Source organism: Rahnella perminowiae (assembly GCF_019049695.1).
In the GTDB taxonomy this organism is placed as follows: Bacteria; Pseudomonadota; Gammaproteobacteria; order Enterobacterales; family Enterobacteriaceae; genus Rahnella; species Rahnella perminowiae.
The window spans coordinates 115,343-162,437 of the sequence record NZ_JAFMOT010000181.1 but is presented as its reverse complement, the minus strand read 5'-3'; the positions used below and the strand labels follow the sequence as shown (position 1 = coordinate 162,437).

The window sequence follows — 47,095 nt, the reverse complement described above, 5'->3', positions numbered from 1 at the left end:
TGCCGGCGGGCTTTTTGTACCTTCAGTAACGCGGATCAACGTCTGGCCGGGCAATCTTCTGCGGCCAGACGGCGGTTCACCCAGCGCTGACGCAACGTGTCGTAAACCCAGTTGTAGACCACGGTATACGGCAGGAAGAACAGAAAGAATCCCACTTCCAGCATCAAGGCATCCAGCAGCCCGATCCCCAGCCACAGCGCGGCAACCGGCAGACCAATCATGATAAATCCACCTTCGAAGCCCAGCGCGTGCGCCACGCGGGTTTTAAATGTCCGCACCACCCGGGAAACTGGCCAGAATTTGTCGAACAGACTGTTATAGACAACGTTCCAGACCATCGCTGTCGTCGACAACATGATCGCCAGTGCGCCCATTTCCCAGACAGGTTTGTTCAGCGCCCAGGCTGCGGCGGGGGCTGAAATCAGCACAGCCAGAATTTCGAAACCTACCGCATGAAAAATGCGTTCGCCGAACGTTTTCTGCGAGATATTCCGTGTTTGCTTAGCCATAAAAACCTGCCTGATTTCTGATCGTTGTTAGGTGAACTGCTACGTGACGGCTGTCACAGGCGGCTATTATCATCAGTAAATAAGATAGATAAAAGATAGGAAGTATCGGTAAAATAGATGGGTTAAAACCAGAAGGAGCACAGGATGCGCTATTCACCGGAAGCCCTGATGGCTTTTGTCGAAGCGGCCGATACCGGATCATTCTCAGCAGCGGCACGTAAGCTGCGCAAGAGTCAGTCTACCGTCAGTACAGCCATCGCCAATCTGGAAGTGGATCTGGGCCTAACGCTGTTTGACCGCCAGAGCCGTCAGCCGGTGCTGACACCGGCCGGTCAACGCGTACTTAGTCACGTTCAGGCTATTCTGGCGGCCAGCGAGCGGCTTGATGAACTGGCGATACGTTTGTCGGCACAGGTCGAAACCCGCCTGACATTCGTGTTGTCGGACACTTATCAGCCGACCCACCACGAGGCGCTGCTGCGTCGGTTTGAGCGCCGTTACCCCGATATCGAATTTGAATGTCAGATCGCCGAAGATCAGGATGTGATTGACCTGTTACAGTCCGGCCGCGCCCATATTGGTATGGTGGAAGTGCAGGATCATTATCCGCCGGACATCGGCGTAGCACGTTTACCGGAACAAACGGACATGTCGGTGTTTTGCAGCCGTGAGCATCCGCTGGCAAACACCACAGGTCTGCAGCCGGAACAGTTGCATACCTTCCGCCAGCTTTGCCTGCAACCTTATAGCCGCCGTGAAATGCCGCAAACACAGGGGCAAATCTGGTCAGCGCCAAGCTATCTGATGTTGCTGGAAATGGCAGAACAGGGGTTTGGCTGGGCGATACTGCCGCACTGGCTGGTGCAACAGTTTGGCCATGACAAGCTTGTCAGCCTGCCGTTACGCGGCTGGCCGAAGCAAATTTCCGTGGATGCAGTCTGGAGTAAAAACAATCAGCCCGGTCCGGCGGGCTGGTGGTTCATCGACCAACTGACTAACCCGCCGTCACCGGACACTGATCTATTGCCCTGAGTTACGCTTCGCCAGTGATTTAGTCACTGAATTAAGCAAGTCAGGAATATCCATCTTCGGCAAAATGACTTCTATCCAGGCCATCTGCCGCCGTGCGGTGGCCTTCTCTATCGCTTCTTTCAGCGCCTGCGGCGAATCCGCCCGCGCGCTGAACACTTCTGTCCCTCCGAAGGCCGCCGGGAACTGTGTCCAGTTCCACTGTGCAATATCGTTATAGCGCTGGGTTTCACCATGGATTGCCCGTTCAACGGTGTAACCGTCATTATTAATCACAAAAATAACCGGTGGCAGACCGTAACGGATCGCGGCACCTAATCCCTGCAGGGTAAGCTGTGCAGATCCGTCGCCAATCAGCAGCACAACACGGCGCTCAGGTACGGCGATCTGTACACCAAACGCAGCGGGCAGCGTGAAACCGATAGATCCCCATAAAGGCTGGACGACAAACTGGCACTCTTCCGGCAAATTCAGCGCTGCCGCACCAAAACAGGCCGTGCCCTGCTCAGCGACCAGCACATCTCCCGGTTGCAGGAAATCCTGAATCTGTTGCCAGAAGGCATATTGCCCGAGGCTGTTATCGTGCGACAACGGCAAGCTATTATGTTTAACGGGATAGGGTGTCTGGGTGCCAGCCAGCTCAGCGGTAAGCCGGTGCAGCACGCTGACCGTTTTTTCGAGCGGTAGCTGGTGGAAAATCTGGTCACCTACCCGGGCATAGAAGGGCTGAAGGTCAATACATTTTCCGGACGGAAGCTGCTGGGTAAAACCGGCGGTAATGGTGTCAGTGAATTTCACCCCGACCGTGATCACCACATCGGCCCCTTCAATCGCGTCTTTCGTTGATGGTGCGCTGGCGGCCCCGGAATAAGTACCGGCAAAATGCGCCTGTTGCTCGTTAAATAAACCTTTGCCCATCAGCAATGTTGAATGCGCCAGCGGCACGTCTTCCATCCACTGTTCCAGCGCAGCTTTAACCCCGAAACGGTCTGCCAGAAAATCTGCCAATAGTGAAACCCGTTTTGCGCCCCGCAACTGCGTTTCAGCAGCAGCAACAAAAGCATCCAGAGAAGAAGGTGAGAAAGGCGGCTGACGCACAGGTAACGCCTGCGCCCGGGTACTGACCGGCAATGCGGCCACGTCGCTGGGCAGCAACAGATACCCCGGCCGCGAGTTGTACATGACCTCTTCAATGACACGGTCGATTTCAGCCAGGGCATTTTCCGGTGTGAGGGACGCCTGCGCCACGCTGACCGGCGCGGACATCCGTGCGAAATGGGTGAATACACCATCTCCCAGCGTGTGATGCAGCAACTCCCCCTTACGCTGAGACGTCAGCGCTGGTGCGCCCACAATATGCACGACAGGCACATATTCCGCATAACTGCCGGCAATGCCATTCAGCGCACTCAGTTCACCGACACCAAATGTGGTCAGCAACGCCGCCAGACCCTTAATACGCGCATAACCATCTGCGCCATAGGCAGCATTTAATTCATTGGTACAGCCGACCCAGGTGATTTGCTGATGATTGATCACGCTGTCGAGGAATTTCAGATTGTAGTCGCCCGGTACGCCAAACAACTCGGAGATCCCGCTTAATGATAAGCGGTCCAAGAGATAGTCACCTACGGTATATTCATTATCCATGACGATCCTCTGTTAAAAATAAAGTAAACAGTTAATCCCACTAATTTAAGTATTACCCCAAACCGGGGAAGAGGATATTAATTATCCGAAATAAGGCATGGCAACGCAGAGTTACACCCCTGCACTGCGTTAAGGCAGGAAAGCGGATTCAGCAGTAAAGATAATATGCAGGAAGAATAGTCACGGTAATCAATCTCTCTACGCGTAAGGATTGTTCCGGATGTGATCTGATTAGCTGGAAATGCTTGTGAAAGCGCATACACTAAAATGGTTTTTTTATGAAGTTATTACCTTCTGTTCACTCCTGAATTGATTATAAGGACTCACATGGTGTATCAAGCCAGTCCAACCCGTTACGAGAATATGGAATACCGTCGCTGCGGCCGGAGCGGTCTGAAATTACCCGCCGTTTCTCTTGGCCTGTGGCATAACTTCGGCGATAACGCGCATTTTGAAAATGGCCGCAAACTCATCCGCCATGCTTTTGACCATGGGATTACCCATTTCGATCTGGCTAATAACTACGGCCCGCCTCCGGGTTCTGCGGAACAACATTTCGGCCGCATCCTGCAGGAAGATTTATTGCCCTACCGCGATGAGCTGATTATCTCCTCCAAAGCCGGTTACACCATGTGGGACGGCCCGTATGGAGACTGGGGCTCAAAAAAATATCTGGTCGCCAGCCTGAATCAGAGCCTGAAACGCATGGGTCTGGAGTATGTGGATATTTTCTATCATCACCGTCCTGATCCTGATACGCCGCTGGAAGAAACGATGGCGGCGCTGGATTTAATCGTACGTCAGGGCAAAGCGCTTTACGTCGGCTTGTCGAACTATCCGGCAGAACGCGCGAAAAAAGCGTTTGAGATTTTGCAGCAACTTGGCACGCCATGCCTGATCCATCAGCCGAAATATTCGATGTTCGAACGCTGGGTGGAGGCGGATTTGCTGGATACGCTGGCGGATAACGGCGTGGGTTCCATCGCCTTCTCGCCACTGGCGGGCGGCGTGCTGACGGACCGTTACCTGGCAGGTATTCCTGAAGATTCCCGTGCGGCCAGTGACAGCAAGTTCCTGACTGCGGATCAACTGACAGAAGAGAAACTGGCGAAAGTGCGTAAGCTGAATGAGATTGCCCAGGCACGTGGTCAGAAACTGTCGCAGATGGCGCTGGCCTGGGTTCTGCGGGGCGACCGCGTGACGTCTGTCCTGATTGGCGCCAGTAAAACCAGCCAGATCGACGACGCCGTGGGCATGGTCTCACATCGCCATTTCAGCGCAGAAGAACTGGCGGCTATTGAAGGGATTTTAGTGTAAGCGGTTACTCTTCAGTATAAAAAACGCGCCTTTATGGAGGCTTCGTAAGCAAACCGTTAAGGCGCGTAAATCATTCAAAACAGGATTGTAAGCAATAGAACCGGTGTCCGCTTCCCCTTATAACTGTCAGCATAAATTATAAGGAATCTGGGGCCACACATGTTAAAACCGGTACTTTTTGCGACTTTGTTCTTTGCCCTGCTCCCTGCGGCGGTACCCACCGTGCAGGCCAGCAGTTTCAGCCTGAATACGCCGGGCCTTTCTATCAATATCGGTGACCGCGACAGGCGGGGTTATTACTGGGACGGCTATGACTGGCGTAACCCAAGCTGGTGGAACGGCTATCGGGGCCACCACTATGGTGCACGCAGCCCGCGCGGCTATTACTGGGATGGTTATCGCTGGCGCGATCATGGCTGGTGGAACGAACGCCATCCGCCACGTCGTCCGATGCCACCGCCGCGTTATTATTACAGCGACCACGGGCGTGCGCATTATGATCACGGCCGCGGGCCGGATCGGGGTCGGGGACATGACCGGGGGCACGGCCATGATGATCACCGGGGCGGCGGGCATGGCGACCACCGCCATTAATCAACTGAATAAAACAAACAAAAACGGGACAGCGCAAACTGTCCCGTTTTTGTTTGTCTGTCGCTGAGCAGGCGTTATTTCAACATACCGATCAGCAGATAGAGGTTAAGGCTGACGACGATCAGCACGATGACCCGGCCCGCCCACTGGACGGTTTTCGTATTCACCATATCACCCATCAGGCTGCGGTTACCGGTAAAAGCCAGCAACGGCAGCAACGCCAGCGCAATCCCGAAGCTCAGCAAGACCTGGCTCATCACCAGAATGCGTGTGGCATCTAATCCCATCAGGATCACAATAAAAGACGGCATCATGGTCACCGTACGGCGAACCCACAGCGGAATGTAGAATTTCACGAACCCCTGCATCACCACCTGCCCGGCCAGCGTACCGACCACTGTTGAAGATAAACCGGCAGCCACCAGACTCAGACCAAAGGTAGTCGCAGCAGCGTGACCCAGCAATGGTTGCAGCGTCAGATAGGCTTCATCCAGCTCGCTGATCCCACTGTGTCCGCTGAAATGAAATGCCGCTGCGGCTGTCGCCATCATCGCCAGATTCACGAAACCGGCAATAGTCATGGCAATGCCGACATCCAGCTTGGTGGCTGAATAACGCTGCGCTTTAGAGGCTTTACCGCCCCGCTGAGTCAGCGAGGAGTGCAGATAGATGACATGCGGCATGATGGTCGCACCGAGTACACCGGCAGCCAGATAGACTGAATCGGCGGTTGGCAGTGCAGGGATCAACATGCCTTTGCCCAGCGCCACCATGCTCGGTTGCGAAAAGAATAACTCAACGATATACGCCGCCGCGACAAAAAGCAGCAAACCGGCGATCACCAGTTCCAGCGGCTTTTGCCCGCGTTTTTGCAGCCCGAGGATAATAAAGGTCGCAATCCCGGTGAGCACCGCGCCTTGTAACAGCGATACCCCGAGAAGCAGTTTAAAGCCAATGGCGGCACCAATAAATTCGGCAAGATCGGTAGCCATCGCGATAATTTCCGCCTGCACCCAGTAAGCCCAGACAGCCGGACGCGGGAAACGATCGCGGATATGTTCGGCCAGGTTTTTGCCGGTGGCGATACCGAGTTTGGCAGACAACAACTGGATCAACATCGCCATGATGTTGGCCCATACCACCACCCACAGCAACTGATAACCGTAAGAGGCTCCGGCCTGAATATTAGTCGCAAAGTTGCCCGGATCGATATAACCGATGGCGGCAATAAAAGCCGGCCCCATCAGTGAAAGCTTCATCTTTCTGGACGCGCGGCCTGTGGATTCGGCCCGGCTGTTCAGCATAGTTAGTTAACCCTTACAATTATTACGCTTACATCAATCATATCTAATTGATAATGATTATCAAGTGCATTTAGAATGATCTGAGTGATTGCTCTGATAGGCAGCAGCTGTAAGCGGGAAGGTAATAACTGAGAGGTGATTCGCTCACCCGATTTCAGAAAGCCAGACGCATCGTACTTTCCTAAAACAGACATTAACGGGCCAGATTCAGAATGCATTACGGCACATGATAAAACTAGCACAGGAATGCTAATTGTGCTTAGTTTTATTAACATCTTGATTTTTTGTGTGATGAGCCGTGATTTGTTGCAATTCGTGTCTGTAATTTCTATATTTGCAATCGACTTCACGTTTTAAATGTACGCGTTACATAAAATGTCCGTCGAAATATAGCCTGCCTCTAATTTGGAGCACCCATGTCCCGAATATTGCACTTTGTATTAGCGTTGGCCGTTGTCGCTGCACTCGCTTTACTGGTGAGCCGTGACCGGAAAAATATCCGTTTACGTTTCATTGTTCAGCTGCTGGTCATCGAAGTCTTATTAGCCTACTTCTTCCTGAATTCTTCTGTTGGTTTAGGTTTTGTGAAAGGCTTCTCAGACTTGTTTGAGAAATTATTAGGATTCGCTGCGGAAGGGACCGGCTTCGTATTTGGAGGCATGAGCGATAAAGGATTAGCGTTCTTCTTCTTGAAAGTTTTGTGTCCGATCGTGTTCATTTCTGCACTTATCGGTATTTTACAACACATTCGTGTACTGCCTTTCGTCATCCGTATTATCGGTACGGTTCTGTCGAAAATTAATGGCATGGGAAAACTGGAATCTTTCAACGCCATCAGCTCCCTGATTTTGGGTCAGTCAGAAAACTTTATCGCGTATAAAGATATTCTGAGCAAAATGTCTGAAAAACGTATGTACACCATGGCAGCCACAGCAATGTCGACGGTTTCTATGTCGATTGTGGGTGCGTATATGACCATGCTCGAACCGCGCTTTGTTGTTGCTGCGCTGGTGCTCAACATGTTCAGTACTTTCATCGTACTGTCGTTGATCAACCCTTATAAAGTTGATTCAGAAGAAGACCTGCAAATCGGTAATACGCATCAGGGCCAGAGCTTCTTTGAAATGCTGGGTGAATATATCCTGGCGGGTTTCAAAGTGGCTATCATCGTTGCAGCCATGCTGATTGGTTTCATCGCACTGATCTCCTGCCTGAATGCATTGTTTGACGTGGTATTCGGTATCACCTTCCAGGGCGTGCTGGGTTATGTCTTCTATCCGTTCGCATGGATGATGGGTGTGCCAAGCCACGAAGCCTTGCAAGTCGGCAGCATCATGGCAACCAAACTGGTTTCCAATGAATTCGTTGCGATGTTGGATCTGCAAAAAGTCGCAACTGAGCTGTCACCTCGCGGCGTGGGCATCCTGTCCGTGTTCCTGGTGTCATTCGCGAACTTTTCCTCGATCGGTATCGTTGCAGGTGCTATTAAAGGTCTGAACGAACATCAGGGCAACGTGGTTTCACGCTTCGGTCTGAAACTGCTGTACGGCTCAACGCTGGTCAGCGTGTTGTCTGCTTCTATCGCAGGTCTGGTACTGGCGTAGTAAGCCAATACAGAACGACAAGAAACCCGCTTCGGCGGGTTTTTTTTATGTCTGCAATTCAGGCAGGAAAACCGGAAGGAAAATCACAAACCCCGGAAAGCAAAAAACCTGCCGAAGCAGGTTTCTTTAATATTTGGTGGAGATAAGCGGGATCGAACCGCTGACCTCTTGCATGCCATGCAAGCGCTCTCCCAGCTGAGCTATACCCCCACACGAGGTTGTATCTGTTTACTTTTTGTTTCCCTGGGAAGGAAACAGCCAACTTGCTCTGGAAAGGAAGTTGGTGGAGATAAGCGGGATCGAACCGCTGACCTCTTGCATGCCATGCAAGCGCTCTCCCAGCTGAGCTATACCCCCAATTCATGCCCGTAAAAACGGGTGAACGGGGCGCATAATATGAAACGTCGCTACCCCTGTCAACGGCTAAATCCGTTTCTGAATTCAAGCGCTGAAAAAGCCGTCAAATCCCTCATCCCTCCGGCAAAAAACACCTTTCTTCAGGGAAATTTTCAGACAGACACTTTGTTTTACAAAACACCCGCCAGCCCGCACGATTCCTAGCTTTCTGATCTGCTTACGCATTTCCTTAACATCTATGTCCGAATAATTAATAGAATGTTAGCAGACTATGAAAATCGTCTTGTTTTGAGATAAATCTCAGAATAGACTGCTCGCGCAATAATCATAACTTAAACCATTCGAGCACTCCCATGTCCTTGTATTCACCTAAAGAAATCGCTTCCATCGCCGTCACAGCGGGCGTTAATAAAAGCCGCGCCACCGTGTTGAATTTGTTAATTTTGGGCTTCCTGGCTGGCGCCTTTATCGCCACCGGTTTCCTGTTGGATCTGCATGTAATAGGGACATTACCTGCTTCCTGGGGTTCATTCAGTAACTTGCTGGGCGCTGCTGTGTTTCCGGTAGGCATCATTCTGACTGTATTAGCAGGGGGAGAACTGCTGACCGGTAATATGATGACCTTACCTATCGCCTGGTTCGCGCGTCAGATCAGCCTTTACGCTGTTTTGCGCAACTGGTTCTGGGTGACTGTCGCTAACCTGCTGGGCAGTCTGGCCGTGGCCTATTTCTTCGGTCACGTTCTGGGGCTGACGGAAGGGGCTTTCCTGAGCAAAACCGTGGCAACCGCCACTGCGAAGGTCAATGCAGACTTCATGCACGCGTTCATTTCTGGTATCGGCTGTAACTGGCTGGTGTGTCTGGCAATCTGGCTGGCCTTCGCCAGTAAAGAAGTGGGCGGCAAAGTGATCGGTATGTGGTTCCCGGTTATGGCGTTCGTGGCCATCGGCTTCCAGCACGTGGTGGCAAATATGTTCATCGTGCCTGCAGCAATCTTTGCCGGTGCGCTGAGCTGGTCAGAATATCTGCCTAACTTCGTGGCCGTCTTCCTCGGTAACGCTGTAGGGGGTGCAGGCTTCGTTGGTCTGATGTATTTCCTGGCCTACCGTCCGACCGTTGAAACACCGGCGACTGAACAACGTTAATTAAGCCGTTTTCACGCTTACGTTTTACGGAAATACAAAAGCCAGCCGGTTTCCCGTGCTGGCTTTTTTACGACTCTTTTTAACAAGCTACTGAGCGGACATTACTGCGCTTGTGTTTCACGCTCAGCAATGAAGGCTAATGCCATATCGATACGCGCCAGCACACGGCGCTGACCGATAGCATGAACGGTGACGTCAACACCCGGTGACTGACCTGCGCCGGTTACCGCAACGCGCAGTGGCATCCCTACTTTACCCATCCCCACTTCCAGCTCATCCGCTGTGCCCTGAATCGCGTGGTGAATGTTCTCAGCAGTCCAGTCAGTGATTGCAGCCAGTTTGGCGCGCACCACTTCCAGCGGCTGGCGCGCAACCGGACGTAAATGTTTCTTCGCCGCATCCGCATCAAACTCTGCAAAATCTTCATAGAAGTAACGGCAGGACTCGGCCATTTCTTTCAGGGTTTTGCAGCGCTCACCCAGCAGGGTGACGATTTCGAACAGTTGCGGGCCGTTACGGGTTTCGATACCTGCCTGCTCCACATGCCACAACAGATGGGTCGCCACATAATGCGGATCCATCGTATTAATGTAGTGGTGGTTCAGCCATTGCAGTTTTTCAGTGTTGAACGCACTGGCTGATTTGCTGACGTTTTCCAGTGAAAACAGGGCTTTCATTTCATCACGGCTGAAAATTTCCTGATCGCCATGAGACCAGCCCAGACGCACCAGATAGTTCAGCAGGGCTTCGGGCAGATAACCGTCATCACGGTATTGCATCACGCCTACCGCGCCGTGGCGTTTAGACAGTTTTTTACCGTCATCGCCCAGAATCATTGAAACGTGCGCATAAACCGGTACCGGTGCGCCCAGCGCTTTCAGGATGTTGATCTGGCGCGGAGTATTGTTGATGTGATCTTCACCACGGATAACATGGCTGATTTCCATATCCCAGTCATCAACGACAACGCAGAAGTTATAGGTCGGGGAACCATCGGTACGGCGGATGATCAGATCATCAAGCTCGTCATTGCTAAATTCGATCGGACCGCGGATCTGGTCGTCAAAAATAACCGAACCTTCCTGTGGGTTACGAAAACGCACGACACACGGCTCATCGGCCGCGTGATGTTCATGGCTGTCGCGACAATGTCCGTCATAACGAGGCTTCTGGTTATTCGCCATTTGTTCCTCACGCAACGCTTCCAGACGTTCTTTAGAACAATAGCATTTATAAGCCGTGCCGTTTTCCAGCATCTCATCAATCACCGCGTTATAACGGTCAAAACGTTTGGTCTGGAAATACGGGCCTTCATCCCAGTCCAGATTCAGCCAGTTCATGCCATCCATAATCGCGTCAATAGCAGCCTGGGTGGAGCGTTCGAGATCGGTGTCTTCGATACGCAGCACAAATTCACCGCCAAGGTTGCGGGCAAAGAGCCAGGAATAGAGCGCGGTACGGGCGCCACCGACGTGCAGATAGCCGGTCGGGCTTGGGGCAAAACGGGTTTTGATTTTCATCCGGGTGCAACCTTAATCACGCAACGCCAAAAAAACGTCGCTATCAATTAACAAAAAGTGGCAGACATTCTACCACTCTGCCCTGATTCCTCAACGCACAACCAGAGGCAGTCGCGTGGTTTAAGGCCATGAATGCGTAAAGAATCGACTACGGGGGCGAGAAACCCGTCAGGTTGACTAAAAATAAGCCGAACGAACATTTTTGTTTTTAAAAAGCGTTGACGTAATTTCAAGTATCCCTATAATGCGACTCCATCACGACGGGGGCGATTAGCTCAGTTGGTAGAGCATCTCCTTTACACGGAGGGGGTCGGCGGTTCGAGCCCGTCATCGCCCACCACTCTTTAAGAGTGCCGCGTTGTGATAAGTAGGAAGAATTGAGAAATGGGCGATTAGCTCAGTTGGTAGAGCATCTCCTTTACACGGAGGGGGTCGGCGGTTCGAGCCCGTCATCGCCCACCATTTCTCAGCACATTTCTTCTTACCGAGGGAAGTACCCAGAAGTGGGCGATTAGCTCAGTTGGTAGAGCATCTCCTTTACACGGAGGGGGTCGGCGGTTCGAGCCCGTCATCGCCCACCACTTCTGCGGGCCGTTAGCTCAGTTGGTAGAGCAGTTGACTTTTAATCAATTGGTCGCTGGTTCGAATCCAGCACGGCCCACCAATTCAGAGAAAAGCGCCTTTAGGCGCTTTTTTCGCATCTGTACTCCGGAACTTTAACCGTGATGGAGGCGAACCAGCTGCTGGTTCGAGCCTCTCTCCCCCTCTTTCCCCCTATTTTAATTTAAACATCGGCACGACTTTGTTGTGCAGCGCCGGGTTATCGCTTTCATCTTTCAAATTCACGCCCGACAGCTGGCGATGGAAGGACTGCTCAAGCAGCCAGGCGAGTTTAAAAGCGGCCTGAGGATAATTGAGCCCTTCCGGCCGCACATTGGAAATACAATTTCTTTCCGATTCCAGCCTTTTGGTATGCGGCCCCCAGGTCATGTAAATACCTAAACTGTCGGGAGAGGATAATCCCGGGCGTTCTCCTATCAAAATCGCCACAGCCTTCGCTTTCATCACCTGCGCAATATCATCGCCCAGTGCCACCCGCGACTGATGCGCAAGTACCACCGGCCCGATTTTCAGCTCCAGCGTACGCAGATACGGCAATAACGCCGCAATCAAGGGTACGGCCTGGCGGTGCACGGCTTTCGATGACAGACCATCAGCAATGACCAGTATCACGTCTGCCGGCTCCGGTGCCAGCTGCTGCAATGCCTGACGGCTGGTTTCTGACAATTTGCGCCCGAGATCAGGACGACAAAGATAGGTCGCCCTGTCCGGAGCCGCGCTGGCAACGGTCAGTGTTTCCAGCCCCAGCGCATAAAGTTCGGGTTCAAGCTTCTGGCTGTCAAAGGGCTGATGTACGGCATCACGCGCCTGCGCATGCGCTAAACCAAACCGTAGCAGCTCTTCTGTGGGCAAACTCGACCCTGCCCGTCCCAGCGCGATACGTGCGGCAGTAAACTGACGCAGCGTTTCCCAGGGGTTATTATGTACCACGGACGATAAGCCCTGCCCTTTTTCATTGTTCATCAACGCCAACCTCAGCTCAGTTGCGGTAACTGACGCAGTAACGGATGGGACGCGCGGGTATCCTGTAAGGCGCCCTGCGGATCAATAATTTTCATTTTCTCCAGCCAGACGGCAAATTCCGGCGCATGTTTCAGCCCGAGTAATTCGCGGATATATAACGCATCATGGAAAGAAGTGCTCTGATAATTGAGCATGATGTCATCCGCGCCCGGTACGCCAATCAGGAATGTCAGTCCGGCGGTGCCAAGCAGCGTCAGTAAAGTATCCATATCATCCTGATCGGCTTCGGCATGGTTGGTGTAACAGACATCGCAACCCAGCGGTACGCCCAGCAGTTTGCCGCAGAAATGGTCTTCCAGTCCTGCACGGATGATTTGCTTGCCGTCATACAGATATTCCGGCCCGATAAACCCCACCACGGTATTGATCAGCAGCGGTGAAAAATGCCGTGCAATCGCGTATGCCCGCGCTTCACAGGTTTGCTGATCTATCCCGAAGTGTGCATTAGCGGATAAACAACTCCCCTGCCCGGTTTCGAAATACATCACATTGTCGCCGAGCGTCCCACGCCTGAGGCTGAGTGCCGCCTGTTGCGCTTCCGCCAGCAATGCCAGATTGATACCAAACCCGCTGTTCGCCGCTTCAGTGCCTGCAATTGACTGAAACACCAGATCCACCGGCGCGCCGCGCTCCACCAGTTTGATGGTGTTGGTAACATGGGTCAGAACACAGGACTGCGTAGGGATGTCAAAGCGCGTGATGATGTCATCAAGCATGTAATTGAGATTTTCCAGCAACGGTAAACTGTCGCTAGCGGGATTGATGCCGATTACCGCATCGCCGGAACCATAGAGCAAGCCGTCAAGCATACTGGCGGCAATGCCCTGTAAGTTATCGGTCGGATGATTCGGTTGCAGGCGCACGCTCATGTGACCAGGCAATCCGATAGTGTTGCGAAATTGAGTGATCACTCTGCATTTTTTAGCCACCAGGATCAGATCCTGATTACGCATCAGCTTGCTGACAGCTGCCGCCATTTCCGGCGTAATCCCGCGGGCAACCGCAGCCAGCACCGTACTGTCCGTTTTCTCACTGAGCAGCCAGTCGCGGAAATCTCCGACGGTGAGATGCGAGATCGCGGCAAACGCCGCGACATCATGAGTATCGACAATCAGCCGCGTGACCTCATCATCCTCATACGGCACCAGTAATTGTTGCAGAAAGGTTTTGAGCGGCACATCGGCCAGTGCCATTTTCGCCGCCATCCGCTCTTCGGCGCTGGCGGCAGCCACTTCAGCCAGATAATCACCTGACCGTGCGGGCGACGCCTTTGCCATCAGTTCGCGTAAATCCTTAAACTGATAGCGTCGGTGACTTAATGTCGTCTGAAACATAACACTCCTTAGCGCACCGGATTATTTGCTGCTTTTAGCGGGCACCGGGCGCAGGCCACGTAATTGCGGATCTTCTGCAGCATCCGTTCGCGCCTGATGGGTGATGCGGAACCAGGCATACGCCAGCAACATCATGGCGGCGAAAATCAGAAACAGTAAGGTGTTGTAGTAAATCATAGCGATCAGACAGACAACAGCCAGTACCAGCGCCAGCGCCGGTGCAAAAGGATAGAGCGGCGCACGGAACGGGCGGATTAAATTCGGTTCGCTGCGACGCAGCTTAAACAGCGCAGCCATAGAAATGATGTACATCACAATGGCACCAAATACCGACATCGTCACGATATTGGCCGTCAGCGGCTGGCCGCCGATGACGATCAGTGAATCTGAGAAAATGGCCGCAATGCCCACAACGCCCCCGGCGATGATACCGAGATGCGGTGTCTGGAAACGGGCATTGACGCTGGCCAGTCGTTTAGGCAAATAACCCGCCCGGGCCAGCGCAAAGATCTGCCGGGAATATCCCATGATAATGCCATGGAAAGAGGCTATCAGGCCAAACAGCCCCAGCCAGACCAGCATGTGTAGCCAGCCGCTGTTGCTGCCGACAATCAGTTTCATGGCCTGTGGTAAGGGGTCGTTAATGTTCGACAGCTTGGTCCAGTCGCCCACACCACCGGCAAACAACATCACGCCGAGCGCCAGAACGGTCAGGGTCAGAATACCGCCGATAAAGGCTTTCGGAATGGTACGCTGCGGATCTTTTGCCTCCTCTGCGGCCATTGATGCGCCTTCTATGGCCAGGAAAAACCAGATGGCAAAAGGTATGGCCGCAAAGATGCCGGAAAACGCCGCCGGGCTGAAAGTGTCGCTGCCCGCCCATCCGCCGTGAACAAAGTTCGACATTTCAAAACCGGGTGCCACCACGCCCATAAAGACCAGCAATTCGAAAATCGCCAGTAACGTGACCAGCAGTTCAAAGGTGGCGGCAATACTGACACCAAGAATATTGAGCACCATAAATACCAGATACGCGCCTACAGCCACCCATTTCGGCTCAATGGCCGGAAACTGCACATTGAGATACGCGCCGATCGCCATCGCGATAGCGGGCGGTGCAAAGACAAACTCCACCAGCGTGGCAAAACCCGCCACAAATCCACCGGTGGGCCCGAACGCACGGTAAGCGTAAGCGAAAGGCCCGCCGGCGTGCGGAATCGATGTGGTGAGTTCAGTAAAACTGAAAATAAAGGCACAATACATGGCCGCTATCACCAGTGCGGTGATAAGAAAGCCCAGCGTGCCTGCCTGCGCCCAGCCATAACTCCAGCCAAAATATTCGCCGGAGATTACCAGTCCGACAGCGATGCCCCAGAGTTTAAAGCTCCCCAGTGTACGTTTTAAAACGGGTGCGACTTTCGTGGTTTGCATAAATGATCCCCTGCCCGGTGGTAAATCAATTCTGTAAGAAGAGAAAATGTGACAGCCTTGCCCATTCCTGGTGTTACAAAGGTTGATGTTGCAAAGGCTGTACCACTTAAGAAGCCCTGAGCAAATGCGGTCCGGAGCCGTATTCCGGGGAGATTTGCCACATTTTAGCGCGCTGCAGTCAACCGCATCTCCGAAATGGTGCGTTGAAAAAGTGTCACCAAATGGCGCTACACTTTGGCTTCTCAGAACGAAGATGTGCAAAAAGGAGAACATCGTATGGCGACCCTGGAACAGAGAATCATTACCTGGCTCAGAGAGGAACCGCTTCACTTGCAGGCGCTGACGCAGGCACATGCACTGGGTCTTAACGACGGGTGGCTGGCGGCGGGATTTGTCCGGAATCTGGTCTGGGATCGGCTGCACGGCTATATACAGGCCACACCGCTTAATGATATCGACCTGGTATATTTCAATCCTCAGGATTGTTCGGCACAGACTGACAAACGCTATGAACAACATCTGAAAGCGAATTCGCCCGATCTCCCCTGGTCAGTGAAAAATCAGGCCCGCATGCACGAGCGTCACGGTCATACGCCTTATGTCTCCAGCGCTGAGGCAATGAGCTACTGGGTGGAAGTGGAAACCGCTATCGGCGCAAGAATGAATACTGACGGGCAAATCGAGCTGAACGCGCCGCTGGGACTGGAGGCTTTGTTTGCTTTCAGTATTACGCCAAACCCGCGCCATGCGATCCCCGCCGTTTTTGCCGAACGGGTCCGCAGCAAAGGCTGGCTGAGCCGGTGGCCGAAGCTCAGCGTGAAAGCGTGAATCGAATAAAAACCATAAATACTGTAAGGAATATGAAAAGCCGGTAAAGCCTCTCTGATTACTGCCGATATCTGTTACGCACGCTTACGTGCAAAATTTTATTCTTACTAAGTGAGGCTTTTTATGACAACTATCAGCGCGACTGGCAGTTCGGTGGGCTCCGCGTCCACCAGTGACTCAGGCAGTGCCAGCCAGATTGCAAAACTGACTAAGCAGATTACCAAACTGACTGAACAGCTCAAAAGTCTGGGCGGTTCAGGCGAAGATGCTGACACAGTTAAGCAAAAGCAAGAACTCCTGCAGCAGCAAATCGAACTGCTGCAACAGCAAATCGCTCAGATTCAACAACAGCAGGCTCAGAAAGCGCTTCAGCAACAGCAGCAACAACAAGCCGCCGCCGAAATGAAGAAAGACGAAGGCGTGAATAAGCCCTCAGAAACCAATGCTGTCGATATTTACGTGTAACCGCAGTTAAAGCCTGAAACAGCCGGCAAGGTATCAGAGTCCGTACATTCCCTGCTGGCTGCGTTTTTCCCGCAATAAGTTCGCCTGCTCTTTCACCACCTGCCAGATAGCCTGCGCAGCGGGTGATAACGACCGGTTTTTACGTTTGACCAACATCAGTACCCGGTTAATTTCCGGCACCAGATTTTTCACCACCAGACGACTCCCTTGCGGCATGGGTAAAGCCAGCGCCGGGATCACACTGATGCCCATCCCGGCTTCAACCATCGGGAATAAAGTGGCCGGATGGCCGATTTCCTGGGCGATCATGGTATCCACTTTCTGCGCTTTCAGTGCGCCGTCAATCAGGATCCGGCTTCCTGATGCGTAATCCTGCAGCACCAGTTTTTGGCCGTTCAGCGCCTGCCATTCAACTTCCGCCAGCGCCGCCAGCGGGTGATCCTCGCGACACATCAGTAAAAACGGCTCGTGCAAAATAGGCTCGCAGTCGAGGTCGGTGCTTTCACCCGGATCAATCACAATGCCGAAATCCACTTCCGCATTTCTGACGCTGTGAAGTACCAGTTGCTGCGCCTGGTCACGCAGCAGGATACTGATCTCAGGATACTGTCGCTCGCCGCTGGAGATACATTGTGGCATCAGTTGCGCCGAAATCGTCTGGCTTGAAGCAATGCGCACCCGGCCATTGTGCTGTGTGCCAAAGCTGCGGGTATCAAGCAGCATGGCGTGGAGTTCGTCGAGCAACGGCTCGACACGATTCGCCAGGCGCAGACCGGCGTCGGTGAGCACGACTTCGCGCGTTGTGCGGTCCAGCAAGCGTACCCCCATTTCAGCTTCCAGTTCTTTCATACTGTGGCTGACAGCCGACTGGCTTAACCCTATCGCTTCCCCTGCCCGGCTAAAACTGCCATAGCGTGAAACCGCCACGAACACGCGAAGTTGTCTGAGTGAATAATTCATGAATTTTCTGCATTAATGGATTAAATAAATCAATTTTTTAATTATATCGGAAAAGCACAAAATAGCCGCATTCAGAGACAACCTTTCCGAGACCTGCTATGCGCTTCTTACCTGATCGCTTCACCCTGACACTTATCGCCACTGTCCTGCTGGCGACATTCTTCCCGGCCAGCGGCATATTTGTCGCTTTCTTCAATAACCTGACCATTTTCGCCATTGGTCTGTTGTTTTTCATGCATGGCGCAAAACTCTCACGCGAAGCTATTTTTCAGGGCAGCAATAACTGGCGTTTACATTTATGGGTGATGTTCAGCACTTTCATTTTATTCCCGATCCTCGGGCTGCTTTTTCAGTGGTGGCATCCGGTGGATGTCAGCCCGCAAATTTACAGCGGCTTTGTGTATTTGTGTATTTTGCCTGCCACCGTGCAGTCGGCGATTGCGTTTACCTCACTGGCGGGCGGCAACGTGGCGGCAGCGGTGTGCAGTGCTTCCGCATCAAGCCTGCTGGGGATATTTGTTTCACCGTTGCTGGTCAGCCTGCTGATGCATGTACAGGGGGAAACGGGGAATGGTTTAGCACAGGTCTGGCATATTGTGCTGCAACTGCTGGTGCCGTTTGTCGCCGGACACTTGCTGCGTCCGCTGATTGGCGGCTTTGTCGAACGCCACCGTAAAATGATTGGCAAAACCGACCAGACATCGATTTTGCTGGTGGTGTATTCCGCTTTCAGTGAAGCCGTGACTCAGGGGATCTGGCATCAGGTCGGTGTCGGCTCACTGTTGTTTATCCTGGTGTTCAGTCTGGTACTGCTGGCCTTTATTCTGGTCATTAACACCTACATGGCACGCTGGATGGGCTTCAGTAAACCCGATGAAATCACTATCGTATTCTGCGGCTCGAAGAAAAGTCTGGCGAACGGTATTCCGATGGCGAATATTCTGTTTCCGGTCAGTGCCATTGGTATGATGGTGCTGCCGCTGATGATTTTCCATCAGGTACAGCTGATGACCTGTGCGGTGCTGGCGAAACGTTATCAGAAAAAGCAGCAGGAATCGGCGCTCAAACAAACGCCTGTCACTGAATAGCGCAGGCGAATAACAGGCAGAAAAAAGGCGCTGACATCAGCGCCTTCTACATCGGGTAGACGGACCGTTACTCGTCGGTGCCACCCAGCCCCGGACCATGACGACGCAGCGGATTGATCAGGCTTTGCAATCCTTCACTTTTGATCGCCAGCGTCAGTTGCATCAGTTCACCCAGTTTCCCCTGCGGGAATTCGTCTTTACGGGCGAACCACAGCAGATATTCTTCCGGCAGGTCGATCAGCACGCGTCCGGCATACTTACCGAACGGCATGACCGTATTGGCTATCTGCATCAGATCTTCTTTTTCCATGCTTTACTCACCCAGCAGACGGATCATTTCCGCCTCGTCGATCACCTCAATACCCAGTTCCTGTGCTTTCGCCAGCTTGGATCCTGCCGCTTCACCGGCAATCACCAGATCAGTTTTCTTCGACACGCTGCCGGAGACTTTTGCCCCCAGCGCGGTCAGACGATCTTTGGCTTCATCGCGTGAAAGGATCGAAAGCGAACCGGTCAGTACCACGGTTTTACCGGCAAACGGACTGCCAATTTCCTCCGGCACAATGACCTGCACTTCCGGCCAGTGAATATTGATTTCAGGGCTTAACAGCTCATCAATCACCTGCTGGTTATGTTCTTCCGACAGGAAATTGACCACATGTTTAGCCACCACATCGCCGACATCCTGCACGCTTTTCAGCGACTCAATATCTGCCGCTTTAAGCGCCTCAACCGAGCCGTAATGCGCGGCAAGGTTAGCGGCTGTGGCTTCGCCCACTTCACGAATGCCCAGCGCATACAGGAATCTGGCCAGCGTGGTTTCTTTGGCTTTTTCCAGCGCAGTAACCACGTTCTGTGCCGATTTAGGTCCCATGCGATCCAGACCGGTAAGTTTACCCGCCGTCAGCCGGAACAGATCCGCCGGCGTTTTGACATATTCTTTCTCGACCAGTTGATCGATGATTTTGTCGCCCATGCCATCAACATCCAGCGCCCGGCGGGAGACAAAATGTTTCAGCGCTTCTTTACGCTGTGCACCACAAATCAGACCCGCCGTACAACGCGCTACCGCTTCACCTTCGACACGTTCGACATCGGAGTGACAGACCGGACAATGCGTCGGGAAAACCACTTCACGGGCATCTTGCGGACGTTCATCCAGCACCACGCCCACGACCTGTGGGATAACGTCACCGGCACGGCGGACAATCACGGTATCGCCGATACGCAGGCCCAGACGTTCGATTTCATCAGCATTATGCAGCGTTGCGTTGCTGACCATCACACCCGCAACCAGCACGGGATCAAGACGTGCGACCGGCGTGATCGCACCGGTGCGCCCGACCTGGAACTCGACATCTTTCACCCGCGTAATCTGTTCCTGCGCCGGGAATTTAAACGCTGTCGCCCAACGCGGTGCCCGCGCCACAAAACCCAGTGCTTCCTGAATATCCAGCGAATCAATTTTCACGACCACGCCGTCAATATCAAACCCCAGCAATGGACGTTCCGCTTCAACCTGACGGTAAAACGCCAGCACTTCATCACTGCCGGTGCAAAGACGCACACGATCGCTGACCGGTAAACCCCAGGCCCTGAATTGTTGCAGGCGGGCAAGATGACTACGCGGCAGCTCCCCCCCTTCCAGCAGACCCACGCCGTAGCAGAAGAAAGTCAGCGGACGTCTGGCGGTGATACGCGGATCAAGCTGACGTAATGAACCTGCAGCAGCATTACGCGGGTTAGCAAATACTTTGCCCCCGGTACGGCGTGCTTCAGCGTTCATCGCTTCAAAGCCAGGCTGTGGCATAAACACTTCACCCCGCACCTCAAGACGTGCAGGAATATTGTCGCCATGCAGGCGCAGGGGGATGGCACGTATTGTGCGCACGTTGGCCGTAATATTCTCACCGGTCGTGCCATCGCCACGTGTGGCGGCCTGCACCAGTTCGCCATTTTCATACAACAGGCTCACTGCCAGCCCGTCAAGTTTCAGCTCGCAGCAGAAAGTCAGCGGTTCTGACGTCTTCAGACGATCCTGAACACGTTTATAAAATGCCAGATAGCTTTCTTCATCAAATACGTTGTCCAGCGACAACATCGGTATCTGATGCCTGACCTGTTCAAATGCGGAAAGCGGTGCCGCGCCCACGCGCTGCGTCGGTGAATCTGCAGTGACCAGTTCAGGATGCGCGGTTTCCAGCTCACGTAACTCGCGCATTAAGCGGTCATATTCGGCGTCAGGCACTTCCGGGGCATCCAGAACGTGATATTGATATTCGTGATGGCGTAACTGAGTGCGTAACTGATTGATCTGTTCTTCGATAGTGGCCATGACTCACCGTGGAGATAAAAAACCCCCGGCAAGCGGGGGTCAGGGGAATGGGTATTTCACGAAAGCCTGACTCAGGCGATCGCCTCGAGGACCTCGCGGATCCGCGCTTTGTACGTTTCGAGCTTCTGCGGCGTAATCATACGACGCTCATCGTCAAGCACCATCGCACCGACATCATCGGCAATACGTTGGGCAGACTGCAGCAGCAGTTTGAAGTTCTGATGCGCATCACCGTAGCAAGGCACCATCATAAACAACGTCACACCCGGCGTAGAGAAGTCAGACATATTGTCCGGGTCAAAGGAACCTGGTTTAACCATATTGGCCAGACTGAACAACACCGGACCGCTCCCGGCAGGGCTGACATGGCGATGGAAAATATTCATCGCACCAAACTGGAAACCGGCCTGAAGCACGCTGTTAAGCAACACTTCACCACCGATGACACCGCCCTGATGGGCAGCAACATGCAGTACCAGGACCGTTTCTTTCAGTTTCGCTTTCTCAGCCGGGGCTTCTTCTGCCGGGGCAAAAGGCGCAGCCTGAGGTTCTGCTTTCGCAGCAGGCGCCGCGTCAGCATGGATATCTTGCGGCGCAACCGGCGCATGCGTTCTGGCTTCAGGTGCGGAGTCCTGAGGTGCAAAATCAGCGACAGGTTCGCGACGCGGTGCAGTGGCGGATTCAGAGGCTGAATAACCACTCAGCAACGGATCATCCTGCGCAGCATATTGCTGTGGCTGAGCCGGTTGTTGAGGACGAGCAACAGGTGCTGGCGCTGGCTGCGCAGGAGAAACCTGCGGCTGACGTGGCGGTGCAGTCTGTTCAGGCTCATCATACTGACCAAAAGTCGGTTCATCCTGAGGATAAGCAGGACGCACGCGCACTTCCCCCACTCCATCGACAAAATCTTCGGACGGAGATTGTTCCCGTTCTTTTTTCACACGTTTAGCTGGACGATCGCGGAAAAGCGAAGAGCGTTCTTTACGGCTGGTCCACAAACCGTGTAACAACAACGCTATTATGGCGATCGCACCAACAACGATTAATATCAGACGCAAATCCTGCATCATTGCTATCTCTGTTGTTCTAATACATTGCCACCACGGCAAACATTCACATGATTAACTCTATTTGCCCACGTAGATAAGTGCAAGTCTCGACTCTACTTTCTGCTAATAAATAGGGCAGTTGCACCTTTTTTTGCTGTTTTTTCAGCCAATCCACCGCTAGCCAGTGGAAAATCATACCGATATGATAGCCCATGTCATTCAACTCAGAGAGAAAATTTCGTTTATGAGCTCATCGCAAAGCGCCAGACAAGAAAACGGCGTACATTATTTCACACAGGGCTGGACGCTCATTTCCTTACCCGGGATACGACGTTTTGTGATTTTACCCCTGGCTGTCAACGTGCTGCTGATGGGCGGTGCATTCTGGTGGCTGTTCACCCAACTGGGTGAATGGATCCCGGCAATGATGAGCAAGGTGCCGTCGTGGCTCAGCTGGCTGGATTATCTGATCTGGCCGGTGGCGGTGCTTTCCGTGGTACTGGTGTTCAGCTATTTCTTCAGCACCCTTGCCAACTGGATAGCCGCCCCCTTCAGCGGATTACTCGCCGAACAGCTCGAAGCGCGTCTTACCGGCAAACCGCTGCCTGATACGGGCATCTGGGACATCATGAAAGATCTCCCGCGCATCATGAAACGTGAGTGGCAGAAACTGGCGTATTACCTGCCACGCGCCCTGCTGCTGTTCGCGCTGTATTTCATTCCGGTGATAGGCCAGACTATCGCGCCCGTACTGTGGTTCTTTTTCAGCGCGTGGATGGTCGTGATTCAGTATTGCGATTATCCGTTCGATAATCACAAAGTCAGTTTTGCCGATATGCGTCGCTCACTTGGCAGCAATAAAATCGACAACATGCAATTTGGTTCTCTGGTCAGTCTGTTTACGATGATCCCGGTGCTGAATCTGGTGATCCTGCCGGTTGCTGTATGCGGCGCGACGGCCATGTGGTGTGACCGTTACCGCGATGTTTACGTCAAAAATAATATCGATGTGAATTCAACCCGAAAATAGTCCCTTTTTCTCACAGCCGCCTGCGGGCGGCTGCCTGCTATGCTTGACTTTTCTTCACCGAACTTATTTCTTAATAACGTATCGGTATAGCAAATACCAAAACCTTACTTCACTGGGAAAGCGGTTCGCGTATGCTTTCCTGATTCCCACTTATTTCATAGTGTTGAAAGCTTCACACCGTGAATATTTCATACAGGTAAAGGACGGGTTATGAGCAAGATCTATGAAGACAATTCATTAACAATTGGCCATACGCCACTGGTTCGTCTGAACCGTATCGGTAATGGTCGTATTCTGGCTAAGGTCGAGTCACGTAACCCGAGCTTCAGCGTAAAATGCCGTATCGGTGCGAACATGATTTGGGATGCTGAGAAAAAAGGCATTCTGACCAAAGATATCGAACTGGTTGAACCTACCAGCGGTAACACCGGTATTGCACTGGCTTATGTGGCTGCCGCGCGGGGTTACAAACTGACACTGACCATGCCGGAAACCATGAGCGTTGAACGTCGTAAGCTGCTTAAAGCTCTCGGCGCCAATCTGGTGCTGACCGAAGGCGCCAAAGGCATGAAAGGCGCGATTGCCAAAGCCGAAGAAATTCAGGCCAGCGATCCGCAGCGTTATCTCATTCTTCAGCAGTTCAGCAACCCGGCCAACCCGGCTATCCACGAACAGACTACCGGCCCGGAAATCTGGGAAGATACCGATGGCGCAGTGGATGTGTTGATCGCAGGCGTGGGTACCGGCGGCACGATCACCGGAACGGGTCGTTATCTGAAAAGTAAAAAAAGCAGCGTGAAACTGGTGGCCGTCGAGCCAACCGACTCTCCCGTTATCACCCAGACACTGAACGGCGAAGAAGTCAAACCGGGCCCGCATAAAATTCAGGGTATCGGTGCAGGTTTTATTCCGGGTAACCTGGATCTGGAGTTGCTGGATCGCGTTACGCTGATCACCAACGATGAATCCATTCACATGGCACGCCGTCTGATGGAAGAAGAAGGTATTCTGGCCGGGATTTCTTCCGGTGCAGCAGTTGAAGCTGCGGTGAAATTATCCAAAGAACCGGAGTTTGCAGATAAGACTATCGTGGTTATTCTGCCTTCTTCTGGTGAACGCTATCTGAGTACCGCATTGTTTGCAGATTTATTCACCGAGAAAGAATTGCAACAATAATGCCACATCCTTAAAAGCGGCTAAAAAAGCACCTCAAGGGGTGCTTTTTTGTGGCCTGCGTCAAACTTTACACCACTTCGTCATTGATTTTACCCGCCAGGTTTAGTATTTAACCGGACAATTATTTCGATGCTCGAAATTAATCGCTTCCATGACGCTTCCCGGCTGAATCGATTTACTGATTTGTTACATCAGGGAAAAAGACGGCATAATGGAGGAATAACAGAAAAAGCCTGGATCCAGGGCAAAGAGTTTTATCGCTGAGTGCGTTATTTTCTCTTTTCTGTTGCATCTGAACCTGCCCCTGAACCATAGTCAGGCGCTAATCTCTACAGGCTAAAGTGAAGGCCATAAGCTAAACTTTAGCTCCACAACATTACTTTAATAAGTTGGGGAAACAACAATGTTCCAGCAAGAAGTTACTATTACCGCTCCTAATGGTCTGCACACCCGCCCTGCTGCACAGTTCGTGAAAGAAGCTAAAGGTTTCGCTTCTGACATCACCGTGACTTCAAACGGTAAAAGCGCCAGTGCTAAAAGCCTTTTCAAACTGCAAACTCTGGGCCTGACCCAAGGTACCGTTGTGACCCTCTCAGCTGAAGGTGAAGACGAGCAGAAAGCCGTTGAACACTTGGTAAAACTGATGGCAGAGCTCGAGTAATAAACAACCGCTCTTATATAGTTTAAACCAGTCAAGAGAAAGGTAGGGTTATGATTTCAGGCATTTTAGTATCTCCCGGTATCGCTTTCGGCAAAGCACTTCTGTTGAAAGAAGATGAAATTGTCATCAACCGGAAAAAAATCTCTCCAGATCACGTTGATCAGGAAGTTGAACGTTTCCTGACGGGCCGTGCGAAAGCCTCTGCTCAACTGGAAGTGATCAAGACTAAAGCCGGTGAGACCTTCGGTGAAGAGAAAGAAGCCATCTTCGAAGGCCACATCATGTTGTTGGAAGACGAAGAGCTTGAACAGGAAATCATAGCCCTTATCAAAGACGAGCACGCTTCTGCTGACGCTGCAGCTTTCTCTGTCATTGAAGGCCAGGCGAAAGCCCTGGAAGAGCTTGATGACGAATACCTGAAAGAACGTGCGGCTGACGTACGCGACATCGGCAAACGTCTGCTGCGCAATATTCTGAACATGACCATCGTTGATCTGAGCTCCATTCAGGACGAAGTTATCCTGGTTGCGACCGATCTGACGCCGTCAGAAACTGCACAGCTGAACCTGAACAAGGTTCTGGGCTTTATTACTGATTTGGGTGGCCGTACTTCTCACACCTCGATCATGGCCCGCTCACTGGAACTGCCTGCTATCGTGGGTACCAGCGACGTGACCAAACAAGTCAAAAATGATGACTACCTGATCCTCGATGCCGTGAACAATAAAATCTATGTCAATCCGACAGCAGACATTATTGACGAGCTGAAAGCCGTTCAGAACCAGTACATCAGTGAAAAAGACGAACTGACTAAGCTGAAAGACTTACCGGCTATTACGCTGGATGGCCATCAGGTAGAGGTTTGTGCCAACATCGGTACCGTGCGCGACGTCGCGGGTGCAGAGCGCAATGGCGCTGAAGGTGTCGGCCTGTATCGTACAGAATTCCTGTTCATGGACCGTGACAGCCTGCCTACCGAAGAAGAGCAATTCCAGGCATACAAAGCCGTTGCTGAAGCGATGGGGTCACAGGCGGTTATCGTACGTACCATGGACATCGGCGGTGATAAAGACCTGCCGTACATGAACCTGCCGAAAGAAGAAAACCCGTTCCTGGGTTGGCGCGCAATCCGTATCTGCCTTGATCGCAAAGAAATTCTTCACGATCAGCTGAAAGGCATCCTGCGTGCCTCTGCCTTCGGTAAATTGCGCATCATGTTCCCGATGATCATTTCAGTCGAAGAAGTGCGTGAACTGAAAGCAGAACTTGAACTGCTGAAAGCGCAACTGCGTGAGAAAGGTCAGGCATTCGATGAAACCATTGAAGTGGGTGTGATGGTTGAAACGCCAGCAGCAGCTGTGATTGCGCATCACCTGGCGAAAGAAGTTGATTTCTTCAGTATTGGTACAAACGATCTTACCCAGTATACTTTGGCAGTGGATCGCGGTAACGAGCTGATTTCTCATCTGTACAACCCAATGTCACCGTCTGTGCTTGGTTTAATTAAACAAGTTATTGACGCATCTCATGCTGCCGGTAAATGGACAGGGATGTGCGGCGAGCTAGCCGGTGACGAACGTGCTACACTTCTTCTATTGGGCATGGGGTTAGATGAGTTCAGCATGAGTGCTATCTCTATCCCACGCATCAAGAAAATTATTCGCAATACAAACTTCGAAGATGTGAAAGCGCTGGCAGACCAGGCCCTGGCCCAACCTACGGCGCAAGAGTTGATGAACCTGGTTAACAAGTTCATTGAAGAAAAAACACTCTGCTAATTGCGCGATGCTGGTAAAGCTGCCCAAATTAATGCTTAGGAGAAGATCATGGGTTTGTTCGATAAACTGAAATCATTGGTTTCTGATGATAAAAAAGACGTAGGTACCATTGAGATTGTGGCACCGCTGTCTGGTGAAATTGTCAATATTGAAGACGTGCCTGACGTTGTTTTCGCTGAGAAAATCGTAGGTGACGGTATTGCTATTAAACCTGCTGGCAACAAAATGGTTGCTCCGGTTGATGGCACTATCGGTAAAATCTTCGAAACTAACCATGCTTTCTCAATCGAATCCGACAGTGGCATCGAGTTGTTCGTGCACTTCGGTATCGACACCGTTGAACTGAAAGGCGAAGGCTTCAAACGCATCGCTGAAGAAGGCCAGCGCGTTAAGAAAGGCGATTTGGTTATCGAGTTTGATCTGGCGCTGCTGGAAGAGAAAGCGAAGTCTACTCTGACTCCGGTTGTTATCTCTAACATGGACGAGATCAAAGAGCTGATTAAACTGACGGGTAGCGTGACTGTGGGCGAAACCCCGATCATCCGCATCAAAAAGTAATTCGCTCAGCGAGAAATAAAAAACGGCGCCTAATCAGCGCCGTTTTTTATTGCCTGTAAATATCTGTTCGCAAAATAATTAGAGTGACAGGACAAAAGGCTATAGCTTTTTGAACAGCGCTTGCGCTGGCCCCAATGCATCTTCAGCCCGGATTATGACGCAGGTTTCCAGTGCGGGACTTGAAGGCTGATAATTAGCCCATGAGGCTGCGCGTTACGGGCATCCACTTTACCTTCATGGGCCAACATCACTTTACGGGTGATAGCCAGCCCAAGGCCATAGCCTTTGCCTGACAGCGGCGATTTCACGCGCACGAACGGGTCAAAGATACTCGAAAGCTTATCCTCTTCCACACCCGGCCCCTGATCGGCCACTTCAATCTGCAAATACTGCTCAATCTGTGCCAGTGAAACACTGATAGTTTGCCCGCGGGCCGAAAAGCGCAGCGCATTACGCACCACGTTATCTACCGCACGACGCATCAGTTCAGCATTGCCTTTTACCGTGTAATCCAGGTTATCCGGAGACGGGGGATACATCGCAATTTCAACACCCGGCAACTGCGCTTCATAGCGCGCATCGTTAACCACGGCTTCCACCAGCCCGTAGAGATCAAAGTACTCTTCATCAGGAATTTCACTGCTTTCGGTGCGCGATAACGCCAGCAGTTCGCCGATCATTTTATCCAGCCTCCCCGCCTCGTGTTCTATGCGGCTCAGGGAGCTTTCGACGTTCGACGGATTCTGCCGCGCCAGACCGATGGCCAGTTGCAAGCGCGCCAGCGGGGAGCGCAGTTCGTGCGAGACATCATGCAACAGCTCTTCCCGCGCCCTGACCAGCACTTGCAGGCGTTCAGCCATCGAGTCGAAATCGCGCGCCACTTCGGACAACTCATCGTGCCGCTTACCCATGCTGCTAAACAAACGTACCGATAAATCGCCTTGCGCCACCCGATCAAAAGCTTTACGCATTTGCAGCATCGGCCGTGTCAGGTTCCACGCCAGAACGGCACTGAACAGCAACCCGCCAAGCCCGCCCAGCCACAACAATGGCGGTGGCATATTCAGCAGTTCGCGGTGGTGCTTTCGTGGCCGGTATTCATCCATCAGCCCCGCCACGTCATAACGCAGACGGTAACCCTGGCCGTCGGGCCCCTGCACAAACTCCACCACTTCATGCGGCGTTTTTCCGGGCTCAAGCTCCTGCATGCTGCTACCTTTTGCCGGCAGCAAAGACGGTGACACCGAAAAGAACTGCCGGTCATCTTGCGGCCAGTCAGCAATCATGGCATTCAGTGCAGGCATACCGCCGGAATGCAGCGTGGACACAGCCGAAGTAATTTGAAGTTTCACAAACCGGCGGGCAATACCACTTTCCGGCGGTTCATGCGGATTGTAGAAAGCAAAAACCACCCAGAGCCCCTGAGCGATTGCCACGAAAGTAAACCAGAAACCCAGCAATATTTTCCAGAACAACCTGCCGCGCAGTCGTTTAGCGGATTCGATAGCCAATGCTGCGCACCGTTTCAATAGTCAGCATATCGCCACCTTCAAGTGACCCCAGTTTCTGGCGGATGTTACTGATATGTACATCAATACTGCGGTCATACGCTTCACGCGGACGCCCGAGACCTTTTTCCGACAATTCATCTTTGGAGACCACACGTTCAGGCGAACGCAACAGTAATTCCAGCAGGTTGAACTCAGAAGCGGTCAGATCGAAGGGCACGCCGCGCCATTCACTGCTCCGGGTCGCCGGATTCAGCGTCAGATCACCATAGTTGACCGAGGACGTATCAGCGTGTGATTGCTGCTGTTCTTCCACACGACGCAATACAGCACGCAAACGTGCCACCAGTTCACGTGGATAGCACGGCTTCGGCATATAATCATCCGCCCCCATTTCCAGACCGATGACGCGATCAATGTTGTCCCCTTTCGCGGTCAGCATGATGATCGGCAGCCGGCTGTTTTTACGCACCTGACGCAATACATCAATACCGCTCATGTCTGGCAGCATAATATCCAGGATCATCGCGGTGTATTCGCCAGACATCGCACCTTCCACACCCGCTTTACCGGTCAGCACCAGAGACGCATCAAAACCTTCTGCAATCAGGTATTCACTGAGCATGGTGCCTAATTCAAGGTCGTCATCGACTAATAAAATTTTCATTGTTCATTTCCGCCTGGCTAAAATTTTGGTCATTTTTACCACTAAGCCAGCCATTCGCAGCCGCTTTTACTCTAATTTTACATTCAACAGCTGAATATAGAATTAAACATTAAAGACCCCAGTGGATAAATAACGGTCACCGCGATCACAAATAATCGCCACTATCACGCTGCCCGGATGGCTTCTGGCCACGCGCAACGCACCCGCTACCGCGCCGCCGGAACTCACCCCACAGAAGATACCTTCCGACCGCGCCAGCGCCCGCATGGTATCTTCTGCTTCGTTTTGTCCCATATCCATCACTTCATCGACCAGTTCCGGATTGAAAATGCCCGGCAGATAGGCCTGCGGCCAGCGGCGTATACCGGGAATACTGCTGCCTTCAGAAGGTTGCAACCCGACAATCCTGACGCCAGCATGCTGGCTGCGCAGATAACGGCTGACACCGGTAATGGTGCCGGTGGTGCCCATGCTGGACACAAAATGGGTGATCCGTCCGTGCGTCTGTTGCCAGATTTCAGGGCCTGTTGTCGTGAAATGCGCGAGCGGATTATCAGGGTTATTAAACTGATCCAGCACTTTCCCCTGCCCCTGTTTTTCCATTTCCAAAGCAAGATCGCGCGCGCCTTCCATGCCCTGCGCACGACTGACCAGCAACAGTTCGGCACCATACGCCCGCATCGATGCCTGACGTTCGAGACTCATATTCTCCGGCATCAGCAATTTCAGCTTGTAGCCTTTGAGTGCAGCAATCATCGCCAGCGCAATCCCGGTATTTCCGCTTGTGGCTTCAATCAGCGTATCACCAGGGCGAATTTCACCCCGTTTTTCCGCCTGCTCAATCATAAACAGTGCGGCACGATCTTTTACCGATCCGGCAGGATTATTCCCTTCCAGCTTAACCCAAATCTCGCTGTCCAGACCCTGCGTCAGACGCTGTAATCTCACCAGAGGGGTATTGCCGATGTAATGTTCGAGCGTACTCACGGGCCCGCCTTATAATAAAAAATTATATCTGCCGATAAAAAACACATAAACAGATATCAGACGATAAAAAGGGCGGCCCGATGACCGCCCTGAGAAAAATTCTGATCAAAAAATATCAGGCACTCTTCGCTAACGCAACGGGTTGCAGAGGCTGGTCGCCCGCATACAGACGGCCATTCAGCCCGCCGACATAGAACCGATCGCCGCGCTGAGGTGCGCTGTTACCGTGTGTTTCGGAAAGCACAACCGAAAGCGGTTCGTCGTGCCAGCCCTCGGCCTGCACGATAAGCTGCCAGAAATGGCCACGCGGGCTGACTTCGAGCACCTTCACCGGCAACGGGCAACGCGCTGTACTGTGCGGCGTAATTTCCATTTCCCATGGACGCAGGAATAAGTCGACTGCGCCCTGATGCAGCGGCGGGTTATCCAGCGGCCAGTGGTATGCACCGACGTACAGCTGAGAGCCCCGGATTTCACCGCTGATCTTGTTGACTTCACCCATGAATTCCAGCACGAAACGGGTTGCCGGTTCACGCCAGATTTCCTGCGGTGCGCCGACCTGTTCGATATTGCCCTGGCTCATTACCACCACACGATCAGCCACTTCCATGGCTTCTTCCTGATCGTGCGTCACGAACACGCTGGTAAATTTCAGTTCTTCATGTAACTGCCGCAGCCAGCGGCGCAACTCTTTACGCACCTGTGCATCCAGTGCACCAAAGGGTTCATCGAGCAGCAGAATTTGCGGTTCAACCGCCAGCGCACGCGCCAGTGCCACACGTTGTTTCTGACCACCGGAAAGTTGTGCTGGATAACGGTTTGCCAGATGGCCTAACTGCACCATTTCCAGCAATTTAGTGACTTTCTGTTTGATCGCACCGGCATCCGGACGCTCGCGGCGCGGCAACACCGTCAGACCAAACGCGATATTATCGAACACGGTCATATGACGGAACAGCGCGTAATGCTGGAATACAAAACCGACCTGACGATCGCGGGCATGAAGGCGCGTCACGTCTTTGCCGTGGAAGCTCAGGTGGCCGGCGTTTTGATTTTCCAGCCCGGCGATAATACGCAGCAGCGTGGTTTTACCTGAACCGGAAGGCCCGAGCAGCGCAACCATCTCTCCGGAAGCAATATCGAGCGAGATATCATTGAGCACCTTAGTGCGGCCAAAATATTTGTTGATACCGTTAATTTCAATGCTCATGACTTCCCTCCCGCTCAAGACGGTCATTGTGGCGCTTCAGACGCCATTGCAGGCCGCTTTTCAGAAATAATGTGACAATTGCCATCAGGGTTAACAGCGCAGCGGCAGTAAACGCGCCTGCAGTGTTGTAATCCTGATGCAGTAATTCGACTTGTAGAGGCAGCGTGTAGGTTTCGCCACGGATAGAACCGGACACTACCGATACTGCGCCAAACTCCCCAATGGCGCGGGCGTTGGTCAGCACCACGCCGTATAACAATGCCCAGCGGATATTCGGTAATGTCACGCGGCGGAACATCTGCCAGCCTGACGCCCCCAGCAACACTGCCGCTTCATCTTCATGACTGCCCTGGCTTAACATCACCGGCACCAGCTCACGGATAACAAACGGACAGGTGACAAATACTGTCACCATCACCATACCCGGCCAGGCGAACATAAACTGAATATTATGGGCATCCAGCCAGCCGCCAATCGGACCGTTGGTGCCGTAAAACAGCAGATACAATAGCCCTGCCACCACCGGCGACACCGCGAACGGAATGTCGATAAGCGTCAGTAACAGCTGACGTCCCGGAAAATTAAAGCGGGCCACCAGCCAGGCCAGCAGTGTGCCGAAAATCAGGTTAACCGGCACGGTGATCAGCGCCATCAGCACCGTCAGCCAGATGGAGTGCAACATGTCAGTGTCAGACAGGTTCTTCCACACGGCAGCAAGGCCGTCGGAAACCGCGAGTACGAAAATGCTAATCATCGGGATCAGCAACAACAGAACACAAATCAGCACACCGGTGCCGATCAGTGACCATTTGACCCAGTCAATACGCTGGCGCTTTTCGCCTGCAAAAGCCGGAACATCAGACATTACTGGCCTCCCAGACGACGGCCATAACGGCTCTGTAAGGTATTAATCGCAAACAACAGCAGCAACGATGCCGCGAGGATCACCGAAGCGATGGCGCTGGCTGCCGGGTAATCAAATTCCTGTAAGCGAATAAAAATCATCAGTGAGGTCACTTCGGTTTTCCACGCAATGTTACCGGCGATGAAAATGACCGCGCCGAATTCTCCCAGACTGCGGGTAAAGGACAACGCCGTACCCGCCAGAAGCGATGGCATCACTTCGGGCAACACCACACGACGGAAGCTCTGCCAGCGCGATGCACCCAGTGTTTCAGCGGCTTCTTCATATTCCGGGCCTAATTCTTCCAGCACCGGTTGCACGGTACGAACCACAAACGGGATGCTGGTAAATGCCATCGCCACGGCAATACCCAGCCAGGTATACGCTACTTTGATATCAAAATGCGCCAGCCACTGACCGTAAAAACCGGTGGTAGAAAACAATCCTGCCAGCGTTAAACCGGCCACAGCCGTCGGCAGGGCAAACGGTAAATCCATCAGACCATCCACCAGGCTTTTACCGGGGAACTCATAACGGGTCAGGATCCATGCCATCAGCATGCCGAAGAAACAGTTAAAAATACTCGCCACACCTGCCGCCAGCAGCGTCACTTTATAGGCCGCCACCACCTGACCGTTGGTGATGACATCCCAATATTGCGCCAGTGTCATTTGTGACAACTGCATCACCAGCGCACTCAGCGGCAGCAACAGCACGAGGCACACGAACAACAAACTGCTGCCGAGGCTCAGGGTAAATCCGGGTAATACGCGTTTGCTCGACAACAACATTACTTGTGACCTTGCGCTAACAGTTTGTCCAGCTCACCGCCGGTACTGAAATGGGTTTCCATCACTTGTGGCCAGCCACCGAACTGATCTTCAACTTTGAACAATTTAGTTGCCGGGAACTGCTCTTTCGCTGCCGCCATTGCTGTTTTGTCATACACACGGTAGTTAAAACTGGTGATGATTTTCTGCGCCTGCGGGCTCCACAAATAATTCAGATAATCTTTTGCAGCTTTCTCTGTGCCATTTTTCTCGACATTTTTATCCACCCAGGCGACCGGGAACTCCGCCAGGATATCCACCTTCGGAACAATGACTTCGTATTTATCATCACCGTACTGCTTACGGATGTTGTTCACTTCCGATTCGAAACTGATCAGTACATCACCCAGTCCGCGTTCGACAAAAGTGGTGGTGGCGCCACGGCCGCCGGTATCAAATACCTGCACGTTTTTCAGGAAACTCGCCATCTTTTCGCGGGTCTGCGCCTGGTTTTTATTATCCTCCAGATTGAAGGCGCCCCAGGCACCGAGATAGGTATAACGCCCATTACCGGAGGTTTTAGGATTCGGGAAAATCAGGCTCACGCCCGGACGCGCTAAATCATCCCAGCTGTGAATATTTTTTGGATTGCCCTTGCGCACCAGAAACGCCATGGTTGAATAGAACGGCGAACTGTTATTAGGCAGACGGCTTTGCCAGTTGGCCGGGATCAGATTGCCACGGTCATGCAAAATCTGCACATCCGTCACCTGATTGTAAGTGACCACATCGGCCTTAAGTCCCTGCAAAATGGCCAGTGCCTGCTTGGACGAACCGGCATGCGACTGTTTGATATCGAGTTTGTCGCCATTATTTTGGTCCGCCCACTGTTTCTGAAAAGGCGGGTTCAATGCGGCAAACAGTTCACGGGAGACATCATAAGAGCTGTTGAGCAATTCAGTGGCCGAAGCCGCCCCGCTGGCCAGCAACACTGCCGCGACAGATCCTTTAAGCAGGCTGCCTGTAAACCACGCTTTAACAAACCCCGTTTCTGTTTTCATGCTCAGCCTTTGGTGAATTCATCGATTTGCGATACGCATATGAACCGCTCAATACTACACAGTGTATTTATAACTGAGGGTCAGGCTGTAACGGTTTTATATACCATTTGGTGATTTTCAAGCATGAAAAGCTATAAGACGTTAACAAACGCGAAGGGAATAACAGGAGGGACAGAAACAGCGCGTTCGCAACGGAACGCGCCGGGAGGTGTTAAAGCGCTAACAGGCGGGTCAGGGAGGGGGCAAAATAATAGCTGCCAGTCACCGGACGGGTGAAGCGCAGCATAGCATCGCGTTTGCCATCAAGATCGCCAAACATGCTCAGCAGTTGTTTCTCAATATTCCACAAACGGGCGCAATAGCTGATGAAATACAAGCCGTGTTCACCACTGGCCGTACCGTAAGGCAGGCTCTGGCGCAGGATTTTCAGGCCCTTTCCGTCTTCTTTCAGATCAACGCGGCTGACGTGGGAGGTGGCCGGACGGGTTTCTGAATCCAGCTCTTCATCCGTTTCTTTAGTACGCCCTATCACTTCTTCCTGTTGTTGCACAGTGAAGCGTTCCCATTGCACCAGATTATGTTTCCAGCGCTGGACCATCACGTAACTGCCACCGGCATCGACGCTACCCTCAGGGATAATGGCCACCTGAGCGCGGGCTTCTGCTTTCGGGTTTTCAGTGCCGTCGACAAAACCACTGAGGTCACGTTCTTCCAGCGCACGGAATCCGTGAGTTTCTTCTTCGACAGTGATTGAACTGCCGAATGCTTTTAATGCCGCCTGTGCCAGCGCAAAATTCACGTCATGACGCAGCGACTGAATATGCAGCAACATATCACGCTGCGTCGCCGGTGCCAGCCCGTTGCCCAGCGGCTCGAAAGGTTTCAGTTCTTCTGCACCCTGATTGCCGGATAAATCACGCCATACATCGTTGCCAAAGGCAATGACCGCACCAGGATGTTCTGCGGGAAATTTTTTCTGCATGTCTTCCAGTACGGCCACAAATGCACGGCAGCCCTGCCGGAGCGCATCCAGGTCACCCTGAGCTTTCGCTTCGATGTAAATCGCGAAACGGCAATGTTCGGGTAAAATGCCGCTCTGAACCTGAGTCATTTTCTCATCCTCGTTAATTTGACCGGCGACATCATACCGGATGTCAATAAAAATGCCTTGCGCGAAGGCAAGGCATTGAGGGCTTTTTAAACACAGATTCCCGTTTTATTGCACGTTATTCGCCGGATTAGCACGCCAGATGATTTTGCTGACCTTCCAGTCTTTCAGGGCATCATCCGAAGGCATCAGCGAATCCGGACCATGCCAGATACCGCTGAACACATAGGTTACGTGAGCACTTTGCGGCGCTTTACACTCGACGTTTTCGGCATCATCCCCTTCGCCTTTGACGCAGACATCGAAGGCCTTGCTGTAAAGCGTGCTGAAAGGTGTGCCGATTTTGACCCCCCATTCACTTTCAACTTTCGGATCCACCACATCAACGCGTTGCACATTGCCTTTCGGCTCACCGCTGATGGACATTTTCACGTCTTTGCCGTCCATCGCCTGGAAGAAACTCAGCATTTTTCCATCGCTCATCGACATCCCGCTGCGCAGGGTATAGTCGCCGTCCAGCGCGTCTTTAACGGCTGTTTCTGTCAGCGGTGTGCTGCTGGTTATTCCGCCCACGCCTTTATCGCTGACTGTCAGGCTGCTGCCAAACCAGTTAAGCGGATTCATACCCGACCAGGAAATATCTGGCCACGACATGTTAGACAGTGATGAACAGCCCGTAAGAATTAACGGCAGCGCCAGCAACATCGGGCGAACCCGTATGCGAACAGTCATTCGGTACACTCCTTGACTCCCCGTTCCCGTCGGCCGGTGCGGCCTGGCGGATAAACCGGCAGTGAAATTATTGTTTATTTATGCATGAGGGTTTAGCGCCAGTTCGAGTACTTTTCTGGTTAAAAAGTTCATCCCCGAATGGAATATGCATCAGGCCAGACGGCGCGTGGCATCAAAACAGGCGCGCAGACGGCGGCTCATGAGCCAGTAAGCCAGCGCCGCTGCATCCAGCAAGGCCAGCACGATATCCACGCCGGAAATCGTATCTGTACTTTGCCATAACCCCAGCCCCTGCAAGGCAAATGTGACAAACATGCCAGCCAGCAGCAACCAGTAACCAGCCTGCCAGATACGCGGCCATACATGACGACGCCCGCTGAGTAAAAACAACAGCGCGGGTGGCAATCCGAGTAACATTCCGGACCAGAAATTTTGCGACTCAGGATAAAACAACGCCAACAGGTCACTGCCCTGCTGGCGCGACGCCCCGACCATCACAAATAATATCCAGGTCCGCGCCTGCAAAATCAAAATAGTCCAAAACCACAATGGCAAGCGCAACATACCATGGTCGTTATAATCATCCGGGTTCATAAAAAGGACAACGTTCCTGCAAATGAAGTTAAGTTTTTAAAATATATCAATAGCATACCTAAAATAATTCGAAGTACAGAAAAACAGCCAGCGGAGTGATCCGATGAACTTACTCAGGTAAGTGATTCACATCACTGAGCGCAGCCAACACCTCTGCAATTTTAAGTATGCCGGGTATAGGCTTAAGAAACTGTTAAGAACTGTCTGCTTTACTGGTCTCCAACGCGGCAACACATCCGAAACGATGTCATCGTTGCCGGTACTCTGGAAACGTTAACTTAAGGAAGACTATTATGATGAAGAAGATCACGCTGGCAACCCTCATTGCACTTTGTTCAGCCACTGCCTTTGCCCAGCAGGCTGGCGGATTTAACGGCCCGTCGGCGCAGGAATCACAAACCCAGCCTGCCCCACAGGGTGGCTTCACGGGTACCACGGCGCTGAGTACAGTGAAAGACGCGCAAACCATGAAGGATGATCAGTGGATCATGCTGGAAGGGTTCATCGATCAGCGTATCGACCATGATAAATACATTTTCCGCGACAATACCGGCACCCTCAATGTCGAAATTGACGGCAAACGCTGGCAGGGACAGAACGTGTCACCCAAGGACAAAATCCGCATTGAAGGTAAAGTCGATAAAGACTGGAATTCTGTCGAAGTGGATGTCAAAAGCGTAAAACTGATCAAGTAACTCAGAAAACGAAGCCCCGGCGGATCACTCCTGCCGGGGCTTTTTTATTCGCCGGAATAACGGTTTAGTATTCCTGATCTTCGATCAGTCGTTTACCCAGTAAAAGCGTATCCGAAATTTCATAACCCAGTTTTTCATACATGCTGACTACCGCATCGTTTTCAGCACGCACCATTAAATTCATTTTCGGGCAACCACGGGCGATTAACTTCTTCTCCAGACGGTTTACCAGCGCATTGGCAATGCCACGGCCGCGATAATCCGGATGTACCCCCAGATAATTGGCTGATCCGCGATGACCATCGTAGCCGCCCATCAGCGTCGCCACCACTTCACCGCCCACTTCCGCCACCAGGAAAAACTCAGGGCTGTGGTTAATTTTACGTTCAATATCCAGCTCTGGATCATTCCACGGACGCAGTAAATCGCAGCGTTCCCATAAGGTCAGTACTTCTTCGAAATCTTCTTGACGGTATACGCGAATTTCCATCACTGTTCGCCGCTGTTAATCGGGGTTTATATGATTATCGCGTGATCTGTTTGATACGCAACATCAAAATCACCAATTGTGTACTTTATAAACCGTTTTGAGCGATAAAATCTTTACATAAAACACCATGACGCTCTGTCTGTCCTGGATAGTTATTCGGTCATGACATCATTCACGACACATTATTCATAAAAAGTAATAGTTCTCAGGTCGAAACGATAAAAAAGATACTCTATAACATAGGGCATTCTGCATTTTTTCTGACGGTAACGGACTGATGTTAAACCCCCTGAATAAATTTTTGCATTTCCAGCCTTTGCCTGCCGCCGCCACCCGTCGCCAACTGCTACTTTCCGGGCTTGGATTGGCGATTGCCGCTTTCGGTTCACGTTCTGCCAGCGCCGCGCAGCATGAACACATCACCCAATCTGCACCGGCTCCTAAACCTCCGGGTGCGAAAAAACTGGTGATGATTGACCCCGGACACGGTGGCATCGATTCCGGCGCGGTGGGTCATGAAGGCTCGGAAGAAAAACATGTCGTGCTGGAAATCGCCAACTATGTGCGGGAATTCCTGGGCGAGCAAAGTCATATTGACGTTAAACTGACCCGCGACTCTGATCACTTTATACCGCTTTATCAGCGGGTTGAACTGGCTCATCAGCATCAGGCCGATTTATTTGTTTCGATTCATGCCGATGGTTACACCAGCCCGACGGCTTCAGGCGCGTCTGTTTTCGCCCTCTCTAATCGCGGGGCCAGCAGCGCGATGGCGCGGTATATGTCTAAAAAAGAAAACGATGCCGATCTGGTCGCGGGCGCGAAATATGCCAAAGAAGACAATAATTATCTGCAACAGGTATTGTTCGATCTGGTGCAAACCGACACCATCAAAAACAGTCTGACACTGGGGCATCATGTGCTCGACAGAATCCGTCCGATACACCATCTGCACAGCCAGCAGACCGAACAGGCCGCATTTGCTGTATTAAAATCCCCGTCGATACCGTCGATTCTGGTGGAAACATCGTTTATTACCAATCACCAGGAAGAACAGTTACTCAGCACTACGGCGTTCCGTCGTGAAATCGCGCAGGCCATTTCACAGGGGATCGTAAATTTCTTCAGTTACTTCGATGCCAACGAACGTAAGCCCCGGTAACGTCTTTGCGCTGCTAAAAGCAGGCGTCTCTAGCCGACGCGGATGTTTTTGGGTATATAATCACTTCCTCTTTTTGATTCAGCGCCCGCAAGGCGCTGAATGTCTCTTAAGTCAACGTCTGCGAGTTTGCCCGTGAGCCAATCCATTCCCGACATCCAGCAAGTTAAAACTTTTCTGCTTAAGCTCCAGGATCACATTTGCCAGCAACTGGCTGCCGCCGATGGCAAGGGCCGGTTCGCTGAAGATCAATGGGTACGGGAGGAAGGTGGTGGTGGCCAGAGCCGGGTGCTGACCCATGGCGCAGTGTTTGAACAGGCAGGTGTCAACTTTTCGCATGTTGCCGGTGCAACCCTGCCCGCTTCCGCAACCGCGCATCGACCTGAACTGGCTGGTCGCAGTTTTCAGGCAATAGGCGTTTCACTCGTTATTCATCCGCTGAATCCTTACGTGCCAACCAGCCATGCCAACGTACGCTTTTTCATTGCGGAAAAACCCGGTGAAGCGCCGGTCTGGTGGTTTGGCGGTGGCTTTGACCTCACGCCATACTACGGTTTTGAAGAAGATGCCCACCACTGGCACCAAACTGCACAACAGCTTTGCCAGCCGTTCGGCGATGATGTCTATCCAAAATACAAAAAATGGTGTGACGATTACTTCTTTATTAAACACCGTAACGAAGCACGCGGTATCGGCGGCTTATTCTTTGATGACCTTAATTCGCCGGATTTCGCCACTTGTTTCAGTTTCATGCAGGCTGTGGGCAACGGCTTTACCGACGCCTATATGCCCCTGGTAGAAAAACGCAAAGCTCTGCCGTGGGGCGAGCGTGAGCGCCAGTTCCAGCTTTACCGCCGGGGGCGTTACGTTGAGTTCAATCTGGTATGGGATCGCGGAACCCTGTTTGGCCTGCAAACCCGTGGCCGCACGGAATCTATTTTAATGTCGATGCCTCCGCTGGTGCGTTGGGAATACGGCTATCAGCCGAAAGAAGGCAGCCCGGAAGCCGCACTTTATAACGACTTTCTGCCGGTTCGCGACTGGCTGGCTGAAAAGGGAGAGCCAAACTGATGCAAATCTGGGTTGATGCAGACGCCTGTCCGAATGTCATCAAAGAAGTGCTGTTCCGCGCCGCCGAACGTACCGGCATGATGGTGACGCTGGTTGCCAACCAGATCGTCCGTACACCTCCGTCAAAATTCCTGCGCACCTTACGCGTAGAAGCGGGCTTTGACGTAGCAGATAACGAAATTGTAAAACGCACTGAGCCAGGTGATCTGGTGATCACCGCCGATATTCCGCTGGCAGCGGAAGTCATTGAAAAAGGCGGCGTGGCGCTGAATCCGCGCGGTGAGCGTTATACCACCGAGACCATCAAAGAACGCCTGAACATGCGTGATTTTATGGACACCATGCGCGCCAGTGGCGTACAAACCGGCGGACCGCCCGCGCTTAATCAGCGCGACCGTCAGCAATTTGCCAATGAACTGGATAAGTGGTTGCAACAAGCCAAAAACTAATTCCCCTTCATGCAATTCGAATGATTTTGGGGACTGATAAAAGTGGATAAATTGAAAAGGATGTAAAAAATGGTCAAAAAGATCATCCTTGATTGCGATCCTGGGCACGACGATGCTATCGCGATGTTACTGGCACACGGTAACCCAGACATCGAACTGCTGGCTGTCACAACGGTCGTCGGTAATCAGACGCTGGAGAAAGTCACCCGCAATGCCCTCGCCGTGGCACGTGTGATTAACCTGACTGGCGTGCCGTTTGCGGCGGGCGCAACCCGTCCGCTGGTACGTCAGGTTGAAATTGCTGACGAAATCCATGGTGAGTCCGGTCTGGATGGTCCGGTGCTACCGGAAGCGACCCTCACTCTTGAACCTGTTCATGCTATCGATCTGATAATTGATCTGATCATGTCTCACCCGCCAAAAACCATTACGCTGGTGCCCACCGGCGGGCTGACCAATATTGCTATGGCTGTACGCAAAGAGCCTCGTATTGTTGAACGTGTGAAAGAAGTGGTACTCATGGGCGGTGGTTACCACGTGGGAAACTGGAGTGCAGTCGCAGAATTCAATATCAAAATTGATCCTGAAGCCGCGCATATTGTATTTAACGAGAAATGGCCGCTGACGATGGTCGGGCTTGATTTAACCCATCAGGCACTGGCTACCCCTGAAGTTGCCGCGCGCATCGCCGCTGTAGGTACTCAGCCGGCTAAATTTGTCGGCGAACTGCTGGATTTCTTTGGCCTGAGCTACAAAGACCGCCAGGGCTTTGATTCACCGCCGGTTCACGATCCGTGTGCCGTAGCTTATGTCATCGATGCGAACGTAATGACCGTGCAAAAGGTGCCGGTAGATATCGAACTGACGGGCACCTTAACACTGGGTATGACCGTCGCCGATTTCCGCGCACCGCCCCCGCCGGATTGCCATACGCAGGTGGCAGTCAAACTCGACCATCAGCGTTTCTGGGATCTGATCGTCGATGCGCTGGAGCGTATCGGCGAAGTGAAATACTGAGACGGCGATTGAGAAAAACGAGCATCGCTTTGATGCCCGTTTTTTACGCTAACAGTTGCGTGGTTATAAAGGTTCGGTTTGGGCTTCCACGACTGCCAGCGCTACCATATTGACTATTCGCCTGACCGAGGCAATTGGCGTCAGAATATGTACCGGTTTCGATACCCCCATCAGGACCGGTCCGACAGTTACCCCTTCCGAACACGATACCCTCAGCAGGTTGTAACTGATTCGCGCTGATTCCATATTCGGCATGATGAGAATATTTGCCGATCCTTTCAGCGGGCTGTCCGGCATCACATCCTGACGAATACTTTCCACCAGCGCCGCGTCACCGTGCATCTCACCGTCGATTTCCAGATCAGGATCGCGCTCATGAATCAATTCCAGGGTACGGCGCATTTTCAGCGCGGCCGGGCTGTCTGAGGTACCAAAACTGGAGTGCGACAACAGCGCGACTTTCGGCTCAATCCCAAACCGTCTCACCGTTTCTGCTGCCATCAGCGTGATTTCTGTCAGCTGTTCAGGGGTTGGATCATCATTGACGTAGGTATCAGCAATAAAGGTATTGCCGCTCGGCAGCAGCAGCGCATTCATCGCCCCGGCAACATGCGTACCTTTGCGAAAACCGAACACATTCGCCACGATATCGTAATGCTCATGATAGGTACCAACCGTACCGCAAATCATCGCATCGGCTTCGCCGCGCAGCAGCATGATGGCAGAAATCAGCGTCGGATTGCCGATCACAGCCCGGCGCGCCTGTTCCTGAGACACACCGCGCCTTTTCATCAACGCATAATATTCGCGCCAGTATTCATTAAAACGCGGATCAGATTCGTTGTTCACCACTTCAAAATCCCGGCCTGCTTCCAGTTGCAAACCGAGTTTTTTGATGCGCATGGCAATGACGCTCGGCCGTCCGACCAGAATCGGCTTCGCCAGCCCGAGGGAAATCAGTTCCTGCGTAGCGTGCAGCACGCGTTCCTCTTCTCCTTCCGCCATTACCACCCGTTTGGCGTCTTTCTTAGCCTGCGAGAAAATAGGCTTCATGAACAGATTGGTTTTGTAGACGAACTCGGTAAGTTTTTCGGCATACGCCTCCAGATCCTCAATCGGGCGCATAGCCACACCGGACTCCATCGCGGCTTTCGCTACGGCGGGCGCAATTTTCACGATCAGGCGCGGATCAAAAGGCTTAGGAATAATATATTCAGGTCCGAAAGACAGCTCTTCTTCACCGTAAGCGGAAGCCACCACATCGCTTTGTTCGGCCATTGCCAGATCCGCGATAGCATGAACACAGGCCAGTTTCATTTCTTCATTGATGGTGGTTGCCCCGACATCCAGCGCACCACGGAAAATGAACGGGAAGCACAAGACATTATTCACCTGATTCGGATAATCCGAACGGCCGGTACAGATAATGGCGTCGGGTCGCACCGCTTTTGCCAGCGGCGGTAAAATCTCCGGCTCAGGGTTAGCCAGCGCCAGGATCAGCGGATCTTTGGCCATGGTTTTCACCATCTCCTGCGTCAAAACTCCGGGGCCGGAACACCCCAGAAAAATATCGGCGTCCGGGATTGCATCCCCCAATGTGCGCTGGCCGTTATCTTCAATCGCATAAGCCGCTTTGGTTTCAGCCATGTTGTCTTCGCGCCCCTGATAAATCACACCACGGGAGTCGCAGGCCGTGATGTTATGGCGTTTCAGCCCCAGCGCCACCAGTAAATTCAAGCACGCAATGGCAGAAGCCCCCGCCCCTGAAACGACCAGCCGCACATCGGAAATGCTTTTCCCCACCACGCGCAGACCATTTAACACTGCGGCGGTACAGATAATGGCGGTGCCATGTTGATCGTCATGAAACACCGGAATTTTCATGCGCTCCCGGAGCTTTTTCTCAATGTAAAAGCACTCCGGCGCTTTGATATCTTCAAGGTTGATGCCGCCGAACGTCGGCTCCAGCGCGGCGATCACATCGATCAGTTTATCGGGATCGTTCTCATCCACTTCAATATCAAACACATCAATACCGGCGAATTTTTTGAACAATACGCCCTTACCTTCCATCACCGGTTTCCCGGCCAGGGCACCGATATTTCCCAGCCCGAGAACAGCGGTACCGTTGGAAATCACCGCCACCAGATTGCCGCGTGCGGTGTACCGGTAAGCCGCCAGCGGATCTTTAGCGATCTCCAGACAGGGAGCGGCAACGCCCGGAGAATAGGCCAGCGCCAGATCACGTTGTGTCGCGAGAGGCTTGGTGGGTGAAACCTGAATTTTGCCAGGCACCGGAAACTCATGAAAATCGAGCGCACTTTGTTTGAGTTGTTCGTCCATTGCAGGATCCTTTTCGTGTTTCTTATTTTTTGCAGAGACAACAGGGTACGGGAAATATCAGCATCTGATTTTCCTGCTGACAAGTATAGATAACCCTGCCATGGCTAAGGGTGAATCACGACCAAAACTTAGCCGTTACATTGATTACTTTTCATTCATGGAAGACGTCTCGTAAAAATGCACTAAGCTTAAAGTTTGTCCTTGCGCTTTTCTCGCCAGACGCTCAGTTTGTCGGGCAACAGGGCCGCCATTGTTGAGACCCATTGCAGTAATCAGAAAAAGCGCATTCAGTTTGTTAACCGAATGATGCAGGGTAGGAGCCCTACGAAAGAGAGTCGTCAGACCTTATTGCTGTATCGTTTTTTCTCGCCAAGGAGCTAAGAGATGAACCAGTTAGACGCACTAAAAAAAATCACCACCGTCGTTGCCGACAGCGGTGACATTGAATCTATCCGTCATTTCGAGCCTCAGGATGCGACGACCAATCCTTCGCTGATCCTCAAAGCAGCCGACCTGCCGCAGTACCAAAACCTGATTAAAGACGCGCTGGACTACGCCCGCAAGCAAGGTGGCAGCAAAGAAACTCAGGTGATCAATGCGACAGATAAACTGGCCGTTAATATCGGGGCCGAAATCCTGAAAAGTGTGCCGGGGCGCGTCTCGACAGAAGTGGATGCCCGCCTGTCATTTAACCGGGATTTGTGTATCGAAAAAGCCCGCAAACTGATCGGTTTATATCAGGATCATGGCATCGATAAATCGCGCATCCTGATTAAACTGGCATCAACGTGGGAAGGTATCCAGGCCGCTAACGAACTGGAAAAAGAAGGCATCAACTGCAATCTGACCTTGCTGTTCTCTTTTGCTCAGGCACGGGCCTGCGCCGAAGCCGGGGTATATCTGATTTCGCCTTTTGTTGGCCGTATCTATGACTGGTACAAAGCCAAAGAGCCCAACGCCACCTACGACGTCGAAAAAGATCCGGGCGTAGAATCTGTCCGGAATATCTACGACTACTACAAATCCCACGGTTACGAGACTGTCATCATGGGCGCGAGCTTTCGCAAAGTGGAACAAATTCTGGCCCTGGCAGGTTGTGACCGCCTGACGATTTCACCAAACCTGCTGGAAGAACTGAAAGCCAATGATGCACCGGTTGAACGCAAACTGCAGCCGTCTTCTCAGGCAGATAAAAAGCCGGCACCGCTGACACAGGCTGAATTCCTCTGGGAGCATCATCAGGATGCTATGGCCGTAGAAAAACTGGCCGAAGGTATCCGTTCATTTGCCGTCGATCAGAAGAAACTCGAAGATATGCTGTCGGCACAACTTTAGTTTTAACTGAATGTAAGTTTTGAATTTTAGCGTTGAAAAAAACAGATGGAGTGAATATGCCCTCTCGTAAAGAACTCGCAAATGCGATCCGTGCACTGAGCATGGATGCCGTTCAAAAAGCGAACTCAGGCCATCCCGGAGCCCCCATGGGAATGGCGGATATCGCTGAAGTGTTGTGGCGTGATTATATGAATCACAATCCAACCAACCCTAAATGGGTCGATCGCGACCGCTTCCTGATGTCAAACGGCCACGGTTCAATGCTGCAATACAGCCTGCTGCATCTGACGGGTTACGATCTGCCGATGAAAGAGCTGGAAAACTTCCGCCAGCTGCATTCTAAAACGCCAGGACATCCGGAATTTGGCTATACGCCGGGCGTGGAAACCACCACCGGCCCGCTGGGTCAGGGGATTGCGAACGCCGTAGGTTTCGCGATTGCCGAACGTACACTTGCGGCTCAGTTTAACCGTGAAAATCACGACATCGTCGACCACTATACCTACGTCTTTTTAGGCGACGGTTGCATGATGGAAGGTATCTCACACGAAGCCTGTTCGCTTGCCGGCACCATGAAACTCGGCAAGCTGATTGCGTTTTATGATGACAACGGTATCTCTATCGACGGTCATGTTGAAGGCTGGTTCACCGATGACACCGCCAAACGCTTCGAAGCCTATCACTGGCATGTGATCCGCGGTATTGACGGGCACGATCCTGACGCGGTGAAAGCGGCTATCGAAGAAGCCCGCAAAGTCACTGACAAACCGTCACTGTTGCTGTGCAAAACCGTCATTGCTTTCGGTTCACCGAACAAAGCCGGTACTCACGGTGCCCACGGTGCTGCGCTGGGTGATGATGAAGTTGCAGCCACCCGTGAACATATCGGCTGGCACTACCCACCTTTCGAAATCCCACAAGATATTTATGACCAGTGGGATGCCAAAGAAGCCGGCAAAGCGAAAGAGAAAGCCTGGAATGAGAAGTTTGCCGCGTATGCCAAAGCCTATCCGGCACTGGCCGCAGAATTTGAGCGCCGCATGAGCGGCAAACTGCCTGCGCAATGGCAAAACGAATCGCAGAAATACATCGAAGAATTGCAGGCGAAACCGGCCAATATTGCCAGTCGTAAAGCCTCGCAGAATACGCTGGAATCCTTCGGTAAAATTCTGCCGGAATTCCTTGGCGGCTCCGCTGACCTCGCGCCAAGTAACCTGACGATGTGGTCTGGTTCTAAATCCATCGGTGATGATCAGGCGGGTAACTACATTCATTACGGTGTTCGTGAATTTGGCATGACCGCCATTACTAATGGTATCGCTTTGCATGGCGGTTTCCTGCCGTACTCCGCGACATTCCTGATGTTTGTGGAATATGCACGTAACGCCGTTCGTCTTGCGGCACTGATGAAGATCCGCAACGTGTTTGTGTACACCCATGATTCAATCGGTCTGGGTGAGGATGGCCCTACGCACCAGCCGGTAGAACAAATGGCCAGCCTGCGCGTGACGCCAAATATGAACACATGGCGTCCGGGTGATCAGGTGGAGTCGGCTATCGCCTGGAAATACGCCATCGAACGTACTGACGGCCCTTCTGCGCTCATCTTCTCGCGTCAGAACCTGACCC

At 52.3% G+C, this 47,095-nt stretch carries 42 protein-coding genes, 6 tRNA genes and 1 pseudogene (1 of these 49 only partly in view); 24 read left to right on the top strand and 25 right to left on the bottom strand.

Annotation, left to right across the window (positions count from 1 at the left end):
• Window positions 1-35: 35 nt before the first annotated feature.
• Window positions 36-509, bottom strand: a complete 474-nt coding sequence (locus tag J1781_RS16620; protein ID WP_217233904.1) for a multidrug/biocide efflux PACE transporter — start codon at window positions 507-509, stop codon at window positions 36-38.
• A 144-nt stretch (window positions 510-653) separates the two neighbouring features.
• On the opposite strand from J1781_RS16620, the gene J1781_RS16615 reads away from it, so the two are divergent.
• A complete protein-coding gene (locus J1781_RS16615) occupies window positions 654-1,541 on the top strand; it encodes a LysR family transcriptional regulator (RefSeq protein WP_129952215.1) in 888 nt (295 codons plus the stop codon).
• Here J1781_RS16615 and J1781_RS16610 read toward each other — a convergent pair.
• Complete coding sequence (locus tag J1781_RS16610; protein ID WP_217233903.1) at window positions 1,530-3,188, bottom strand: alpha-keto acid decarboxylase family protein; 1,659 nt, start codon at window positions 3,186-3,188, stop codon at window positions 1,530-1,532. The two genes, J1781_RS16615 and J1781_RS16610, sit on opposite strands and share 12 nt — an antisense overlap.
• Before the next feature lie 327 nt (window positions 3,189-3,515).
• Between J1781_RS16610 and mgrA the strand changes: the two genes are divergently transcribed.
• A complete protein-coding gene (mgrA, locus tag J1781_RS16605) occupies window positions 3,516-4,505 on the top strand; it encodes an L-glyceraldehyde 3-phosphate reductase (RefSeq protein ID WP_129952213.1) in 990 nt (329 codons plus the stop codon).
• 159 nt (window positions 4,506-4,664) lie between these two features.
• Window positions 4,665-5,099 (top strand): DUF2502 domain-containing protein, encoded by a 435-nt coding sequence (locus J1781_RS16600; protein WP_037038488.1) that lies wholly within the window; start codon window positions 4,665-4,667, stop codon window positions 5,097-5,099.
• A 74-nt stretch (window positions 5,100-5,173) separates the two neighbouring features.
• Here the strand turns inward: J1781_RS16600 and J1781_RS16595 are convergent, their stop codons facing one another.
• A complete protein-coding gene (locus J1781_RS16595; protein WP_217138989.1) occupies window positions 5,174-6,403 on the bottom strand; it encodes an Nramp family divalent metal transporter in 1,230 nt (409 codons plus the stop codon).
• Between the two features lie 416 nt (window positions 6,404-6,819).
• Here J1781_RS16595 and J1781_RS16590 point away from each other — a divergent pair, with 416 nt between their 5' ends.
• Window positions 6,820-8,007 carry a NupC/NupG family nucleoside CNT transporter gene (locus tag J1781_RS16590; protein WP_013574449.1) on the top strand — a complete coding sequence of 396 codons (1,188 nt, stop codon included), beginning with the start codon at window positions 6,820-6,822 and terminating at the stop codon, window positions 8,005-8,007.
• Window positions 8,008-8,141: 134 nt separating this feature from the next.
• On the opposite strand, the gene J1781_RS16585 is transcribed toward J1781_RS16590, so the two are convergent.
• Window positions 8,142-8,217: transfer RNA gene (locus tag J1781_RS16585), tRNA-Ala, on the bottom strand.
• Between the two features lie 71 nt (window positions 8,218-8,288).
• Window positions 8,289-8,364, bottom strand: a tRNA-Ala gene (locus tag J1781_RS16580).
• A 353-nt stretch (window positions 8,365-8,717) separates the two neighbouring features.
• Between J1781_RS16580 and J1781_RS16575 the strand changes: the two genes are divergently transcribed.
• On the top strand, window positions 8,718-9,509 hold the full coding sequence (locus J1781_RS16575) for a formate/nitrite transporter family protein (RefSeq protein ID WP_013574448.1): 792 nt from the start codon (window positions 8,718-8,720) through the stop codon (window positions 9,507-9,509).
• A gap of 101 nt (window positions 9,510-9,610) precedes the next feature.
• Here J1781_RS16575 and gltX read toward each other — a convergent pair whose 3' ends face one another.
• Window positions 9,611-11,029, bottom strand: coding sequence for a glutamate--tRNA ligase (gltX, locus tag J1781_RS16570; protein ID WP_217158570.1), 1,419 nt, complete (start codon window positions 11,027-11,029; stop codon window positions 9,611-9,613).
• Between the two features lie 264 nt (window positions 11,030-11,293).
• Between gltX and J1781_RS16565 the strand changes: the two genes are divergently transcribed.
• From J1781_RS16565 to J1781_RS16550, 4 genes are all read left to right on the top strand, one after another.
• Window positions 11,294-11,369 (top strand) — tRNA-Val (locus J1781_RS16565).
• Window positions 11,370-11,415: 46 nt separating this feature from the next.
• Window positions 11,416-11,491: transfer RNA gene (locus J1781_RS16560), tRNA-Val, on the top strand.
• Between the two features lie 43 nt (window positions 11,492-11,534).
• Window positions 11,535-11,610, top strand: a tRNA-Val gene (locus J1781_RS16555).
• Window positions 11,611-11,617: 7 nt separating this feature from the next.
• Window positions 11,618-11,693, top strand: a tRNA-Lys gene (locus tag J1781_RS16550).
• A 110-nt stretch (window positions 11,694-11,803) separates the two neighbouring features.
• On the opposite strand, the gene eutC is transcribed toward J1781_RS16550, so the two are convergent.
• From eutC to eat, 3 genes are read right to left on the bottom strand one after another with little or no spacing between them, the layout of a single operon-like run.
• Window positions 11,804-12,613 carry an ethanolamine ammonia-lyase subunit EutC gene (gene eutC / locus J1781_RS16545; protein WP_217220024.1) on the bottom strand — a complete coding sequence of 270 codons (810 nt, stop codon included), beginning with the start codon at window positions 12,611-12,613 and terminating at the stop codon, window positions 11,804-11,806.
• Window positions 12,614-12,624: 11 nt separating this feature from the next.
• Window positions 12,625-14,007 carry an ethanolamine ammonia-lyase subunit EutB gene (locus J1781_RS16540; RefSeq protein ID WP_217138986.1) on the bottom strand — a complete coding sequence of 461 codons (1,383 nt, stop codon included), beginning with the start codon at window positions 14,005-14,007 and terminating at the stop codon, window positions 12,625-12,627.
• A 21-nt stretch (window positions 14,008-14,028) separates the two neighbouring features.
• Entirely contained in the window at window positions 14,029-15,438 is a 1,410-nt protein-coding gene (gene eat, locus J1781_RS16535; protein ID WP_129952208.1) for an ethanolamine permease, read from the bottom strand.
• 276 nt (window positions 15,439-15,714) lie between these two features.
• Between eat and J1781_RS16530 the strand changes: the two genes are divergently transcribed.
• Together J1781_RS16530 and J1781_RS16525 are read left to right on the top strand one after the other, a co-directional pair.
• Window positions 15,715-16,266, top strand: coding sequence for a nucleotidyltransferase family protein (locus J1781_RS16530; RefSeq protein WP_217138985.1), 552 nt, complete (start codon window positions 15,715-15,717; stop codon window positions 16,264-16,266).
• Between the two features lie 123 nt (window positions 16,267-16,389).
• Window positions 16,390-16,731 (top strand): FlxA-like family protein, encoded by a 342-nt coding sequence (locus J1781_RS16525; protein ID WP_129952206.1) that lies wholly within the window; start codon window positions 16,390-16,392, stop codon window positions 16,729-16,731.
• 33 nt (window positions 16,732-16,764) lie between these two features.
• On the opposite strand, the gene J1781_RS16520 is transcribed toward J1781_RS16525, so the two are convergent.
• Window positions 16,765-17,691, bottom strand: a complete 927-nt coding sequence (locus tag J1781_RS16520; protein WP_217233902.1) for a LysR family transcriptional regulator — start codon at window positions 17,689-17,691, stop codon at window positions 16,765-16,767.
• Between the two features lie 98 nt (window positions 17,692-17,789).
• Here J1781_RS16520 and J1781_RS16515 point away from each other — a divergent pair, with 98 nt between their 5' ends.
• Window positions 17,790-18,779 carry a bile acid:sodium symporter family protein gene (locus tag J1781_RS16515; RefSeq protein WP_217233901.1) on the top strand — a complete coding sequence of 330 codons (990 nt, stop codon included), beginning with the start codon at window positions 17,790-17,792 and terminating at the stop codon, window positions 18,777-18,779.
• Between the two features lie 67 nt (window positions 18,780-18,846).
• On the opposite strand, the gene J1781_RS16510 is transcribed toward J1781_RS16515, so the two are convergent.
• The 3 genes from J1781_RS16510 to zipA form a co-directional block, all read right to left on the bottom strand.
• Window positions 18,847-19,089 (bottom strand): DUF3820 family protein, encoded by a 243-nt coding sequence (locus J1781_RS16510; protein WP_217233900.1) that lies wholly within the window; start codon window positions 19,087-19,089, stop codon window positions 18,847-18,849.
• Window positions 19,090-19,092: 3 nt separating this feature from the next.
• Complete coding sequence (ligA, locus tag J1781_RS16505) at window positions 19,093-21,114, bottom strand: NAD-dependent DNA ligase LigA (protein ID WP_217233899.1); 2,022 nt, start codon at window positions 21,112-21,114, stop codon at window positions 19,093-19,095.
• A gap of 71 nt (window positions 21,115-21,185) precedes the next feature.
• Window positions 21,186-22,184, bottom strand: coding sequence for a cell division protein ZipA (gene zipA, locus J1781_RS16500; protein WP_217138984.1), 999 nt, complete (start codon window positions 22,182-22,184; stop codon window positions 21,186-21,188).
• A 223-nt stretch (window positions 22,185-22,407) separates the two neighbouring features.
• Between zipA and cysZ the strand changes: the two genes are divergently transcribed.
• From cysZ to crr, 5 genes and pseudogenes are all read left to right on the top strand, one after another.
• The gene (cysZ, locus tag J1781_RS16495; RefSeq protein WP_217138983.1) at window positions 22,408-23,193 is read left to right on the top strand and encodes a sulfate transporter CysZ; all 786 of its coding nucleotides are present in this window, start codon (window positions 22,408-22,410) and stop codon (window positions 23,191-23,193) included.
• Window positions 23,194-23,403: 210 nt separating this feature from the next.
• Complete coding sequence (cysK, locus tag J1781_RS16490) at window positions 23,404-24,369, top strand: cysteine synthase A (RefSeq protein ID WP_129952199.1); 966 nt, start codon at window positions 23,404-23,406, stop codon at window positions 24,367-24,369.
• A gap of 403 nt (window positions 24,370-24,772) precedes the next feature.
• Complete coding sequence (gene ptsH, locus J1781_RS16485) at window positions 24,773-25,030, top strand: phosphocarrier protein Hpr (RefSeq protein WP_013574433.1); 258 nt, start codon at window positions 24,773-24,775, stop codon at window positions 25,028-25,030.
• A gap of 50 nt (window positions 25,031-25,080) precedes the next feature.
• Window positions 25,081-26,878 (top strand): annotated as a pseudogene (gene ptsI / locus J1781_RS16480) (phosphoenolpyruvate-protein phosphotransferase PtsI).
• A complete protein-coding gene (crr, locus tag J1781_RS16475; protein WP_101076258.1) occupies window positions 26,857-27,366 on the top strand; it encodes a PTS glucose transporter subunit IIA in 510 nt (169 codons plus the stop codon). Before ptsI ends, crr begins: the two are co-directional and overlap by 22 nt.
• Before the next feature lie 152 nt (window positions 27,367-27,518).
• On the opposite strand, the gene J1781_RS16470 is transcribed toward crr, so the two are convergent.
• From J1781_RS16470 to J1781_RS16425, 10 genes are all read right to left on the bottom strand, one after another.
• On the bottom strand, window positions 27,519-28,877 hold the full coding sequence (locus J1781_RS16470) for a HAMP domain-containing sensor histidine kinase (protein ID WP_129952197.1): 1,359 nt from the start codon (window positions 28,875-28,877) through the stop codon (window positions 27,519-27,521).
• Window positions 28,858-29,541: a response regulator transcription factor gene (locus J1781_RS16465; RefSeq protein WP_129952196.1), complete on the bottom strand. Its 684-nt coding sequence runs from the start codon at window positions 29,539-29,541 to the stop codon at window positions 28,858-28,860. Before J1781_RS16465 ends, J1781_RS16470 begins: the two co-directional genes overlap by 20 nt.
• Before the next feature lie 102 nt (window positions 29,542-29,643).
• Window positions 29,644-30,528 (bottom strand): cysteine synthase CysM, encoded by an 885-nt coding sequence (cysM, locus tag J1781_RS16460; protein WP_129952195.1) that lies wholly within the window; start codon window positions 30,526-30,528, stop codon window positions 29,644-29,646.
• Between the two features lie 115 nt (window positions 30,529-30,643).
• Window positions 30,644-31,738, bottom strand: a complete 1,095-nt coding sequence (cysA, locus tag J1781_RS16455) for a sulfate/thiosulfate ABC transporter ATP-binding protein CysA (RefSeq protein ID WP_129952194.1) — start codon at window positions 31,736-31,738, stop codon at window positions 30,644-30,646.
• Window positions 31,728-32,603, bottom strand: a complete 876-nt coding sequence (gene cysW, locus J1781_RS16450) for a sulfate/thiosulfate ABC transporter permease CysW (protein WP_129952193.1) — start codon at window positions 32,601-32,603, stop codon at window positions 31,728-31,730. The genes cysA and cysW overlap by 11 nt, the downstream gene beginning before the upstream one ends.
• Window positions 32,603-33,433 carry a sulfate/thiosulfate ABC transporter permease CysT gene (cysT, locus tag J1781_RS16445; protein ID WP_129952192.1) on the bottom strand — a complete coding sequence of 277 codons (831 nt, stop codon included), beginning with the start codon at window positions 33,431-33,433 and terminating at the stop codon, window positions 32,603-32,605. The genes cysW and cysT overlap by 1 nt, the downstream gene beginning before the upstream one ends.
• Window positions 33,433-34,473, bottom strand: coding sequence for a sulfate ABC transporter substrate-binding protein (locus J1781_RS16440; RefSeq protein WP_129952191.1), 1,041 nt, complete (start codon window positions 34,471-34,473; stop codon window positions 33,433-33,435). Before J1781_RS16440 ends, cysT begins: the two co-directional genes overlap by 1 nt.
• Before the next feature lie 211 nt (window positions 34,474-34,684).
• Window positions 34,685-35,584 carry a Dyp-type peroxidase gene (locus J1781_RS16435; protein ID WP_217219111.1) on the bottom strand — a complete coding sequence of 300 codons (900 nt, stop codon included), beginning with the start codon at window positions 35,582-35,584 and terminating at the stop codon, window positions 34,685-34,687.
• A 105-nt stretch (window positions 35,585-35,689) separates the two neighbouring features.
• A complete protein-coding gene (locus tag J1781_RS16430) occupies window positions 35,690-36,313 on the bottom strand; it encodes an RpoE-regulated lipoprotein (protein ID WP_217233898.1) in 624 nt (207 codons plus the stop codon).
• Window positions 36,314-36,463: 150 nt separating this feature from the next.
• Complete coding sequence (locus J1781_RS16425; protein WP_129952188.1) at window positions 36,464-36,907, bottom strand: DUF2919 domain-containing protein; 444 nt, start codon at window positions 36,905-36,907, stop codon at window positions 36,464-36,466.
• A 296-nt stretch (window positions 36,908-37,203) separates the two neighbouring features.
• On the opposite strand from J1781_RS16425, the gene J1781_RS16420 reads away from it, so the two are divergent.
• Entirely contained in the window at window positions 37,204-37,602 is a 399-nt protein-coding gene (locus J1781_RS16420; RefSeq protein WP_205951576.1) for a YgiW/YdeI family stress tolerance OB fold protein, read from the top strand.
• A 64-nt stretch (window positions 37,603-37,666) separates the two neighbouring features.
• Here the strand turns inward: J1781_RS16420 and J1781_RS16415 are convergent, their stop codons facing one another.
• Window positions 37,667-38,092: a GNAT family acetyltransferase gene (locus J1781_RS16415; RefSeq protein WP_095922987.1), complete on the bottom strand. Its 426-nt coding sequence runs from the start codon at window positions 38,090-38,092 to the stop codon at window positions 37,667-37,669.
• A gap of 277 nt (window positions 38,093-38,369) precedes the next feature.
• Between J1781_RS16415 and amiA the strand changes: the two genes are divergently transcribed.
• The 4 genes from amiA (at window position 38,370) to uriH (ending at window position 41,788) form a co-directional block, all read left to right on the top strand.
• Entirely contained in the window at window positions 38,370-39,254 is an 885-nt protein-coding gene (gene amiA, locus J1781_RS16410) for an N-acetylmuramoyl-L-alanine amidase AmiA (RefSeq protein WP_129952186.1), read from the top strand.
• Between the two features lie 99 nt (window positions 39,255-39,353).
• On the top strand, window positions 39,354-40,322 hold the full coding sequence (hemF, locus tag J1781_RS16405; RefSeq protein WP_217233897.1) for an oxygen-dependent coproporphyrinogen oxidase: 969 nt from the start codon (window positions 39,354-39,356) through the stop codon (window positions 40,320-40,322).
• On the top strand, window positions 40,322-40,771 hold the full coding sequence (locus tag J1781_RS16400) for a YaiI/YqxD family protein (protein ID WP_217219596.1): 450 nt from the start codon (window positions 40,322-40,324) through the stop codon (window positions 40,769-40,771). The genes hemF and J1781_RS16400 overlap by 1 nt, the downstream gene beginning before the upstream one ends.
• A gap of 69 nt (window positions 40,772-40,840) precedes the next feature.
• Window positions 40,841-41,788, top strand: a complete 948-nt coding sequence (uriH, locus tag J1781_RS16395; RefSeq protein WP_129952183.1) for a uridine-preferring nucleoside hydrolase UriH — start codon at window positions 40,841-40,843, stop codon at window positions 41,786-41,788.
• 63 nt (window positions 41,789-41,851) lie between these two features.
• Here the strand turns inward: uriH and maeB are convergent, their stop codons facing one another.
• Complete coding sequence (maeB, locus tag J1781_RS16390; RefSeq protein WP_129952182.1) at window positions 41,852-44,131, bottom strand: NADP-dependent oxaloacetate-decarboxylating malate dehydrogenase; 2,280 nt, start codon at window positions 44,129-44,131, stop codon at window positions 41,852-41,854.
• A gap of 384 nt (window positions 44,132-44,515) precedes the next feature.
• Between maeB and tal the strand changes: the two genes are divergently transcribed.
• Both tal and tkt read left to right on the top strand, forming a co-directional pair.
• The gene (gene tal, locus J1781_RS16385) at window positions 44,516-45,466 is read left to right on the top strand and encodes a transaldolase (protein WP_217233896.1); all 951 of its coding nucleotides are present in this window, start codon (window positions 44,516-44,518) and stop codon (window positions 45,464-45,466) included.
• Between the two features lie 56 nt (window positions 45,467-45,522).
• Window positions 45,523-47,095, top strand: partial view of a transketolase gene (tkt, locus tag J1781_RS16380; RefSeq protein ID WP_217158050.1) — the 5' portion only. 422 nt of this gene lie beyond the right edge of the window; the window shows 1,573 of its 1,995 coding nt (coding positions 1-1,573); it begins with the start codon at window positions 45,523-45,525; its stop codon lies off the right edge, out of view.

Excerpts from the sequence above, each read along its gene's own strand:
- J1781_RS16620 (WP_217233904.1), bottom strand. The coding sequence starts at position 509 with ATGGCTAAGCAAACACGGAATATCTCGCAGAAAACGTTCGGCGAACGC.
- J1781_RS16615 (WP_129952215.1), top strand. The coding sequence starts at position 654 with ATGCGCTATTCACCGGAAGCCCTGATGGCTTTTGTCGAAGCGGCCGAT.
- J1781_RS16610 (WP_217233903.1), bottom strand. The coding sequence starts at position 3,188 with ATGGATAATGAATATACCGTAGGTGACTATCTCTTGGACCGCTTATCA.
- mgrA (WP_129952213.1), top strand. The coding sequence starts at position 3,516 with ATGGTGTATCAAGCCAGTCCAACCCGTTACGAGAATATGGAATACCGT.
- J1781_RS16600 (WP_037038488.1), top strand. The coding sequence starts at position 4,665 with ATGTTAAAACCGGTACTTTTTGCGACTTTGTTCTTTGCCCTGCTCCCT.
- J1781_RS16595 (WP_217138989.1), bottom strand. The coding sequence starts at position 6,403 with ATGCTGAACAGCCGGGCCGAATCCACAGGCCGCGCGTCCAGAAAGATG.
- J1781_RS16590 (WP_013574449.1), top strand. The coding sequence starts at position 6,820 with ATGTCCCGAATATTGCACTTTGTATTAGCGTTGGCCGTTGTCGCTGCA.
- J1781_RS16575 (WP_013574448.1), top strand. The coding sequence starts at position 8,718 with ATGTCCTTGTATTCACCTAAAGAAATCGCTTCCATCGCCGTCACAGCG.
- gltX (WP_217158570.1), bottom strand. The coding sequence starts at position 11,029 with ATGAAAATCAAAACCCGTTTTGCCCCAAGCCCGACCGGCTATCTGCAC.
- eutC (WP_217220024.1), bottom strand. The coding sequence starts at position 12,613 with ATGAACAATGAAAAAGGGCAGGGCTTATCGTCCGTGGTACATAATAAC.
- J1781_RS16540 (WP_217138986.1), bottom strand. The coding sequence starts at position 14,007 with ATGTTTCAGACGACATTAAGTCACCGACGCTATCAGTTTAAGGATTTA.
- eat (WP_129952208.1), bottom strand. The coding sequence starts at position 15,438 with ATGCAAACCACGAAAGTCGCACCCGTTTTAAAACGTACACTGGGGAGC.
- J1781_RS16530 (WP_217138985.1), top strand. The coding sequence starts at position 15,715 with ATGGCGACCCTGGAACAGAGAATCATTACCTGGCTCAGAGAGGAACCG.
- J1781_RS16525 (WP_129952206.1), top strand. The coding sequence starts at position 16,390 with ATGACAACTATCAGCGCGACTGGCAGTTCGGTGGGCTCCGCGTCCACC.
- J1781_RS16520 (WP_217233902.1), bottom strand. The coding sequence starts at position 17,691 with ATGAATTATTCACTCAGACAACTTCGCGTGTTCGTGGCGGTTTCACGC.
- J1781_RS16515 (WP_217233901.1), top strand. The coding sequence starts at position 17,790 with ATGCGCTTCTTACCTGATCGCTTCACCCTGACACTTATCGCCACTGTC.
- J1781_RS16510 (WP_217233900.1), bottom strand. The coding sequence starts at position 19,089 with ATGGAAAAAGAAGATCTGATGCAGATAGCCAATACGGTCATGCCGTTC.
- ligA (WP_217233899.1), bottom strand. The coding sequence starts at position 21,114 with ATGGCCACTATCGAAGAACAGATCAATCAGTTACGCACTCAGTTACGC.
- zipA (WP_217138984.1), bottom strand. The coding sequence starts at position 22,184 with ATGATGCAGGATTTGCGTCTGATATTAATCGTTGTTGGTGCGATCGCC.
- cysZ (WP_217138983.1), top strand. The coding sequence starts at position 22,408 with ATGAGCTCATCGCAAAGCGCCAGACAAGAAAACGGCGTACATTATTTC.
- cysK (WP_129952199.1), top strand. The coding sequence starts at position 23,404 with ATGAGCAAGATCTATGAAGACAATTCATTAACAATTGGCCATACGCCA.
- ptsH (WP_013574433.1), top strand. The coding sequence starts at position 24,773 with ATGTTCCAGCAAGAAGTTACTATTACCGCTCCTAATGGTCTGCACACC.
- crr (WP_101076258.1), top strand. The coding sequence starts at position 26,857 with ATGGGTTTGTTCGATAAACTGAAATCATTGGTTTCTGATGATAAAAAA.
- J1781_RS16465 (WP_129952196.1), bottom strand. The coding sequence starts at position 29,541 with ATGAAAATTTTATTAGTCGATGACGACCTTGAATTAGGCACCATGCTC.
- cysA (WP_129952194.1), bottom strand. The coding sequence starts at position 31,738 with ATGAGCATTGAAATTAACGGTATCAACAAATATTTTGGCCGCACTAAG.
- cysW (WP_129952193.1), bottom strand. The coding sequence starts at position 32,603 with ATGTCTGATGTTCCGGCTTTTGCAGGCGAAAAGCGCCAGCGTATTGAC.
- cysT (WP_129952192.1), bottom strand. The coding sequence starts at position 33,433 with ATGTTGTTGTCGAGCAAACGCGTATTACCCGGATTTACCCTGAGCCTC.
- J1781_RS16440 (WP_129952191.1), bottom strand. The coding sequence starts at position 34,473 with ATGAAAACAGAAACGGGGTTTGTTAAAGCGTGGTTTACAGGCAGCCTG.
- J1781_RS16435 (WP_217219111.1), bottom strand. The coding sequence starts at position 35,584 with ATGACTCAGGTTCAGAGCGGCATTTTACCCGAACATTGCCGTTTCGCG.
- J1781_RS16430 (WP_217233898.1), bottom strand. The coding sequence starts at position 36,313 with ATGACTGTTCGCATACGGGTTCGCCCGATGTTGCTGGCGCTGCCGTTA.
- J1781_RS16425 (WP_129952188.1), bottom strand. The coding sequence starts at position 36,907 with ATGAACCCGGATGATTATAACGACCATGGTATGTTGCGCTTGCCATTG.
- J1781_RS16420 (WP_205951576.1), top strand. The coding sequence starts at position 37,204 with ATGAAGAAGATCACGCTGGCAACCCTCATTGCACTTTGTTCAGCCACT.
- J1781_RS16415 (WP_095922987.1), bottom strand. The coding sequence starts at position 38,092 with ATGGAAATTCGCGTATACCGTCAAGAAGATTTCGAAGAAGTACTGACC.
- amiA (WP_129952186.1), top strand. The coding sequence starts at position 38,370 with ATGTTAAACCCCCTGAATAAATTTTTGCATTTCCAGCCTTTGCCTGCC.
- hemF (WP_217233897.1), top strand. The coding sequence starts at position 39,354 with ATGTCTCTTAAGTCAACGTCTGCGAGTTTGCCCGTGAGCCAATCCATT.
- J1781_RS16400 (WP_217219596.1), top strand. The coding sequence starts at position 40,322 with ATGCAAATCTGGGTTGATGCAGACGCCTGTCCGAATGTCATCAAAGAA.
- uriH (WP_129952183.1), top strand. The coding sequence starts at position 40,841 with ATGGTCAAAAAGATCATCCTTGATTGCGATCCTGGGCACGACGATGCT.
- maeB (WP_129952182.1), bottom strand. The coding sequence starts at position 44,131 with ATGGACGAACAACTCAAACAAAGTGCGCTCGATTTTCATGAGTTTCCG.
- tal (WP_217233896.1), top strand. The coding sequence starts at position 44,516 with ATGAACCAGTTAGACGCACTAAAAAAAATCACCACCGTCGTTGCCGAC.